The 57,671-nt window shown below is 35.0% G+C and carries 58 protein-coding genes, 1 pseudogene and 2 riboswitches (1 of these 61 only partly in view); of the genes and pseudogenes, 18 read left to right on the forward strand and 41 right to left on the reverse strand.

Going from position 1 to position 57,671, the window contains the following annotated elements; genetic code table 11:
- The coding region (locus AC1Q8N_RS26960; protein ID WP_002101907.1) for a DUF3948 family protein at positions 1–77 on the reverse strand (77 nt) is incomplete at its 3' end.
- A 518-nt stretch (positions 78–595) separates the two neighbouring features.
- Between AC1Q8N_RS26960 and AC1Q8N_RS26965 the strand changes: the two genes are divergently transcribed.
- Positions 596–1,468, forward strand: coding sequence for a Cof-type HAD-IIB family hydrolase (locus tag AC1Q8N_RS26965; RefSeq protein WP_142330280.1), 873 nt, complete (start codon positions 596–598; stop codon positions 1,466–1,468).
- A 37-nt stretch (positions 1,469–1,505) separates the two neighbouring features.
- On the opposite strand, the gene AC1Q8N_RS26970 is transcribed toward AC1Q8N_RS26965, so the two are convergent.
- The 6 genes from AC1Q8N_RS26970 to AC1Q8N_RS26995 form a co-directional block, all read right to left on the reverse strand.
- On the reverse strand, positions 1,506–2,471 hold the full coding sequence (locus AC1Q8N_RS26970; protein ID WP_001294493.1) for an ABC transporter ATP-binding protein: 966 nt from the start codon (positions 2,469–2,471) through the stop codon (positions 1,506–1,508).
- Positions 2,468–3,448: an ABC transporter ATP-binding protein gene (locus tag AC1Q8N_RS26975; protein ID WP_000030797.1), complete on the reverse strand. Its 981-nt coding sequence runs from the start codon at positions 3,446–3,448 to the stop codon at positions 2,468–2,470. Before AC1Q8N_RS26975 ends, AC1Q8N_RS26970 begins: the two co-directional genes overlap by 4 nt.
- 10 nt (positions 3,449–3,458) lie before the next feature.
- Positions 3,459–4,382 carry an oligopeptide ABC transporter permease gene (opp4C, locus tag AC1Q8N_RS26980; protein WP_000447957.1) on the reverse strand — a complete coding sequence of 308 codons (924 nt, stop codon included), beginning with the start codon at positions 4,380–4,382 and terminating at the stop codon, positions 3,459–3,461.
- 12 nt (positions 4,383–4,394) lie between these two features.
- A complete protein-coding gene (locus AC1Q8N_RS26985) occupies positions 4,395–5,351 on the reverse strand; it encodes an ABC transporter permease (RefSeq protein WP_048542900.1) in 957 nt (318 codons plus the stop codon).
- Between the two features lie 108 nt (positions 5,352–5,459).
- Positions 5,460–7,187 carry an ABC transporter substrate-binding protein gene (locus tag AC1Q8N_RS26990; RefSeq protein ID WP_141520061.1) on the reverse strand — a complete coding sequence of 576 codons (1,728 nt, stop codon included), beginning with the start codon at positions 7,185–7,187 and terminating at the stop codon, positions 5,460–5,462.
- Between the two features lie 244 nt (positions 7,188–7,431).
- Positions 7,432–9,132, reverse strand: a complete 1,701-nt coding sequence (locus AC1Q8N_RS26995; RefSeq protein WP_098079948.1) for an ABC transporter substrate-binding protein — start codon at positions 9,130–9,132, stop codon at positions 7,432–7,434.
- A 237-nt stretch (positions 9,133–9,369) separates the two neighbouring features.
- Between AC1Q8N_RS26995 and AC1Q8N_RS27000 the strand changes: the two genes are divergently transcribed.
- Positions 9,370–9,567 carry a hypothetical protein gene (locus AC1Q8N_RS27000; protein WP_141497539.1) on the forward strand — a complete coding sequence of 66 codons (198 nt, stop codon included), beginning with the start codon at positions 9,370–9,372 and terminating at the stop codon, positions 9,565–9,567.
- An 11-nt stretch (positions 9,568–9,578) separates the two neighbouring features.
- Here the strand turns inward: AC1Q8N_RS27000 and AC1Q8N_RS27005 are convergent, their stop codons facing one another.
- From AC1Q8N_RS27005 to AC1Q8N_RS27035, 7 genes are all read right to left on the reverse strand, one after another.
- Complete coding sequence (locus AC1Q8N_RS27005; protein ID WP_098048794.1) at positions 9,579–10,724, reverse strand: ABC transporter permease; 1,146 nt, start codon at positions 10,722–10,724, stop codon at positions 9,579–9,581.
- 12 nt (positions 10,725–10,736) lie between these two features.
- Positions 10,737–11,933, reverse strand: coding sequence for an ABC transporter permease (locus AC1Q8N_RS27010; RefSeq protein WP_098642499.1), 1,197 nt, complete (start codon positions 11,931–11,933; stop codon positions 10,737–10,739).
- 15 nt (positions 11,934–11,948) lie between these two features.
- Positions 11,949–12,881, reverse strand: a complete 933-nt coding sequence (locus tag AC1Q8N_RS27015; protein ID WP_000960160.1) for an ABC transporter ATP-binding protein — start codon at positions 12,879–12,881, stop codon at positions 11,949–11,951.
- Between the two features lie 138 nt (positions 12,882–13,019).
- The gene (locus AC1Q8N_RS27020; protein WP_098642500.1) at positions 13,020–13,676 is read right to left on the reverse strand and encodes a response regulator; all 657 of its coding nucleotides are present in this window, start codon (positions 13,674–13,676) and stop codon (positions 13,020–13,022) included.
- Positions 13,673–14,866 carry a sensor histidine kinase gene (locus AC1Q8N_RS27025; RefSeq protein ID WP_048542908.1) on the reverse strand — a complete coding sequence of 398 codons (1,194 nt, stop codon included), beginning with the start codon at positions 14,864–14,866 and terminating at the stop codon, positions 13,673–13,675. The genes AC1Q8N_RS27020 and AC1Q8N_RS27025 overlap by 4 nt, the downstream gene beginning before the upstream one ends.
- Before the next feature lie 149 nt (positions 14,867–15,015).
- Positions 15,016–16,896: a ribosomal protection-like ABC-F family protein gene (gene abc-f / locus AC1Q8N_RS27030; RefSeq protein WP_098642501.1), complete on the reverse strand. Its 1,881-nt coding sequence runs from the start codon at positions 16,894–16,896 to the stop codon at positions 15,016–15,018.
- A gap of 124 nt (positions 16,897–17,020) precedes the next feature.
- The gene (locus AC1Q8N_RS27035; RefSeq protein ID WP_046956655.1) at positions 17,021–17,155 is read right to left on the reverse strand and encodes an RAxF-45 family protein; all 135 of its coding nucleotides are present in this window, start codon (positions 17,153–17,155) and stop codon (positions 17,021–17,023) included.
- 421 nt (positions 17,156–17,576) lie between these two features.
- Here AC1Q8N_RS27035 and AC1Q8N_RS27040 point away from each other — a divergent pair, with 421 nt between their 5' ends.
- Positions 17,577–17,705: a hypothetical protein gene (locus tag AC1Q8N_RS27040; RefSeq protein WP_002006681.1), complete on the forward strand. Its 129-nt coding sequence runs from the start codon at positions 17,577–17,579 to the stop codon at positions 17,703–17,705.
- Positions 17,706–17,839: 134 nt separating this feature from the next.
- Complete coding sequence (locus AC1Q8N_RS27045) at positions 17,840–18,634, forward strand: DUF4931 domain-containing protein (protein WP_048542911.1); 795 nt, start codon at positions 17,840–17,842, stop codon at positions 18,632–18,634.
- Positions 18,635–18,645: 11 nt separating this feature from the next.
- Here AC1Q8N_RS27045 and AC1Q8N_RS27050 read toward each other — a convergent pair whose 3' ends face one another.
- Positions 18,646–19,179: a transglycosylase SLT domain-containing protein gene (locus AC1Q8N_RS27050; RefSeq protein WP_048542991.1), complete on the reverse strand. Its 534-nt coding sequence runs from the start codon at positions 19,177–19,179 to the stop codon at positions 18,646–18,648.
- Positions 19,180–19,429: 250 nt separating this feature from the next.
- Here AC1Q8N_RS27050 and AC1Q8N_RS27055 point away from each other — a divergent pair, with 250 nt between their 5' ends.
- Complete coding sequence (locus tag AC1Q8N_RS27055; RefSeq protein WP_098079938.1) at positions 19,430–21,079, forward strand: DUF2334 domain-containing protein; 1,650 nt, start codon at positions 19,430–19,432, stop codon at positions 21,077–21,079.
- Positions 21,080–21,112: 33 nt separating this feature from the next.
- Here the strand turns inward: AC1Q8N_RS27055 and AC1Q8N_RS27060 are convergent, their stop codons facing one another.
- The 6 genes from AC1Q8N_RS27060 to AC1Q8N_RS27085 form a co-directional block, all read right to left on the reverse strand.
- Positions 21,113–22,618 carry a DL-endopeptidase inhibitor IseA family protein gene (locus tag AC1Q8N_RS27060; protein ID WP_098079936.1) on the reverse strand — a complete coding sequence of 502 codons (1,506 nt, stop codon included), beginning with the start codon at positions 22,616–22,618 and terminating at the stop codon, positions 21,113–21,115.
- A gap of 96 nt (positions 22,619–22,714) precedes the next feature.
- A complete protein-coding gene (locus tag AC1Q8N_RS27065) occupies positions 22,715–23,479 on the reverse strand; it encodes a TatD family hydrolase (protein ID WP_098048790.1) in 765 nt (254 codons plus the stop codon).
- Positions 23,480–24,223: 744 nt separating this feature from the next.
- Positions 24,224–24,580, reverse strand: a complete 357-nt coding sequence (locus AC1Q8N_RS27070) for a YxeA family protein (protein ID WP_048563001.1) — start codon at positions 24,578–24,580, stop codon at positions 24,224–24,226.
- A 138-nt stretch (positions 24,581–24,718) separates the two neighbouring features.
- Positions 24,719–25,555, reverse strand: coding sequence for a YitT family protein (locus AC1Q8N_RS27075; protein WP_000248044.1), 837 nt, complete (start codon positions 25,553–25,555; stop codon positions 24,719–24,721).
- A 117-nt stretch (positions 25,556–25,672) separates the two neighbouring features.
- Positions 25,673–26,002: a PH domain-containing protein gene (locus AC1Q8N_RS27080; RefSeq protein ID WP_048542920.1), complete on the reverse strand. Its 330-nt coding sequence runs from the start codon at positions 26,000–26,002 to the stop codon at positions 25,673–25,675.
- A gap of 146 nt (positions 26,003–26,148) precedes the next feature.
- Positions 26,149–27,126: a LacI family DNA-binding transcriptional regulator gene (locus AC1Q8N_RS27085; protein ID WP_048542922.1), complete on the reverse strand. Its 978-nt coding sequence runs from the start codon at positions 27,124–27,126 to the stop codon at positions 26,149–26,151.
- A 305-nt stretch (positions 27,127–27,431) separates the two neighbouring features.
- Here AC1Q8N_RS27085 and AC1Q8N_RS27090 point away from each other — a divergent pair, with 305 nt between their 5' ends.
- Positions 27,432–27,527 (forward strand): DUF3948 family protein, encoded by a 96-nt coding sequence (locus tag AC1Q8N_RS27090; RefSeq protein ID WP_068967834.1) that lies wholly within the window; start codon positions 27,432–27,434, stop codon positions 27,525–27,527.
- 73 nt (positions 27,528–27,600) lie between these two features.
- Here AC1Q8N_RS27090 and AC1Q8N_RS27095 read toward each other — a convergent pair whose 3' ends face one another.
- Entirely contained in the window at positions 27,601–28,206 is a 606-nt protein-coding gene (locus tag AC1Q8N_RS27095; RefSeq protein WP_000277788.1) for a lysophospholipid acyltransferase family protein, read from the reverse strand.
- 336 nt (positions 28,207–28,542) lie between these two features.
- On the opposite strand from AC1Q8N_RS27095, the gene AC1Q8N_RS27100 reads away from it, so the two are divergent.
- Entirely contained in the window at positions 28,543–28,635 is a 93-nt protein-coding gene (locus AC1Q8N_RS27100; RefSeq protein WP_068967835.1) for a DUF3948 family protein, read from the forward strand.
- A 60-nt stretch (positions 28,636–28,695) separates the two neighbouring features.
- Here the strand turns inward: AC1Q8N_RS27100 and AC1Q8N_RS27105 are convergent, their stop codons facing one another.
- Together AC1Q8N_RS27105 and AC1Q8N_RS27110 are read right to left on the reverse strand one after the other, a co-directional pair.
- On the reverse strand, positions 28,696–28,836 hold the full coding sequence (locus tag AC1Q8N_RS27105; RefSeq protein WP_000894064.1) for a YrzO family protein: 141 nt from the start codon (positions 28,834–28,836) through the stop codon (positions 28,696–28,698).
- A 21-nt stretch (positions 28,837–28,857) separates the two neighbouring features.
- Positions 28,858–29,826, reverse strand: a complete 969-nt coding sequence (locus AC1Q8N_RS27110) for a DMT family transporter (protein WP_142330281.1) — start codon at positions 29,824–29,826, stop codon at positions 28,858–28,860.
- 127 nt (positions 29,827–29,953) lie between these two features.
- Here AC1Q8N_RS27110 and AC1Q8N_RS27115 point away from each other — a divergent pair, with 127 nt between their 5' ends.
- Both AC1Q8N_RS27115 and AC1Q8N_RS27120 read left to right on the forward strand, forming a co-directional pair.
- Positions 29,954–30,820 carry a LysR family transcriptional regulator gene (locus tag AC1Q8N_RS27115; RefSeq protein WP_048542928.1) on the forward strand — a complete coding sequence of 289 codons (867 nt, stop codon included), beginning with the start codon at positions 29,954–29,956 and terminating at the stop codon, positions 30,818–30,820.
- A gap of 255 nt (positions 30,821–31,075) precedes the next feature.
- Positions 31,076–31,177 carry a DUF3948 family protein gene (locus tag AC1Q8N_RS27120; protein ID WP_001060018.1) on the forward strand — a complete coding sequence of 34 codons (102 nt, stop codon included), beginning with the start codon at positions 31,076–31,078 and terminating at the stop codon, positions 31,175–31,177.
- A 65-nt stretch (positions 31,178–31,242) separates the two neighbouring features.
- Here AC1Q8N_RS27120 and AC1Q8N_RS27125 read toward each other — a convergent pair whose 3' ends face one another.
- Entirely contained in the window at positions 31,243–32,190 is a 948-nt protein-coding gene (locus AC1Q8N_RS27125; protein WP_088110111.1) for a substrate-binding domain-containing protein, read from the reverse strand.
- 133 nt (positions 32,191–32,323) lie between these two features.
- Here AC1Q8N_RS27125 and modA point away from each other — a divergent pair, with 133 nt between their 5' ends.
- The 3 genes from modA (at position 32,324) to AC1Q8N_RS27140 (ending at position 34,962) form a co-directional block, all read left to right on the forward strand.
- Positions 32,324–33,130 carry a molybdate ABC transporter substrate-binding protein gene (gene modA, locus AC1Q8N_RS27130; RefSeq protein ID WP_048542930.1) on the forward strand — a complete coding sequence of 269 codons (807 nt, stop codon included), beginning with the start codon at positions 32,324–32,326 and terminating at the stop codon, positions 33,128–33,130.
- Between the two features lie 5 nt (positions 33,131–33,135).
- A complete protein-coding gene (modB, locus tag AC1Q8N_RS27135; RefSeq protein ID WP_493521491.1) occupies positions 33,136–33,810 on the forward strand; it encodes a molybdate ABC transporter permease subunit in 675 nt (224 codons plus the stop codon).
- Between the two features lie 300 nt (positions 33,811–34,110).
- On the forward strand, positions 34,111–34,962 hold the full coding sequence (locus tag AC1Q8N_RS27140; RefSeq protein ID WP_000353549.1) for a GRP family sugar transporter: 852 nt from the start codon (positions 34,111–34,113) through the stop codon (positions 34,960–34,962).
- Positions 34,963–35,200: 238 nt separating this feature from the next.
- Here the strand turns inward: AC1Q8N_RS27140 and pnuC are convergent, their stop codons facing one another.
- Positions 35,201–35,833 (reverse strand): nicotinamide riboside transporter PnuC, encoded by a 633-nt coding sequence (gene pnuC / locus AC1Q8N_RS27145; protein WP_098079932.1) that lies wholly within the window; start codon positions 35,831–35,833, stop codon positions 35,201–35,203.
- 187 nt (positions 35,834–36,020) lie between these two features.
- On the opposite strand from pnuC, the gene proC reads away from it, so the two are divergent.
- From proC to AC1Q8N_RS27165, 4 genes are all read left to right on the forward strand, one after another.
- Positions 36,021–36,824 carry a pyrroline-5-carboxylate reductase gene (gene proC / locus AC1Q8N_RS27150; protein WP_098079928.1) on the forward strand — a complete coding sequence of 268 codons (804 nt, stop codon included), beginning with the start codon at positions 36,021–36,023 and terminating at the stop codon, positions 36,822–36,824.
- 1 nt (position 36,825) lies between these two features.
- A complete protein-coding gene (locus AC1Q8N_RS27155; protein WP_048542938.1) occupies positions 36,826–37,659 on the forward strand; it encodes an aldo/keto reductase in 834 nt (277 codons plus the stop codon).
- Positions 37,660–37,812: 153 nt separating this feature from the next.
- Positions 37,813–37,917: riboswitch (SAM riboswitch) on the forward strand.
- Between the two features lie 132 nt (positions 37,918–38,049).
- A complete protein-coding gene (locus AC1Q8N_RS27160) occupies positions 38,050–39,690 on the forward strand; it encodes a peptide ABC transporter substrate-binding protein (protein WP_048542940.1) in 1,641 nt (546 codons plus the stop codon).
- A 386-nt stretch (positions 39,691–40,076) separates the two neighbouring features.
- The gene (locus tag AC1Q8N_RS27165; protein WP_098079926.1) at positions 40,077–41,705 is read left to right on the forward strand and encodes a peptide ABC transporter substrate-binding protein; all 1,629 of its coding nucleotides are present in this window, start codon (positions 40,077–40,079) and stop codon (positions 41,703–41,705) included.
- Between the two features lie 41 nt (positions 41,706–41,746).
- Here AC1Q8N_RS27165 and AC1Q8N_RS27170 read toward each other — a convergent pair.
- The 4 genes and pseudogenes from AC1Q8N_RS27170 to AC1Q8N_RS27185 form a co-directional block, all read right to left on the reverse strand.
- A pseudogene (locus tag AC1Q8N_RS27170) lies at positions 41,747–42,885 on the reverse strand (YhgE/Pip domain-containing protein).
- 58 nt (positions 42,886–42,943) lie between these two features.
- The gene (locus AC1Q8N_RS27175; protein ID WP_071728628.1) at positions 42,944–43,525 is read right to left on the reverse strand and encodes a TetR/AcrR family transcriptional regulator; all 582 of its coding nucleotides are present in this window, start codon (positions 43,523–43,525) and stop codon (positions 42,944–42,946) included.
- Positions 43,526–43,590: 65 nt separating this feature from the next.
- The gene (locus AC1Q8N_RS27180; protein WP_048542950.1) at positions 43,591–43,782 is read right to left on the reverse strand and encodes a hypothetical protein; all 192 of its coding nucleotides are present in this window, start codon (positions 43,780–43,782) and stop codon (positions 43,591–43,593) included.
- An 18-nt stretch (positions 43,783–43,800) separates the two neighbouring features.
- Entirely contained in the window at positions 43,801–44,700 is a 900-nt protein-coding gene (locus tag AC1Q8N_RS27185) for a helix-turn-helix domain-containing protein (RefSeq protein ID WP_098079456.1), read from the reverse strand.
- 172 nt (positions 44,701–44,872) lie between these two features.
- Here AC1Q8N_RS27185 and AC1Q8N_RS27190 point away from each other — a divergent pair, with 172 nt between their 5' ends.
- A complete protein-coding gene (locus AC1Q8N_RS27190; RefSeq protein ID WP_001221562.1) occupies positions 44,873–45,340 on the forward strand; it encodes a YusW family protein in 468 nt (155 codons plus the stop codon).
- Between the two features lie 16 nt (positions 45,341–45,356).
- Here AC1Q8N_RS27190 and AC1Q8N_RS27195 read toward each other — a convergent pair whose 3' ends face one another.
- The 6 genes from AC1Q8N_RS27195 to AC1Q8N_RS27220 all read right to left on the reverse strand — a co-directional run bounded on the left by AC1Q8N_RS27195 (position 45,357) and on the right by AC1Q8N_RS27220 (position 51,953).
- The gene (locus AC1Q8N_RS27195; protein WP_098642503.1) at positions 45,357–46,967 is read right to left on the reverse strand and encodes a peptide ABC transporter substrate-binding protein; all 1,611 of its coding nucleotides are present in this window, start codon (positions 46,965–46,967) and stop codon (positions 45,357–45,359) included.
- A gap of 13 nt (positions 46,968–46,980) precedes the next feature.
- On the reverse strand, positions 46,981–47,754 hold the full coding sequence (locus AC1Q8N_RS27200) for an ABC transporter ATP-binding protein (RefSeq protein ID WP_048542957.1): 774 nt from the start codon (positions 47,752–47,754) through the stop codon (positions 46,981–46,983).
- Positions 47,751–48,761 carry an ABC transporter ATP-binding protein gene (locus AC1Q8N_RS27205; protein ID WP_098079922.1) on the reverse strand — a complete coding sequence of 337 codons (1,011 nt, stop codon included), beginning with the start codon at positions 48,759–48,761 and terminating at the stop codon, positions 47,751–47,753. Before AC1Q8N_RS27205 ends, AC1Q8N_RS27200 begins: the two co-directional genes overlap by 4 nt.
- Positions 48,718–49,722: an ABC transporter permease gene (locus AC1Q8N_RS27210; protein WP_048542961.1), complete on the reverse strand. Its 1,005-nt coding sequence runs from the start codon at positions 49,720–49,722 to the stop codon at positions 48,718–48,720. The genes AC1Q8N_RS27205 and AC1Q8N_RS27210 overlap by 44 nt, the downstream gene beginning before the upstream one ends.
- A gap of 17 nt (positions 49,723–49,739) precedes the next feature.
- The gene (locus AC1Q8N_RS27215; RefSeq protein WP_000289321.1) at positions 49,740–50,657 is read right to left on the reverse strand and encodes an ABC transporter permease; all 918 of its coding nucleotides are present in this window, start codon (positions 50,655–50,657) and stop codon (positions 49,740–49,742) included.
- A 134-nt stretch (positions 50,658–50,791) separates the two neighbouring features.
- Positions 50,792–50,897, reverse strand: a riboswitch (SAM riboswitch).
- A 483-nt stretch (positions 50,898–51,380) separates the two neighbouring features.
- A complete protein-coding gene (locus AC1Q8N_RS27220) occupies positions 51,381–51,953 on the reverse strand; it encodes a hypothetical protein (RefSeq protein WP_493521492.1) in 573 nt (190 codons plus the stop codon).
- A 494-nt stretch (positions 51,954–52,447) separates the two neighbouring features.
- Here AC1Q8N_RS27220 and AC1Q8N_RS27225 point away from each other — a divergent pair, with 494 nt between their 5' ends.
- Positions 52,448–53,017 (forward strand): hypothetical protein, encoded by a 570-nt coding sequence (locus AC1Q8N_RS27225; RefSeq protein WP_000853800.1) that lies wholly within the window; start codon positions 52,448–52,450, stop codon positions 53,015–53,017.
- Between the two features lie 125 nt (positions 53,018–53,142).
- Here AC1Q8N_RS27225 and AC1Q8N_RS27230 read toward each other — a convergent pair whose 3' ends face one another.
- The 5 genes from AC1Q8N_RS27230 to AC1Q8N_RS27250 all read right to left on the reverse strand — a co-directional run.
- Positions 53,143–53,646: a lipoprotein gene (locus tag AC1Q8N_RS27230; protein WP_048542964.1), complete on the reverse strand. Its 504-nt coding sequence runs from the start codon at positions 53,644–53,646 to the stop codon at positions 53,143–53,145.
- Between the two features lie 250 nt (positions 53,647–53,896).
- Positions 53,897–55,147 carry a multidrug effflux MFS transporter gene (locus tag AC1Q8N_RS27235; RefSeq protein WP_098079920.1) on the reverse strand — a complete coding sequence of 417 codons (1,251 nt, stop codon included), beginning with the start codon at positions 55,145–55,147 and terminating at the stop codon, positions 53,897–53,899.
- A 126-nt stretch (positions 55,148–55,273) separates the two neighbouring features.
- The gene (locus tag AC1Q8N_RS27240) at positions 55,274–56,992 is read right to left on the reverse strand and encodes a DUF3981 domain-containing protein (protein WP_493521495.1); all 1,719 of its coding nucleotides are present in this window, start codon (positions 56,990–56,992) and stop codon (positions 55,274–55,276) included.
- Between the two features lie 78 nt (positions 56,993–57,070).
- Positions 57,071–57,604 carry an MFS transporter gene (locus tag AC1Q8N_RS27245; RefSeq protein ID WP_000222365.1) on the reverse strand — a complete coding sequence of 178 codons (534 nt, stop codon included), beginning with the start codon at positions 57,602–57,604 and terminating at the stop codon, positions 57,071–57,073.
- Positions 57,601–57,671: the 3' portion of an FAD-binding oxidoreductase gene (locus AC1Q8N_RS27250; protein ID WP_048542969.1), read on the reverse strand. 1,366 nt of this gene lie beyond the right edge of the window; 71 of the gene's 1,437 nt are visible here — the last part of the coding sequence; its start codon lies beyond the right edge, outside the window — the gene reads right to left on this strand; the stop codon is at positions 57,601–57,603. The genes AC1Q8N_RS27245 and AC1Q8N_RS27250 overlap by 4 nt, the downstream gene beginning before the upstream one ends.

Consider the following 57,671-nt stretch of genomic DNA (forward strand, 5'->3'; position numbering starts at 1 on the left):
AATGCTGTTAATACTACTGCTCCACTTGCTGATCCTACGAAGTCACCTTTTGTTACTTGTAATACTTGCTCTTTCATTTTATGTATCCTCCTTTTTAATAAGTTATCTATATGTAATTTCTAAGAAATGTTTATTTCATAGTTTTTATGTTAGCGTTACATTAAAGTTATTAACGTAACGTTTGTAACACTAATGTAACATAACTATTGTTACGTTGCAATATAATTACGTAAATTTTATTACACTTTTTTTACGTTTTTTTATAAACACCCTTAAAAACCCTGTTTTAATGCACTTTCTACTAACTCTATGTTTGTAATGTTATTGTAATATTACAGTCATATAACGAAATATACCCATACTCTCTCCTACTTTTGTTACAAATTAAAGTACATATTGGAATAAATACGTTGGAATCTATCAAATTTTCACTAACGATTTATTCAAGATAAAGTGAAAATTTAATCAGCCCTCACCAATCGAACTTTTATGGGCAGCCCGACCATTAAAACGGGATAAAATACAACCTTTCCAAGATAAGTTTATATGTTTCCTCTATATAACTATGTATAATAAAAGCAAAGAGGTGGTCATTTTGAAATTAATCGCATTAGATATGGATGGTACACTACTATCATCTAATCTTGAAATATCCAAAGAGAACTTACAAGCTATCCAAGCTGCAAAAGAGGCTGGTCATATAGTCATGATCTGTTCCGGTCGTGCAAAAGAGGATGCTTTAAAATTATTGGAAGAATATAAATTATCTCTTCCAGTTGGAGCGAGCAATGGGGCAATTGTTTATGTGGATGGAAAAGTAATTAACTCGCGTTGTTTACAAAATGATAAAGTATACAAGCTTGCAAAATTACTAGAATCTGAAGGTTTTCCTTATAAGCTATATACGAATAAAGGAGTTTATTCTCCATATACATGGCAAGATCAAGTTATGCAAGCTTTCGAGGAGAACAAGCATGCATTAGATGTTACACTTGAGGAACTTGAAAGAATTACAGAAAAACAAAAAAAATCAAACTTAATTACTGATTTCCAAAAAATCGAAGATGTTGTAAATAATCCAGAATTAGAAATATCTAAATTCTTCATTTTGACATTTAATGCAGCGCATCGTGCACAGCTATTAAGCATGTTACAAGAAGACACTGATATTTCAGTTACGGCATCAGCTCCTACTAATGTAGAAATTATGGATAAGCATGGTCATAAAGGGAACGGTCTACAAGAAATGGCTACTTATTTCAATATACCAATTGAAGATACTATTGCGATCGGGGACAACTTTAATGATGTGCCAATGTTACAAGTAGCTGGATTATCAGTTGCAATGGGAAATGCTGAAGAAGATGTAAAAAAACTATGTGATGTCGTAACATTAACAAATAATGAGCATGGTGTTGCCCACGCAATCGAGAAATTTGTATTGAAACAAACTTCATCTAGTAAATAAAAAAAGGACTCTTTCAATTTGAAAGGGTCCTTTTCTTTTATACATGATGACAAGCAACAAAATGCTCTTCACCAACATTACGGAATTCTGGTACCGTTTGTTTACAAATATCTGTTGCAAACGGGCAACGTGTATGAAAGCGACAACCCGAAGGTGGATTTGCTGGACTTGGAATATCACCCTCTAGTATAATCCGCTCTCGCTTCACTGTTGGATCTGGTATTGGCACAGCTGATAACAATGCTTTTGTATACGGATGTAGTGGGTTCGTAAATAACTCATCACGCGGCGCTGTTTCCACAATCGTTCCTAAATACATAATTCCAATTTTCGTACATAAGTGCTCTACTACGCTTAAATCATGAGAAATGAACAAATAAGATAGTCCCTTTTTCTCCTGTAACTCACTAAATAAATTAATGATCTGTGCTTGAATAGATACATCTAGTGCTGCCACAGGTTCGTCAGCTACTATAAATTCCGGATTTAATACCATAGCTCTTGCGATAACGATACGCTGACGTTGTCCACCGGAAAACTCATGAGGATACCGGTCAATATGATATGGGGCTAAGCCACATAACTCTAATACTTCTGTCACTTTTTCACGAACATTTTCTTTCGTCGCTAGTCCGTGAGCCAACATTGGTTCACCAAGTGCCTCTCCAATTCTCATTCTCGGATTTAATGAGCTAAATGGATCTTGAAACACGAGTTGCATATTAGGACGATGTTTTCTCAATTCCTCTTTTGATAGAGAATGAACATCGTGTCCTTTAAACTTCACTTCTCCCTCCGTTTTTTGAACGAGACGTAAAATTGTTTTTCCTATCGTCGTTTTTCCGCTTCCTGATTCACCAACGAGACCGAACACTTCGCCTTTATTAATAGTAAAACTTACTCCATCAACTGCTTTCACATGTCCAATCGTTCTACTAAATATGCCGCCTTTAATTGGGAAATATGTTTTTAAGTTTTTTACTTCTAATAATGGTTCACTCATTGTCCCGCACGCTCCTCATATAACCAGCAAGCTACTTTATGATTCTCATCATGTACATTCAGATTTGGCGCTTCTTCTTTACATATTTCCATACAATGCTCACAACGACCGCTAAAGTAGCAAAATTCATCCAAACCGACTAAATTAGGAACCTGCCCTGGAATAGAGTACAGTTTATCTATTCGTTTTCCCATCACTGGTTTTGATTTCAACAAACCTTTCGTATACGGGTGTTTCGGATTTTGGAATATTTCTAGTACTGGCGCTTCTTCAATCACTTTCCCGCCATACATAACGACAACGTAATCCGCCATTTCTGCTACAACGCCTAAATCATGTGTAATTAATAAAATAGATGTTTTAAATTCCTCTTTTACTTGCCTTAATAAGTCCAATATTTGTGCTTGAATCGTAACATCAAGAGCCGTTGTCGGTTCATCCGCAATTAATAACTTCGGATTACAACTAAGTGCAACAGCAATCATAATACGTTGTAGCATACCACCGCTCAGTTCATGTGGATAAGAATGGACAATTTCATCCGCACGAGCTATACCGACTTTACGAATTAACTCAATTGCCTTCTTATACGCCTCATTTTTACTAAGCAGTTCATGCTCCCTTAACGTCTCTACAATTTGTTCTCCTACAGTGAAGACCGGATTTAGCGATGTCATCGGTTCTTGGAAAATCATCGCAATATCATTGCCTCGTAAACTACGAAGCTCTTTCTCTTTCATTCCTAAAAGACTTTTTCCTTCATATAAGATATCTCCACCTACTACACTGCCTGATTCAGCAATAAGTCCCATAATAGATAAAGCTGTTACACTTTTCCCGCAACCCGATTCGCCTACAACACAAACCGTTTCACCTTCTCGAACTGTAAAACTAACATGATTCACAGCCTTTACTGTTCCTTCTTCTGTCTGAAAGTGTGTTTGTAAGTCTTTCAGCTCTACTACCGCTTTACTCATACCTTCTCACCTACCGTCTCATCTTTGGATCTAACGCATCACGAAGTGCATCACCAAGTAAATTAATTGATACAACTGTTATAAAGATTGCGAAACCAGGCGGAATCCATAACCACGGCCGCTTTTGGAAATCAATTAATGAGTTAGCTGCGCTAATCATATTCCCCCATGATGGTGTAGGTGGGACGACGCCGAGACCTAAGTAACTTAGCGCGGATTCACTCAAAATTGAACCTGCAACACCCAAAGTTGCTACAACAATAAGCAATGGAAAGACGTTAGGAATTAAATGATGAATAATTTTCCGAGAATCCTTTAATCCTAATACATCTGCTGCTTGCATAAAGGCTTGCTCCCGCAATGTTAAAATTTGTCCTCTCACAAGCCGGGCAAGTCCTGGCCATCCTACTAAACTTAAAATAATCATTACAACATATAAACGGTATTCCGATGGTAATTTCCATTCTGATAAAATTGCTCCCATTATAATAAGTAGCGGTAATCCCGGGATGGACATTAACACATCCGCAACACGCATAATTAAATGATCTACAACCCCTCGATAAAAACCAGCAATTGCTCCTAATAAAGCTCCTAGTATAACGGATAATAGCATCGACGCTAAACCAATTGTTAATGAAATACGACCTGCTTGCATAAGTCTAGTTAAAATATCCCGTCCCAACTGGTCTGTTCCAAGCCAATGTGACAGGCTGGGTGGTTTATTAATTTGTGTTACTTGTACTTTCCCATCAGCATACGGCGAAAAGATTGGACCGATAAAACTAAATAAAAACATAAATATTAAAACGTATAAGCCACACAGTGCCATCTTATTTTTCTTAATTTTTTTATACGCTTGACGCCATGGTGATGATTCATTTCTCTTTTTTCGTTCTTTCTTTTTCTCTATTATTGGTGTAATAGTCTCCATATCTTTCCCCCCTTACTTCAATCGAATTCTTGGATCAACAAACGCATATACAATATCAGCTAAGAAATTAGCCATAATTGTTAAACAAGAAAGAAACATTGTAAAGGCCATTAATACCGTATAATCACGGAAGTTTAATGCTTCTAATTGAATACTCCCAATCCCTGGCCAATTAAAAATCTGTTCAATAATAATCGCTCCTGAAAATAAACCAGGTAATTCAAAAGCAAGTAATGTAATTGCTGGCAAAATTGCATTTTTCAATGCATGTTTATAAATAACGGTTCTTTCTTTTAAACCTTTTGCACGAGCAGTACGAATATAATCTTGCCTAACAACATCCAACATGCTAGTTCTAAAATATCGTGTTAATGATCCTACACCAAGAAGCGTTAAAATAAATACAGGTAGAATCATATGACGTAATACTTCTAATATGTATGCTATTCCTGTTGAGTTACTTCCAATATCAATCATGCCACCAATAGGTAATAACTTTAAATCAACTGCTAATAATTTAATTAAAAATAATCCGATAAAGAATGATGGAAATGACATTGCTGCAAAGACACCGATTGTTACCAATCTATCAAACCAAGAGTGCTGCTTTGTTGCAGAAATAACCCCAATAATAAGAGCAATAATCCAAGTGAAAAATAAAGCTGCAACAGCAACGATAAATGTATTCCAAATAAATTTATTAAGTAATGAAGTTACAGGTTCTTGATACTGTAGAGAAAATCCAAAATCACCATGCAAAGCATTCACTAACCAATGAAAATACCTTTCAATAATTGGTTTGTTTAAGCCATACAATTCCCTTAACTCTTGAGCTCTCTCTGGTGTTAACTTAGGATTTGAATCAATATAATCCCCCGGCAAAAGTGCAAATAAGAAAAAAATAATAATAGATGTACCAAACAATGTAGGGATCATTTGAAGGAACCTACGAACGATATATGTTTTCACCTTTTGTCTCCCCAATCCTATTTACTTAAAAATAGAAGAACATTTTTTCAAAACAGCTACTATCCCATCGCTGTATGAAAAAACGCCTTCTATTATTTAGGTCAACCCTTATTGTTCAATAGATAACACTGGTAAGTTGGAACTAATGCTATCGTACTTTTCTGGATCAATTCCTTTTATACGTGCATTATGAGCATAAAGTAGTTTACGATAGTTTAATAAAATAACTGGTGGATCATCACTTAACTCTTTATACAGTTCTTTATAAATTGCTTTACGTTTTTCAATATCTGTCGTCCCTATACCTTTTACAATCAAGTCATCTACTTTCGGGTTGTTATAACCCGTATCACTTTTTGGATTAGTTGATAAGTAATCACTTACAACTTCACTTGGATCACTAATTCCTGGTGTTGAAACTGCCGCTAAATCGTAGTCACCTTTTCCTACTTTTGAAAGCATCGTATTAAAGTCCATCAACTCTGGATTTAATTCAACACCGATTTCTTTGTAACTTTCTTTTGCAATTGGAATAAAGATATCATTTGTTTTACCTGTATTTGATGCGTAGTATGTTAATTTTAGTTTTTGACCATCTTTTTCACGAACCCCGTCAGAACCTACTTTCCAACCAGCCTCATCCAATAATTTTTTAGCCTTTTCTACGTCGTGTGGATATTTATTAATACCTTCTTCTGTATATGCCCATGAAACTGGCGCAATTGGTACGTTAGCAACAGATCCATATCCTTGTAAAGCTGTATCCACATACTTCTTACGGTCTAATCCATAAGTAAGTGCTTGACGCACCTTCTTATCCTTCAAATACGATTTCTTATTATTTACATAGATATAAGCAATATCACTTGATGATTCAAGATTAATATTTGCAAACTCTAATCCTTTTAATTGGTCTATATTTTCAGGGTTCGCTCTAAATCCACTATAGTCCAGTTCACCTGTTTGGAATAATTGGAATCCAGTATCACCTGATGTGATTTTGTAAATAAAGTTTTTGATTTTTGGTTTACCTGCATAATAATTTTCATTAGCAACAAAGCGTACTTCTTGACCTGGAACATATTTTTCAAATTTATATGGACCCGCTGCAATTGGTTGCCCATATAATGCTTTTAAATAGTCTAAACTTGTATTTTGTTTATAATCTTTTCCATAATAAGCTTTTGATAGCACTGGACCACCTAAATTAGTTAGCGCCTGTGAATTAACTTTTTCAGTTGTAATTTTAATTGTCTGTGGATCAACAACTTGAATTCCTTCAATAGAAGTTGCTTTTCCTTCTTTATATTCTTTTCCACCTTTAACAGCATACTGTGCAATATCCATTCCACCTTCATACGCTTTATCATGAAGTAGTGTTAATGTAAATGCTACGTCCTCCGCCGTTAAAGGCGAACCATCACTAAATTTTAGATTTTTACGTAAATGGAATGTATATGTTAACTGGTCAGCAGAAATATCCCATTTTTCTGCAAGATCCGGAATAGGTTTACTTTGTTTGTCTGTTGTTACTAATGACGCAAAAATAACAGACGTTACATTTCCATCCCAACCATTATCTTGAAAATACGGAAGGAAAACTCCCCCTGGCTTAGAAATGGCTGTAATAAAAGTATCTTTTCGCTGATTTGCTTTCTCTGGACTTTTCTTTTTATCTGTAGCTGGAATTGATTCAATCTTAGCGTCTTTTAAATCCTGCTTTTTTACCGGTTCTGTAGAAGCCGTATCTTCCTGTCCCCCACAAGCAGATAACACAAGCAAACTACTCAATAATACTGAAAATACACCAGCCCATTTTTTTGTCTTTTTCTTCATTGTCCCCACCCTAACTTTTTTAATAATTAAACCTTATGAACTGCTTGCCTTATGTATGCCTCCCACAGCAATATTTTATAGCCAATCGGAAAAGTCGGTTTTATTCGTAAGAAAATAGATGTTTTTGAGGGGTAACAATCCTATTCCGACCTTTCCGGTAGACTTTATGGTTATTAGCTTATATCTTCCGTTATATTTTGTCAATTCTTTCTAAATAAATATTTTTAGAATTTTTTCAAAATTATCATTCTATCTTTAATTTAGGTAAACTTAATAAAATACCGTTATAGTTATCTTCTTGTAATCCTTGAATTCGTGCATTATGTGCAGACACCACTTTGCTATTATTCAAGAAGATTACAGGCGGGTCTTCACTTAATTCTTGATATAACTTTTTATAAATTTCTTTTCGCTTTTCAATATCCAACGTTTCTAATGCTTGCTTAGCTAATTCATCTACTTTCGGATTATAATATCCATCATAATTTCGTTTACTTGTTGAAACAAACTCTTCAATCGTTCCGCTCGGATCATCAATCATTGGCGTAGATACCATCGCTAAATCATAATCACCTTTTATCACTTTTGAAATCATCGTATTAAAGTCCATATATTCTGGGTTAAACTCTACACCCAACTTTTTATAATCTTCTTTCATCACAGGAATCATTACATCATTTATTTTACTTGCTGATGAGGCAAAATAACTTACTTTCAATTTTTGTCCATCTTTTTCACGAATTCCATCCGAACCCGCTTTCCATCCAGCCTCATCCAGTAATTTCTTCGCCTTCTCTAAATTATACTCATATTTATTAATGCCCTCTTCTGTATACGCCCATGAAACTGGCGTAATCGGTACATTAACGAGTGACGCATATCCTTGGAAATACGTATCAATAACCTTTTGACGCTCTAATCCGTAAATAAATGCTTGGCGGACACGTTTATCTTTAAAGTATGGCTTCTTATAATTCATTTTAATGTAGCCATAAGAGCTTCCCGTATACACATTAATATTAGCAAAACCTAAATCTTTTAATTGCTCAATGGTCTCCACGTTTGTCGTAAAACCATCATAATCTACTTCTCCTGCTTGAAATTGTTGTAACTTCGTATCACCCTTTGTAATTTTATAAATAAAGTGCTCAATCTTCGGTTTTCCTTCAAAATAATTTTCATTTGCTACAAATCGAACCTCTTGACCAGGAATATATTTATCCAATTTATAAGCTCCTGCTCCCACCGGCTTTCCATATAACTCTTTTAAGTACTCCAAGTGTCCTTGTTTATACTCTCTCCCATAATAAGCTTTAGATATAACTTCTCCACCGATTAATGATAATGTTTGAGCATTTACCTTTTCAGTCGTAATCGTAATTGTTTTCGGATCAATGATTTGAATTCCTTCAATAGAGGTTGCCTTTCCTTCTTTATAAGCTTGCCCACCTTTTATTGCTGTTTGGCTTATATCAGTCGCACCACTATAAGTTGGATCATGTAATAACGTTAATGTAAATGCTACATCATCTACAGTTAACGGTGAACCATCACTAAACTTTAAATCATCCTTCAAATGGAATGTATATGTAAGCTGATCCTCCGAAATCTCCCACTTTTTCGCTAATATTGGAATTGGCTTTCCTTCCTTATCCAGCCCAACAAGGGGCGCAAAGATAGCTTGCGTTATATTACCATCCCATCCATTCTCCATAAAGTGCGGAAGGAATATCCCTCCAGGACTCGGCATTCCAACTACAAAAGTATCTTTTCTTTCATTTACTTTTGTAGGACTTTTTGCTTTGTCGCTCGCCTTAATAAATTCATCTTTTACTTTTGGTACGTTCCCGGCTTCATTTGTACTTGCTTCCTCATGACCACATCCGGCTAGTAATACTGACACACTAAGAAATGTAGCAAGTGCTCCTTTAAAAACATTTTTCATTGCACTCTCACCTTTACCTTCCTAATTTTTAAAGATGTAGGAACATAGGCCTCCTTTCTGTAACTATCTTTATTTTTCCTATAAAAATAGTATGAATTAATTTCAAGATTATTCCTTTCCTTTAAACATGTCAATCACTCTCTTTTATTTCTTATTACAAAATTAAAAATTCACTTCTATTCGTTCCATATGAAACATAGACTACTAATAACCAATTACCAAAAAGGGGGCGAAAACATGGACAACCTATTCCAATACGTCCTGCACTACGTGTTATTAACCATTATGATAGTCGGGGCGCTATTACTATTCCCATTCTTCCCAAAGTTCGTCCTCTTTTTATCTTTTTTTATTATGCTCGGGATCGCTATTATCATTTCAACAAAAGAAGATACCACACAAAAAGAAAACAGAGTTCAGCGTGTAAAGCTGTAACTCTGTTTTTTTCAGTCGTAACGTATTCTTGTTAAACTAATTATGAAAAAGACCCCTGCAAATAAAATGAGTATACCAATATATCCTCCTATATCTGCCAATGTACCTCCCCTTACAATTAACTCCGTAAAGCCACGCATCGCCCAAGTTTGTGGAACAAAGTTTGCTACCGTTTGCATCCATGCTGGTTCAATTTCAATCGGCCAATAAAGACCACCAATCATGCATGTTGAAATCACAACGATATTCCCTAGCGCTGACTGTTGTTCTGTTGTTTTTACGATGCTTGCTAATAATAAGGCTAGACCAATGACAGCTAATAATAATACGGAAACGAGTATAATAACCCCTAATAAATTTCCCCACTGCACATCAAATAAGGAATACGTTGATATCATTAAAACACCGAATTGAATCCAACCTATTAAAAAGAACGATAGGATATACCCTGCTAATATTTGAACTTTTGAAACCGGCGTTCCTAATAAACGAGACCAAACACCAAGTTGTCTAGCTTTCAAAATAGTCCCCGTCGCACTTAACATAACAATCATAACGAATAGAATTGAAAAGCCTGCCGCTCGTCCTGTAACGTCATTTAACTTTTGATCATCATGTGAAATTGACTCTTTTTGAATCGAAACAGGTTCTACTTTTGTATAAATTTCTTTATACATTGTTTCCCACGAAGTGTTACTTTTCTTCTCTAAATCTCTCGCTGCGCTAACTTCTATCTCCATTTTTTTTAACGCGCTTGCCAATACTTGCTCTACAGAAGTTCCACCAGTAAAATCAGCACTGGCTTGAAACTGAATACTTTCTATCCTTCCATCTAGCATACTCTTTTGAAAGTCTTTCGGAATAATAACTATGCCGGATGATTTTTTGTTTTCAATCTTCTGTTTTCCTTCCTTATACGTTACCTTCTCTATAGAAATTAAGTCACTTTTCTTTATGTCCTCGTAATACTTGGTAGATAATGTAGAACCATCTTCATCTACTAAGCTAACATTTACTTTCGTATTCCCACTTCCACCTAAAAGTCCGCCGAAAATGAGTGTAAAAATAATAGGCATTCCAAACATGAGTATATAACTTTGTGGTTTTATTAAAATTTGTTTTAACTCTAGCCAACAAAGCGCCCAAACCTTCTTCATCATTTCCCCCTCCTATCTCGTACGTAAACGTAATGTTCCTATCATAACGGAGACAATTCCCGCACTACATAAACTAAAAATAACAGGGAGTAACACATCCCAAGGTGTTCCCGACATAATATTTAAGAAGCTCGTAAGTGCCCATTTATTCGGAGCAACATTCGCAATGGTTTGAAGTGTATCAGGGAATACGTAAATCGGTAACATCGATCCCCCTAATATAGCGAGTATTTGAATACCGATTCCTCCCATTACATCTGCCGTTTTTTCCTCACGAATAAAAGCTGCAATTAACATAGATAAACCAGAAACACAAATTGCATAAGACATTCCCACCACTACTATTTGGGACAAGTCTCCACCCCATTCCACTTGAAACATAAAGTGTGTAGCAACTATAAACATTCCTAATTGTATACAAGCAAATAATAATGTACCTAAAAACTTCCCGAATAAAATTGAAAATGAGCTCGTCGGTGTACTGAACAAACGCGCCAACGTCTCAGTTCGTTGCTCTGTTACAACTGACTTTGCACCTACTGTTATGTTATATAGTAAAAACATGACTAACATCGCTGCGGCATAATATTGCATCGCTGCAACTGTTTTTTTACCTATCGTTCCTTTTTCAATGTTATCTGCACCCGAAGTTGCTACTGTTTGTAAATCCCCACTTACTTCTTTTGCAACTTGTTCCACATTACTATGCTGAGAATTTGCTAATTCCGTCACAACACTTTTAGTAGATACCGCAATTGTTTGAACACGCTCTGAAAAAGAGCGGACCATTGATTCAGCGATTTTCGCTTGTATATCTTTTGATGGGTCTATAAACACCTTTGGTTCTTTTAATTTTCCATCTTGTACTTGTTCGCTCCATTTATTTGGGATGACGATTCCCACATCGATTTTCTTTTCCTTTAACATATCTTCAAGCTCTTCCTGAGAATTAACTATCTTTACTTTCACATCATCTTTTAATTCTTTAGATTGCAATACGTCTTTTTGAAAGACATCTGCAAACTCATCATTTCCTACTTGATAATAGCCAATCACTGTTTTTGGTAGTCCACCATTATCAAATATATTACTTAACGCTGAACCTAAAATCGCTGTTAATAAAAGCGGCATAATTAACATCATCATAAATCCGCGCCGATCAATTAAACGTATTTTTAAATCTTTCCATGCAATAATAAAACTTTTCATCTCGCACTAACCTCCTTAATCACGAAGTGAACGTCCTGTTAATTGTAAAAAGAGTGCCTCTAAATTCGGTTCTTGCACTTCAAGCTTTAAAATTTGAGCGTTGTTCTCCACAACTACTGACACAACTGTACCAATGGACTCGCCACCATTTAGCCCAATATCAATCGTACTATTATCTTCATCAAAAATAATTCGTTCAACAACAGATAGTGCTTTCAACTTTTGTAGCAGTTCCGTACTATAACGATTTAATTGCAATCTCACTATAAACCCATCCGCCAGTCGATTACATAGCTCCCTTTTCGTTCCTAATGCAATTACCTTTCCATGATCAACAATTGCAATTCTTTCACATAAATACTCTACTTCTTCCATGTAATGACTCGTATAAATAACTGTCATCCCTTTTTCATTTAACTTTTTAACAGTCTCTAAAATATGGTTTCTCGATTGCGGATCAATCCCAACTGTCGGTTCATCCATAATTAACAACTCTGGCTCATGCATAAGTGCTGCACCAATATTAATACGCCTTTTCATTCCACCTGAAAATGTTTCAATTTTATCTTTTCCACGGTCCTGTAAACCGACGTAAGCTAATACTTCCTCCGCTCGTTCTTTTGCAATTTTTCCATTTAAACCGTACATTTTTCCCCAAAAAACCAAATTTTCCTTCGCTGAAAGTGTTGGATAGAGCGCAATGTCTTGTGGAACAATACCAATTTTCTTTTTCGCCTCTAATGGATATTCTTTTACAGATTTCCCACCAACTTTTATATCACCACTGTCGTATGAAATTAACCCGCAAATCATTGATATCGTCGTTGATTTTCCCGCTCCATTTGGACCAAGCAATCCAAATGTTTCCCCTTTCTTCACCTCAAAAGAAACATTCTTTATGATTTCCTTCTTACCAAATGATTTCGTAATATGATCTATGACTAACATACTGATTCAGCCCCTTTGCATTCATCTACACTTTCATTGTAGAAAAATTTCTTCTTCTCTCCATCATCCTTGAGATAGAAATACAAAATAAAAAAGCAGCAAATTTTGCTGCTTTTTCACAATTATATATGCCAAAAGTCATGTGTACATCGTGATGCCATACCTTACTGCGTATATGGCTGCTTGCGTTCGATCTCTCAGTTCTAACTTACTAATTAAATTAGAAACATGATTCTTAACAGTTCCCTCTGTAATAAATAACTTTTCCGCAATCTCTTTATTATTTAACCCAAGTCCAATTTCCCTTAAAACATCTACTTCTCGCTCAGTTAATTGCGCTAATTGTTCTGGTGTGGTGCACTCTACTGCTACTTTTGTCTTTTTTAATTCTTTTATGATTTGCGCTGTTATATCCTGAGGAAGCACAGCCCCTCCACTATGCACCGTTAAAATTGCTTGAGCGATTGCATCTGTCTCCATGTCCTTCAATAAATAACCACTTGCTCCTTGCTCCAATGCTTCAAAGATAAGCTCACTATCACTAAAAGTCGTCAACATAAGTACCTTTATATGAGGGAACTGTTCTCTAACTAAACGTGTTCCTTCAACACCATTCATACGGAGCATCCGAATATCCATCAAAATAATTTCAGGATGTAACTCTTTCACCTTTTGTATCACTTCGTCTCCATCTGTAGCAGTTCCCACTACTTCAAGTTCCTGACGTAAATTTAATAACATCGCTAAGCCATCACGAATGAGTGATTGATCATCAACAATCATAATCCGAATCATACAGTTCCCCCTATTAACCACGTTTTCTCCTGAAGTGGAAATTCAATCTGTAACCGAAAGCCTTTTTCTATCTCACTTTCAAATTGAATAGTTCCACCATGTTCCTCTACTCGTTCTCTCATATTAAGTAAACCAAAACCTGGGCTTACCTCGTTAACTCCCACGCCATTATCCAAAATACATAGTTTAACTTGTTTCGCCGAACAAGTTAAACTCACTTCACATAAACTCGCCTTGCCATGCCGCTTTGCATTTGTTAAAGACTCTTGCATAACCCGGAGCAGTGTAGGTTGTAGTGACAGCGGAATCACAACCGGATCTCCTTGTAATTGAAACGATACTTGTACTTTCGTCGCTTTAGAATATCCATGTAACATTTCACGCATATTCTCTATTATGTTCCCTAGTTTACCTTCTTCTTTTAAGGCATGTACAGACGCTCTCACCTCTTGAAGTGATTTCCTGGCTAGCCCATGACATGTATGTAAAACCTCTTCCGTAGCGTCCGACTTTTGTTTCCACAAAGCCTCTGCCAGTTGTAATTGGACAAGTAAGGCTGTCATATTATGACCGACAGTATCATGAATTTCTCGGGCAATATCATTTCGCTCTCGAACGGCTGTCAATTCTTCTACCTCTTTGGCATATAGACGTAATTGTTCATGCGCTTCTTTTAGAGCTGTATGAGACAATGTCAATTCCTCATATTGCTCATCTACCATTTTCCGAGCAGCTGTAAGTTTTTTTATTAAGCTTCCAGCTAAAGCACTAAAAACGATGAACATAAAATTAATGGCATTACTCTCCAATTCTAAACTACCTGTATGTTGATACGCATGTAATATATTTATAAGCCAACAAAGAAAGAAAAAAGTAATAAAAAAGTACCTCATGCTTCTACGAAATTCATGAATAAATAGCCCTACTGCATCAATTCCAAATATAATTAAATATAAACATGTCTCGGGAAATAAAAAACCTAATAAAGCTGTGACTATCCCATTCGCTAATATTGTATAAAAAACAAGTTTTTTACCTCCATTCACTTTTACTAGCAAAATGTGATTCACAATATAAATAAAAAGTGCTGTACCCACAAAAAATTGCAAATGTGCTGTTTCACGTGAAACATGGTTTGCGTAAACAAAACAAATCATGACGATCGTAGCTATTCGCGCGTATCCTAACATAAAATTCTCCTCACGTTTTAATAACCTAAAATATGTCTCTTTATTGTAACAACAAGAAAATTATACCAATTACTTCTCTTTTCTTACACAAAAAGAGCAAGCCCTCCTCAAAATATGAGAAAACAACTTGCTCTTTCATTCTAATTTCTTTACTCCACAATATTCTCTAACTCATTATATAAATCCGCTCGTAACAACTCTTTCTTCGTTTTTTCTTCATACAATTGTTCAAGCATTTCAACATCAACTACATGTTCCATCTTACACTCAAGCATATATATATCTTCTTCTACATGCATTAACTCCGTTTCAATATCCTCAATATTCCTAACTTCTTTCTTTTTTACAGGAGCTGTTTCTATACTTTTTCTTCCTTGGCGTTGCTGCTTTATTACTTGTTTCTCGAGCTTTTCTTCCCACTTTTGACGAGCCCATGCGTAGTTCCCTGCAAACTCAAATAATTTATGCTCATCAATCCAATACGTCTTTTCAAATAACTTATTTAAAAAATAACGATCATGTGAAACAGCTAAAATCGTCCCATTATATTGCTCAAGAGCTTCCTCTAAAACTTCCCTTGATTCAATGTCGAGATGGTTTGTCGGCTCATCTAAAATCAAAAAATTGATATCTTGATACATAAGTTGCGCAAGTCTTAATCTCATTTTTTCTCCACCGCTCAGTTGCGTTACTTTCTTAAACACCGCTGGACCATAAAATAAAAACTTAGCTAATATATGTCTCGCTTCTCCCTCTGTTACAGCTACATATTCCCTGAAAGCCTCTAATACATTACTCTTCATATTTCCGTACGCATGCTGTGATAAATAACCGATTTTCACACTACTACCAATTCGAATTTCTCCAGCGTCTGGTTTTATTTCTTCTAATAATAACTTTAGTAGCGTTGTCTTTCCTGTACCATTACGGCCAACGATCGCCGCACGCTCTTGAAAACGAACATGTAAATTCGCTTCGTTAAATAAAGGATGGCCAGCAAACCCTTTACTCACTTCTTTCATTACAACAACATCTTTCCCACTTCTCTCTTGGCCTTCAAACTGAAGTCCCATTTGTTTTCGTTCTAAAATAGGTTTCTTTAGTTTCTCTATACGTTCCAGTGCACGTTCCATACTTCTCGCTCTCTTATGCAATCCTTCATTCGGAGGATTCGCCTGATTTGCCCATTCACGTAGTCGCTTAATTGCTTCTTTCATTTTCTTTATTTTCTTTTGCTGTTCTTGATAAGCCTGAAACTCCTGAAGTAACCGTTCTTCCTTTTCGTCAACAAACTGAGAATAGTTCGTATGATACACGTGAATCTCTCCATCTTCTAAATCAAAAATCTTCGTTACAACTTCATCAAGGAAATAGCGATCATGTGAAATGACCATAACCGTTCCATTGTATTCTTTTAAAAATTGCTCTAGCCACTCTACGGCAAATAAGTCTAAATGATTGGTTGGTTCATCTAATAGAAGTAAATCTGGTTTCTGCAATAGCATGTATGCAAGGCTTACTTTTGTTTGTTCCCCACCACTTAACTCCAGAAATGGTCGAGGGAATAATTCTGTCACCTGTAGACCATTTGCTACCTTCATCAAGTTCGCTTCTATTTCATAACCACCAAGAAACGCAAACTTTTCTTGGATTACTCCGTATCTCTCCATTAATTTTTGTAAAGCAGATGGTTCCCGTTCTTCCGCCATATTTTTTTCTAAAGCACGCATTTCTCTTTCTAATTCCTTTTCTGTTTTAAAAGCGGAACTCAATACATCATATACAGTCATACCCTCATCAAATTTCGGAATTTGTGCCACATGACCAATACGTGTACCTTTCTTCATATGAATGGCTCCTGCATCCAAACTTTCCATTCCAGTTAGAAGCTGAAAGATTGTTGTCTTCCCACTACCGTTACGACCAACTAATCCAACACGTTCACCATTCTTTATTTCAAGCGATATATTTTCAAATATGATGTTTCCACCAAAAGATTTCGTTACATTATTTACACTACAAATTGTCATTTTCCGTACTCCTTTCAATATAAAAAACCATGGGAAAGAAACATTCCCCATGGTTTTCGACATAGAAAAAGGAAGCCAAATAGCTCCCTTTTCACACGTTTATTAAAAATGGGTGAAGAGATTTCTATCGTTCAATAGCTACTATGCAATTGTTAAAAAAGGACAGACGTATCCCGTTAACAACTACATCATGAAAAATCGCACGACAAAAATAGATATAATCTAAAAATTTGGCACGTGCAGCTAAAGAACGTTTCATCTCATTCACCTCTTTCGTACGGAATTTAATACTTACTTCTTTATTATACTTTCCCATTTCATGTTTGAATAGTCATTTTTCTGAAAATAATGAAGATAGACTAAACATTTCAATAAGTGACATCAAATCTTACAAAACTGTTATGTTCACGTAATGGAAAGCGATAGTACGAAAAGATGCCTCCCTATACAATAAAGATGTAAACAAGAGAGCCAAACAAAAGGAGGAAACGATCATGATGAAAGAAATCGTAAAAGCAATCTTTGAGGTATTAGTGAACGGACAAGCAGTTGTAAAAGAACTAAATGAACTATAAAAAGGAGTGAAGGAATATGATGAACATGGTAAAAATGATTTTACATGCTCTAGTTGATGCAAAAGCAGTTAGCCAAGAATTAAACCAACAATAAAAAAGGGGTAAATGAATATGAAGAAAGCCATTATTGTAATCGCAAGTACAGCAATTGCCTTATACACAATAAAAAATAGAAAAAAGAAACATAATAAAAATGATTTATATTATCCATACACATTATTAAAGAAAAAATAAAAGACAAGGTACCCTATTGTAATGAGGATATCTTGTCTTTTATTTTTCCTATTCCTTTTAAAGGATTTCCTTCTCCTTTTCCCGAATGTATTAAGCGGGATTTTTACACATATTTTAAAGGGGCATATATACAAATGGATACACAACAACTATACTTTTTAAACGATATTGGCAAACAAAAACCAGAAAGCATTCGGAATAGAAGCGCTGCATGTCCTTTTTGTGACAGAGAAAATTTAACGGATATTTTAGCAACTGAGGGCTCAATTATTTGGCTGAAAAACAAATTCCCTACATTAAAAGATACATTTCAAACGGTGCTAATCGAAACCGATAATTGTAAAGACCACATTGCGACATATACAGAAGAACATATGAGATCGCTAATTCGTTTCTCCATTAAACATTGGTTAGACTTACAGAAGAATGAAGAATTCACATCTGTGATTTTATACAAAAATCACGGTCCATTCTCAGGCGGGAGTTTGCATCATGCACACATGCAGATTATCGGAATGAAATATGTAGACTATCTCGGTAACGTAGAACAGGACAACTTCCGAGGAGTCATTGTACAAAAAAACGAACGCATTGAACTCAATATTTCAGATCGTCCTATTATCGGTTTTACTGAATTTAATATCATCATTGCAGATATTGGATACATAGATGAACTGGCAAATTATATTCAGCAAACTGTACGTTACATACTGACAGATTTCCATAAAGGATGTAGTAGTTATAACTTATTCTTCTATTACTTAAACGGAAAAATCATTTGTAAAGTTGTTCCTAGATTCGTCGTTTCACCATTATATGTAGGATATAAAATACCGCAAGTTTCTACAAAACTAAAAGACGTGAAAATACAACTCGCGCAGTACTTCACGAGCGAAAAAGATGCAATTATTCATAAAAAAACAGAGTAGGTATAGAAAACCTACTCTTTGATTACACCTTTATTTCGATAGTACACATCTTCTAATCCGATGTTATACTTCATGTTATTATCCGTCCACTCTGGCCCTAAATTTCCTGGCCATCCAGATGTATTTGCTACATATTTTAGTAATGCAAAATCAGTCAAACCTTTTTGCACCCCGCGCTTATATCCTTTCATTAAATGCGGCATTGCAATTTGCGCATTTGTGCGCGGATCTTTCAACTCTTCATCAGTTAAATGATCTGGTGCAAGCCCACCGCCACGGTGCAATTGAAACAGTCCGAATGAAGTTCCGTTATCTCCAATACTTCTTGGATTTAACCGGCTTTCATGTTCAGCAATTGTAAGAGGTATCCATTCTGGAAGATTGACTTTCTTTGCTTCCTCTATAATAATTTGTTTCATTTGTTTTGCTTCTTCTGAGTCAACATAGCTTGTCTCATTCACTAACTTGCCCATTCCTTCAGACTTTCCTTGGAAATATAAGTACACCCCAAGAACAACTAAAAATCCTACAAAGAATTTCTTCACTACCACTACCTCTTTCTCCGCTGAAATTTGTCCCCTTTCAGCCTTCCTCCCTTTACAATTACCCACATTCTATCATTCTCTTACCCTTTTATCATAGCAAATAACTATATATATTATCATCATGCTTTAGACCGATTTTGTGAAAAAACAGCTGGTAAATACGTGCAAAAATGTAACTTTCATAGACTACAACGTATTTTTTGTATATAATTGTAAATTGAACTCTACATATAGAATAGGAGCAGACCAAATGAAAAAATGCATCATACTCTTGTTCAGCATTTTACTACTTATCCCTATCCACACCTCTGCACAAACATCATCAAAACCAAAAGTACTTGTTTTATACAGTACACAAGACGATAAAATTACAAATAATATTCAAATTCTTAATACCCAATTAGGACATTTTACAAACGATATAACTACGAAAAGTTTAAAAAAGGCTAATGAAATTACTAATTCATCTTCTTATACACATATTGTTTATATCGGTGAACAAAAAGAAGAGTTTCCTATTGAAACAAAGCAACTTCTAGAAAATTTCTCAGGCCCAATATTAGTTTTAGGACAAAATGTTGAACAATTATCTCATCGCTTTTCTTTCATTACCCTAAAGGCTGATGATATACGAGTTAATAAAATCGAATATCCAAGCCATAAGCTTAAAAACACTTTAGAAGAGGAACGATTGATTCAATCTTTTGATACAAATGGAACTGTTCTTGCTAACGCTGTAAGTTCAAATAGCAAGAACCCACTAATCGTTCAGCATGAAACATCTTATTACGTCGCAACGCCACACCTCTTTGACTGGATGTCTCATTACGTTGGTGAAATGTTATTTTCTTACTTTGGACAAAAGCCAACGACAAATAAAGTAGAGGCTTATTTGCGTCTTGAGGACGTTCATCCGGCCGCAGATATAAATCAATTAAAAGAAATTGCTGAATTACTAAAAGAGAAAAAGATTCCTTACATGATCACTGTTATTCCTGTATATAAAGATCCTGATACAGGTAAAACACTGCATTTAAAAGATAAACCCGAACTAGTCGATCTTTTACGCTCTATGCAAGATGATGGTGCAGCAATTATTATGCATGGTTATACGCATCAATTTTATGATAGTGAAACTGGGGAAGGTTTTGAATTTTGGGACGTAAAAACAGATCAACCAATTCGTCAACCGAAGCATGAAAAACCAAAAACAAAAGATGACTTCCCTAATATCGAAGCATATAATGCATATGTAAAAAAAGGGGAAGAGTTTGAAGAAAAGTATACGACCGATCATATTGAAAAAGGTATTCAAGAACTTGTAGATGCCAAACTATATCCTGTCGCATTTGAAGCACCTCATTACACGATGTCTCAAAAAGGATATGAAATATTATCAAGGTACTTTTCAACTTATGTAGGACAACTACAGTTAAGTGATACAACTTGGAAATCCATGCACTCACCATTCTATACAAGTACCCCATCATTTTTACACGGGATGAAATTAATGCCTGAAACAGTTGGCTTTATTGAAGAAGATAAGCCACATGCTATTGCAAAGATGAAGGAACGTGCTGTATCTATTGCTAAATTATCCGATGGAGTTATTGGTGCATTCTATCATCCTTACTTAGGTGTAAAACCATTAAAAGAAGTATTAAAGGATCTAGAAAGCATTCCAAATATAGAATGGATTGATTTACAAAAAGAAGCAAATGAAGTGAAAATGCAAGATATTCATATTACTACTAATAAAGACGGCATTCACGTTGAAAAACCAACAAGCGCAAGCTATGTAATGGATTATATAAAACAATATGGATTCTTCCTTATACTTGGTTTCTTCATCATTGTCTTTCTATTGTTATTAAGACGTGCGAAAAAATTAGAATCCTAAAAAAACCACCAAGCAAAATGCTTGGTGGTTTTTTTAACTTAAACCAAAACGCGGCATATTATTAATAACCCATTGATTATTTTCATAAATAAATTCAACTTCTACTTTTTCTGTTACATTATCATAGTCATTATACGTTTCTACCTGCGCTTTTATTTTTCCATCCTTTAACTCGGCAGAAATAATTTTTGTAAATTTAGTTGCTGCTTTTGATCCTGGATCTCCAACAGCATAGTGCATTTTTCCATTTAACTCTTTAATATACTTACTCTTCATATACTCTGCTATAAATGGTTTTGAGAAGTACGTAGATAGCGTGGCCTCTAAAGTGTCCTTTGTATTATAAGCAGGATTCACTAATTCCCCGTACGAAAAATCCCCTACTCGTTTTGGGTTTCCTGTTAGTGCAGCCATTTGAATATTAGTAAGTTCCTTTTGTGCATTCCATACTTTCTGTAACATAACCTCATCTACTAGCTTCTTATCTTTTACTTCATTTGATTTCTTTGTATCTAGATTTAAAATAGTTCCATTATCCGTATAAAGATACATATCTCCTGCTACAAAATATAAATAGGATTTAGTTGGTTCAACCGCTTTATTATAAATTACTTTTTCATTTCCGCCATTCATTTTCTTCTTATATACTCCATCCTCTTTTAAATAATAAAAGGTATCCCCTTTCACATTCATCTGCAAGGCATCCTTTACTAATAGCTTTTCATTATTTTGTTGAATGTCTATTTCATATATGCCATGCTCAGCTTCATTTGTTTCAAAAGGTAACGAAAAGTCGACAACAGCATATAATTTTTCATTATTATAAGTAGCACTAGATATTGTTGCATAATTTTCTTTTGACCAAGTTTTATTATCTTTTGTCACTTGTGTTCCACGATTTTTATTCCAATGTAAAATACTATCGTCTATCGTTTGAGACCAACCTGAGTTTTTAAATGCCGCTTCTTCTTCCTGCCCCGTTTTCAAATCCATTTTTACTATCCCTACAATATCAAAACCACCATGCTCAGAATATTTTTTCGGATAAAATAAAGTTTGGTCTTTTATATAAACATAATTTGTATCCGCTTTTAAAGTGTCTAGCTTTTTGTTAGCTATATCATACTTCATTAAAGAAGATAATCCCGCATTCTTATCTTCATCCGTATGAATAAAATATAAAGCTTTGTTTTTTATATTTATGTAAGAAGCATTTACACCTTCCACTACACGTTCCGAAGTCTGAAATTGATCTTTCGTACGATAAATGCCTCCTGTATTTTTATTACCATTTACTGCATAGTAAACCCATCCATCACTCTCTGCCATCTTCCCTTTATTAGAACTGTTTCCAACCGTATTCCCATTTTCCTCATTTTCTTTCATCTGTTTTTCAACTACTGGATCAATTTGTTCTTCCTTCTTTTCCTGTGTTGTGTTTGGGTTTATAACCTTTTTTTCTGCCTCACACCCAAACACTACAAGTGAAAGTGCACCGACCATCATTGTAATAGCCATTTTTTTATATGCTCTCCCCATTTTCTTCCCCTACTTTCTTCATCAAATTAAACACATCATAAATTATAGAAAATTTTAGAAAAAATATCCATAATAAAAAGGATAAGAGTAACGCTCCTATCCTTTCAAATAAAATTGAATCGTATTTTCATATATCGTTTTCGCAACCTTATTAACAGATACGTTTTTTATAACACTAATTTCCTTTAATACCTCTCGAATCATTCTCGGATGCGTCATAACATCCTCGTGAAATTCCCACGGTCCATCTGTTTCTACCATCATATATTCAAGTGGATAATACGAAACAATTTTTCTAATTTTGTCCTTATGTAAAACATCTGGTGTGATAGAAATATAATAACCGTTCCTCATCATCCGTTTCATTGTTGTTTCACTTCCTTTAAACCAATGAAAGTGTGCACGTGAAACTTTATATTTCTCTAGTAAATCACATACAATATCAGCATCTTCATACACTGCATGCAATATAATCGGTAAATCATATTTACTAGCTAGTTCAACAAATCGTTGTAACACTGATATATATGATTTGATAGTAATACGCTCATCTTCTTTTCTTAAATAATACGGTAAGCCTACTTCACCAATCGCAACTATGTCTTCTACATGCTCTTCAATTAATTTATAAATTTGCTCACATTCTTCTTTATGAATCGGTTGCTCCGGATGAAAACCTATTGCTGGATGTACAAAAGGATATCGCTTTGCTAAAGATAAAGTTTCTTTACATGATTGATAATTCATAGATACCGCGATAAGCCCCTGTATCTCTTTACTATGTTCCACATCTTTAAGTAATCTACTTTTTTCTTCATCCTTATATTGGTCAACATGTATATGACTATCAATCCATTTCATCTTTATGCCCCCATAAAAAAAACAAGAAAGGATCTCCCTTCTTGTTTTATCATCTATATTATTTAACAATTAAGTTTGTTATGATATCAAATAATCCAATACATACTACGGCAACAGTAAAGTAGCTACAGAAATCTTTAATTGGAAACTTCACTACTTCTTCTTTACGCATCCCAGTTTTCTCCCTTCTTACTATATCCCTAATTATTTTATCTATTTGTATCTATTATGCAAAAAATATGACAAATTTACTATCGAATTAACTTACGTAAACCTTACAATGTTGTAAGGTTTATAAAAAGAGCCTCATCTAAATACAGATGAGGGCTATTAAAAAGTAGTTGGTTTTTCATTCTTCATTAATATTACAAACAGAAAGTAATACAGTGAGACTTTCTAATTACACTATATGAAATTCACTATCTTTTAACCATCGAATTACATTACAGAAGACTTACATGTTTGTAAGCTATGTGTAATGTAATTCGATAGTTTCTCTTACCTATATCTCGTACAATAAAGTTAGAAAGCAAGCCAAATAAGAAGAACACTCACATAACCAAATTACATTGCTAGTAGCTACTCTTCTTATACCTTTCACTCATGCTACTACAATGTACCCCCTTCCCCTTTATATAACAAAAAGAGCCTTAGTCCATATGGACTAAGGCTCTTTCATGAACCCTAAAATACCCCTACCTAGTATTTTTATTTTCGACAAAAAATAGGTGGGGGTATAATCTGCTATCTCATCGTTAAAAGTTTACTCTTCGCATTAATAGGAATATTTACAGCTTCAATTTCTTCAATCGCCTCTCCGTAGCGTCCTTTTGCATACACCTTTAACGCTTCATCTCTCTTTAACATATGCTTAACAGTCTTCTTTATTTTTTGTTCTCTTCCACGTTCGTCAAATGCAATAAATTCATATTCATACCACTCATCACCAATATGCTGACCAATTGTATTCACGACCGTATAATATTCTTTCGTCTTATAAAGTGGATTATATTTATCGATAACTGGTCCAAGTTTCGTAGGCAGTAACATTACTACTATCACTATCATCGCTATTATAGTAGTGATCATTTTTTTCTTCATAATCAATCTTCCTCCTCTGCAGGATATATATACATCTATTTTAAAAAGAAGGAATAAAATCTACTATTGAATCTCATTACATTACACTTACATTATTGTAAGAATTAAAAAAGGTGAACGAATTTACTCGTTCACCTTTTAGCTCGCTTTAAAGCCACCTCCAAGTACATCGCGTACATCATGAATAACAACGAAAGCATCTTCATCTACTCGACTAATAACCTGCTTTAACTTAACAAGCTCTTGTTTATTTATAACAACATATAATACTTCTTTATTTTTACCAGTATATCCGCCGCGTCCTTCTAATACAGTAACACCGCGTGTCATGTTTTTCGTAATAGTTTCACGGATTAAATCCGGTTGATTTGAAATGATTGTAACAGCTGTTTTTGTATCCATTCCTTCTACAATGAAATCAATCACTTTCGCTCCGATGAATACTGCAACAAGTGTGTACATTGCTTTTTCTTGCCCTATTATAAATACAGAACCAGCAATTACTACAATATCAATAATAAGTACGCCTTTACCAACGCTCCATCCTAAATATTGATTGGCTAACCGAGCTAAAATTGCCGATCCTCCTGATGTACCTCCAGCTTTGAACATACAGCCTAATCCGACACCGACAAATAAGCCAGCGAATAGAGCTGCTAATAACGTATCACTATTTACATGATACTCAATATGTTCCGTAACATATAAAAACAAGGATGTTTCTACAATCCCTAAAATTGTATAAACCATCGTTTTCTTATCAAAAAATTTATAACCAATAGCTAGTAAAATTGCATTTATAGCAAAGTTTACAATCCCCGGTGACCAATCAAATAAATAGTACGTAACAACCGTTAAACCAATAATTCCACCCTCTGATAAACGGTTTGGAATTGCAAAGTAATTAATACCAATTGCGAATAATAATGAACCAATTGTAATTAGTGTTATTTCCTTTATACGTTGATTAACCATAGTTCATACCTCCCCCCATTTGACATTGTATCACTATCTCCTAGAGGTTTAGAAGTTGTTTTTATTGCGCATTTTTACTCTTACAGATCGGGATATTATGTTTAAACAAAGGGGTGATTAATTATTCATATTCGCTCTAACTGTACGGACAAATTGCTCCACATTCCCCTTCTGAATATACTTAGCTCGAATGGTTTCATGATTACAAGTACATTCGAAATGCGGACGAAAATCTATGCTATCTATATGCAAATATGAATAATCTTTAAATGTTGCAGGATAGTATGGAAATTTCCCATAAAAGAGAAGACGTCTAGTAGTAGCAGCAAAAATCCCTTGTTGATACGATAGCGTAAAATTATCCTTCTCAAATATCCCTACGACAAAAGCCAAAATCTTTTCATCATCCTCTATATGCTTTTTCATACTCAATAAAAGTTCATTCATGCATATCCCTCCAAATACTATTCTTGAAAAGAATCCATGGATTATTACAGACCGGTGTAACTCCTTTATAAAGTATGAAACGCGTTTCCTGTCAAAGATATTTCAAAAAATAATCCGTTATGCAATTTACACATAACGGATTAAAACTAAACAGTAGAGCGTTCCACAAGTTCGTATGGAATTTCCACCTTTTCTTGTTTAGAACTCTCACCACTTATTTGCCTATAAAACATTTCAAAAGCCTTTTTACCTATCTCCTTTAAATTTTGATCAATGGTTGTAAGCTGTAACACTTGCGAAATAGGTTGATTATCAAAGCCAATAATCGCTAAATCCTCAGGAACTTGAATACCTAATTTTTCAGCTTCTGTCATGACCCCAATCGCAACTTCATCTCCTGCTACTATTAATGCTTCGGGAAGATGCTGCATCCCCTTTAATTTATGAGCCACTTTCACACCATCTTCTAATGTAAAACATTCTGTAAAAATCCATTCTTCATTCACTTCTTCATCTATAGCTTGCAATTGCTGTTTATAAACATCAAAACGTTTTTGACTACTCGGACCTAATTTCCTTCCCGTACAATAACCAATTTTTTTATAACTTTTCTCAATCAAATAATCCATTCCTAATTGAAAAGCTGCCGAATGATTCGTATATACACTTGAGATATTTGAAATATCATTATCTTCACAAGCAACGATTGTCCCATAGGAAGCATACGGCTCTATCGTTTCCCAATCATTCGCACGAGAACAAATAATAAGGCCATCCAATTGTTTTGTTTTTAACATATGTAAACTTTTCATTTCTTCTTTTTTATTATAATTCGTTTGGCAAAGTAGCACTCTGTAATTATGAGCTAACGCCACCTCCATCATCCCGCCCACCATCGCATCAAAACATGGATGATTAATATACGGTAAAATAACACCAACAATATTCGTTTTCCCTTTTGATAAATGAACAGCATTTGCGTTTTGTGAGTAATTCAACTTCTCAACTATCTCCATAACCGCTTTCCTTTTTTCTTCACTTACATATGGATGATCATTCAATACTCTCGAAACAGTCGTAACTGAAACTCCCGCCATCTTTGCAATATCTTTAATATTGGCCATACACTCACCTCTACTTTTAACTTAATGAATTCCACGAACATATGTCAAACTTTCTCATCATTACACCTTCATTCGTTTTTCTTACAAAAGTGTAATTTTCCTGTAAGCTAATTCGATAGTTACTATCCTCAATATTTCATACAATTAAGTCAGAAACAGGACAACAACTATTCGAAATGGAGCGGATTCATATGATGAACAAAATGAAATCAAACAATTTTTTAAATACAATGGACATGGTATTTTCCGCTCTAATCGATGCTAAAGCTGTTGCTTCTACATTAAACAAGTAAGGAGAATGTATGATGAAAAACATCACTTTTAACAAATTAGATTTTTTAGGACTAGCTAGTGGCTCTCTTCTTCTTACTGCTTTTATTTACGCCGCTACGCTTGTATAACTTTTGTGTCCCCTTTCCCCTTTATTATAAATAGTAATAGAAAAGACGACCGTCTATGCCCGGTCGTCTTTTCTTACTTTTGATTTGATTGCAAAGTTTCCTTTAGCTCATCAAACTTCTCATTTAATTGATCTGTCATCATTTTCATAGCTGTCTTTCGATCTATTTGTTCTTCAGCATCAATTTGAATTGGGTCGCCAAAAATTAATTGTGCCTTTTTCCCTTTTATTAATTCTTTTACACTTGATGGACCAACATAAGCTGCCGGTACTAACGGGACATTAGAACGCAATGCAATCGTAACAGCCCCAGCTTTTAATGAAACGTCTTCTGTTGATCGTGTCCCACTCGGAAAAATCCCTACTACTTTCCCTTCTTTTAATAGGCGTGACGGAATTTTGAGTGTACTCGGTCCTGGATTCGCACGATCTACAGGGAATGCATTCACATTTTTAAAGAACCAATTTTTGAACTTCCCTTCAAATAACTCTTTTTTTGCCATGTAATGAATTTGGGTCGGGTACATCCCTGTAGCTAACATTAATACATCCATAAAACTTGTATGTGTACATGCAACAACATATGGGCCACCTTCTGGTAACTTTTCTCTTCCTTGCACTTCTACTTTCCCAGCTGTTTTAAATATATATTTCAACAAAAATGTAATTGGTTTATACATTTGTTTCGTTCCTTTCTGAATATCCGAATTATAATCATTTTCTTATAACGATTATAACACTAAGTTTTAGGAGTTGGTAATAATTTTAAGTATTAATTGTTACATTTCAATTCTTACAAAAGTGTAACTTTCTTGTAAGCTAATTCGATAGTTACTTCCCCAAATATTTCATACAATTAAGTCAGAAAGAAACAACAACTATTCGAAAAGGAGCGGATTCATATGATGAACAAAATGAAATCAAACAATTTTTTAGATACAGTGGGCATGGCATTTTCCGCTCTAATCGATGCAAAATCTGTTGCTTCTACATTAAACAAGTAAGGAGAATGCATCATGAATAACATCACTTTTAACAAATTAGATTTTTTAGGATTAGCTAGTGGCTCTCTTCTTACTGCTTTTATTTACGCTGCTACGCTTGTATAACTTTGTGTCCCCTTTCCCCTTTATATAGAAAAAGACGACCGTCTATGCCCGGTCGTCTTTTTACATTTTTCTTTCTTTCAATTCTTTTAAAAGCTGTATCAGCTCAGCTTGTTGTTTTATCTTTTTACGACCATTTCGGTTAATTGCTGCAAGCTCGCAGGCAACTCCGACGGCGAAGAAAAACAATAAACTTTCTAACATGTGAAATCCTCCAATTGCCTATTAAACAGCTTGACGTAATTGCTCTTCTTGTAAACTTCGCTTGTTTATATTTTCTTCTTTTCTCTGACAAACGTTATTGCGAATAAGTGCTGCAATAACAAGTAAAGTCCCTATAATATCAAACATTGTTATTCGATATCCTTGCATCATCATAATAACTAAAGTCGTGATTGGTACAAAATTAATAAATAAAATCCCATTAATGGACGATAAAATTTTCACACCGTAATTCCAAGCAAGTAACGCTACGATACCTGGTAATGTCATCATAAACAATAAATCATATTTCACGATAGAAATCGTTCCCATACTCGGAACCGATACGTATCCAAACGATGTAATGATTACAGTTATAATCCCTGTGACAGTCGTACCGAATACACACGTCAACGTAGAATAACGTAATGTTGACCAATCGCTACACGTTTGACCACCCATCGTATAAATAACCCAACCTACAACCCCAACAAATATAAAGGCCAGCGAAAACATGTTATCTTTCAATGTTAAAAAGAAACTCATATCACCTTTCGTAATAACGAATACAGCCCCTACAAAAGCGATAATCATGCTCGTTATCATATACTTTTTCGGTTTTACATGCTTATATCCCCATAGAATACAAATAGAAATCATCGGCATCAGTGCTTCCATAATGGAGGCTACCATCACACCTGATTTCCCCATTAACATTTGACCTAAAAATATAAGTACATTATATACAGTAAACGCCATCGTTCCGAAAAAGACGAGTAACTTTCCTCTTCCCTCTAAACGAAATGCCTGTTTTCCTTCTTTCATTAACAATAATACAATCAGTACGATCGCCACTGCTCCATAGCGAATAAGCGAAAAATAAAATGGATCTATGTATTCTAGCGCATGATCAGCAACCGGAAACATCGCTCCCCACGACATACTTGCCATTAAACATGCTAAAGCCCCTATTATCATTTGACCTTTTTTCACCACAATCCCCCACTTCTTTCTATTTGCACAAAGAGAATTGTAAAAGAAAAAATATATCACGTAAAATGATTCAAAATGATGTTAACTATCATTTATAATGATAGTTAACATCAAGGAGGATCACATTATGGAATTAAGAGATTTACAAATCTTCCAGAACGTTGCCGACAAAGGTAGTGTAAGCGGCGCAGCAAAGGAATTAAATTACGTACAATCAAATGTAACTGCACGTATTAAACAACTAGAGAACGAACTAAAAACACCGCTCTTTTATCGTCATAAACGAGGCATGACTTTAACAGCTGAAGGAAGAAAAATGCTCGTTTATGTTAATAAAATTTTGCAAGATGTTGACGAGCTAAAACAAGTATTTTTAGATAGTGAAACTCCCTCTGGCATATTAAAAATCGGTACAGTCGAAACAGTAAGTACATTACCTACCATTTTATCTTCTTACTATAAACGCTATCCGAATGTCGATTTATCATTACAAGCGGGTCTAACAGAAGCATTGATTAGAGAAGTACTTGATCATCAATTAGATGGTGCCTTTATATCAGGTCCTATTAAACACCCACTAATTGAACAATACGATGTTAGTACAGAAAAATTAATGCTTGTAACACAAAATAAAGCTTTTCATATAGAAGAATTTACAACAACGCCCCTACTCGTTTTTAACCAAGGATGTGGATACCGTTCCAAACTAGAACGATGGCTTAAAGATGAAGGTTTGCTCCCAAAAAGAATTATGGAATTTAATATATTAGAAACGATATTAAACAGTGTTGCACTCGGCCTTGGAATTACACTCGTACCACAGTCTGCTGTCCACCATCTTTCTAAAGCTGGTAAGGTACATTGTCATGCAATCCCTGAAAAATATGGTAGTATTTCAACGGTTTTCATACGCCGTAAAGATAGTTATATGACGAATTCAATGCGTAGCTTTTTAAAAACAATTGAAGAGCATCATCATATCAATATGCTGTGAAAGACATTCTTACATGAATGTCTTTTTTTCTTACAAAAGTGTAAGTCTTCCGTAAGCTAATTCGATAGTTGCAGGCAATCATATTTCCTATAATTAAGATATAAAGCAGGGCAACAACAAATCGAAAAGGAGCGGATACGCATGATGAACAAAATGAAATCAAACAAATTTTTAAATACAATGGGCATGGTGCTATCCGCACTTGTCGATGCAAAAGCTGTTGCAACTACATTAAACAAATAAGGAGAGATTATAATGAACAACATTACTTTCAACAAATCAGACTTTATCGGACTTGCAAGTGGAGCTACTCTTCTTACAGCTTTCATTTACACACTTGCTCAAGGTCTTGTTTAATACTTTGTTTCCCCAAACCCCTTTATATATAGAAAAAGCTGCTCGTCTTATAGACAAGCAGCTTTTTAGTTTATTTCATATATAATTTGACCTGTTTTCGTCATATCGTATCCGCCAATTGCTTTTAATTCATTATGAAATTCTTCCGATTGCAGAATGCCTTTCACGACTTCAATCAGCTCTTCATTTTCTTTATTCTTCAAAATCACCAAATCGTACTGTTCTTTCATGATTGGAATAAAATCTACATTTACAATTTGCGAAAACTTTTCTGATCCTACTCCCACATCAGCTTTTCCATTCGCAACTTGCGTGGCAACACCAAGATGGTTTGATTCTTCCCATTCATATCCACTAATACGTTCTTTATTTAACTTTTGGATGCGCAATTGTTCATCGACTAACACCCTAATACCAGAACCTTTTTCTCGATTTACAAATCGTGTAGATGACTGAGATAAATCAGCCCATGTTTTTATATTTTTCGGATTTCCATTTTGCACATAAAATCCAACGTTTCTTGCTAATAAATTAATCATCGTACATGGTTGTCCAACTAAAATACGTTTTACGTAAGGAACATTATATGTACCCGTTTCACCATCAAACAAATGCAGACTAACGATACTTCCTTCTCCTTGATACATTTTTATTAAACTCGTTAAACTACCTTGATATGCCCTTAATATATTTGAACTTGGCAGGCGGTTTTCTATACGCTTTGCCAACATATCTAACGTTAGTTCTTGTCCGCTAATAATACATGTATCCAAGCCTCTACTATCTTCGCTCTTTACAGGAGTGCCTTGTATTTTCCCTGTTTTCATTTGCTTTATATATTGTTCTAAATCTGTTGCATCAATGCGCATCTGTCTACCAATTCTATAAGAAGGAAGTTCTCCTTTTTTAATTAGATCGTATACAGTTAATTTTGATACCTTTAATCGCTTCGCTACTTCTTCCGTTGTGTAGGAATGATGATCCATAGACGATTCCTCACTTTCTTCCTTCATTGTAACAAAGAAAAGAATATTTCTCCTATATTTAAAAACAACTACATCGTTCAAATTATATTCAATTATAACTAGTTATATCTATTTATAATTAGTTATAATTAAATATGTCAAAACGAAAGGGGATTTTTTTATGAACAAATTTACATTACGATCCATCGGAGCACTTATACTTTCTTTTCTTCTTATATTTAGTGCTGCATGTACAAGCGGCGAAAAGAAAGAGAAATCAACTGCTAAAGAAGGAAAAGCAGTTGAACTTACTATATCAGCTGCTGCAAGCTTACAAGATGCACTAAAAGAAATTGAAACAAAATATAAAGAAAAAGAACCTAATATTAAACTTTCTTTTAACTTCGGTGCTTCTGGTGCACTTCAACAACAAATTGAACAAGGCGCACCTGCTGATTTATTCTTCTCAGCAGCCGAAGATAAATTCCAAACTCTTGTAAAAAAAGGATTCATTAATGAAAAAGAAGGGAAAAATCTTCTTGGAAATGAACTTGTTCTAGTTGTCCCAAAAGATAGTTCTCTTACGAAAATTCAAGATTTAAAAGATGAAAAAATTAAGAAAATCGCACTTGGTACACCTGAATCTGTACCCGCAGGAAAATATGCAAAGGCTTCTCTCACGCATGAAAATCTTTGGAATGACATTCAAAATAAAATCGTATTTACAAAAGATGTTCGCCAAGTGTTAACATATGTAGAAACAGGTAATGTCGATGCTGGTATTGTATACAAAACAGATGCTCTTATTTCAAACAAAGTAAAGATTGGTGAGACAGCAGCAGCTACTTCGCATGAGCCAATTCACTATCCTTTAGGTGTTATAAAAGAATCTAAGCACAAGAAAGAGGCGACTTCATTTTATGAGTATTTGCAGTCAAAAGATGCACAATCTATCTTTAAAAAATATGGATTTACAGTCCTATTATAATTGCCATGAGCTTTGATGCTATTTTTTCACCAATCTTTCTATCTATACGAGTAGCTGCATGCGCCACCATTATCGTTACAATTTTAGGGACGATTATCGGACGGGCGTTAGCACGCTCCTCATGGAGATATAAAGTACTATTAGAAACTATTTTCTTATTACCAATGGTACTTCCGCCAACTGTAATCGGCTTTTTTCTCATTATCATTTTTGGAAATAATAGTCCCATTGGAATGTGGATAGAATCAATATTGCAGCAGTCCATTATGTTCACATCTACTGCTGCAATCATCGCTTCTACAGTTGTTGCATTTCCGCTCATGTACCAATCAGCAAAAACAGGATTTTCTATTGCGAATGTACAAATTGAAGAAAGTGCTCGTGACCTTGGTGCAAGTGAATATCAAGTTTTTCTACACGTCACACTTCCGCTGGCATTTCCCGCCTTACTAAGCGGAATGATTTTGAGCTTTGTTCGTGCGCTCGGTGAGTTTGGTGCTACACTCATGTTTGCTGGGAACATTCCTGGTAAAACACAAACAATCCCAACTGCAATTTATATGGCGATTGATGCAAGTAATATGCAGCTCGCCTGGACACTTGTAGTTATCACTATTAGTATGTCACTCCTATTTCTACTATGTATTCAGCTTATTAACAAAAGAATTACTAACCCTTAAAGCAGCTTTTTCGAAGCTGCTTCTTTATTTCTTAGGAAATAAAAATTTACCATCGGGAAATAACTGAATTTTACCTTTTATTAAAATATACATTTTATTTGAATTCACTTTCTAAAATAGGCAATTTCCTGTTATTATATGGAGGTGTTTCAAAAAATGAAGAAATGAAAACGCATTTATATCGTGAATTCTTCATCCTGTTTTAGCGATCGGTAATCTTCTACTCTAGTAGTGGGGCATTACCGATCGTTAGAACGATATGTAATTATATTGGTATAGAAAACCGAAGGGAGTCTTGTAATGGACATTTTATTAGCGCTTCTTCCTGCAATTGCATGGGGAAACATCTTATTAGTAAGCGTAAAAATGGGCGGTGGTGCATATAGCCAAACGGTAGGTATGACAATCGGTGCTCTATTCTTCGCAACAATTATGTATGTATTTACTCAACCAGCTTTAACAATGACAGTCTTGATTGTTGGTTTTATTTCAGGTTTATTCTGGGCTTTAGGACAAGTAAACCAATTAAAAACAGTTGAAAAACTAGGTGTTTCAACTACTGTAACAATTTCTACTGGTATGCAACTTGTTGCAACTTCTATCTTTGGGGTTATCGCTTTCCGTGAGTGGACTACTACAACAACGATTGTTCTGGGAACGATTGCAATCCTATTAATCGTAGTTGGTGTTGTATTCACATCACTAGATGACAAAGAAAATGCACAGCCACCAGGTCAATTGAAAAAAGGACTTCTTACTTTAATTGTTTCTACTTTCGGTTACCTTGTATATGTAATTATTATTCGTTGGTATAATATCGATGGTTGGTCTGCTATTTTACCACAAGCAGTTGGTATGTTTGTTGGTGCGGTTGTATTGACATCTAAACATAAACCATTTAACAAATATGCAATCCGTAATGCTTTATCTGGTTTACTATGGGGAACTGGAAACTTATTCTTACTTCTTTCATTACCACGTGTCGGAGTGGCAACAAGCTTCCCATTATCTCAAACTGGAATCGTTATCTCAACATTCGGTGCGATTGTCTTTTTAGGTGAAAAGAAAACAAAACGTCAATTGATCTTTATTGCACTAGGTAGTGTTTTAATTATCGGCGGCGCTGTATTGTTAGGTATGACAAAAGCATAAACTTATAATCTATTAATAAACCCCTGAAGCATATGTGCTTCAGGGGTTTTTCTCTTTCAATTGTTTTCTAAATATAATTATTTACATGTCCCTGTCTTTTATCCCGCTTTAACGGGCAGTAAGACCCCCACCTCAAAATTCAGCGAAAGCAAAGAATTTAGGTGGAGGATCAACTACCCATAAAAGTCCGATTGGTGAAGGCTAATAATCAGTGGGGGATGAAGAAAACCCCCACTGATTAAAGTTTCACTTTATAGTTGTTCTTCCACTCTAGTAAACCAGCTACACATATAAAGAGATTAATAACAGCTAATATTAGCATGACGTATAAACCTGTGGAAATATAAATCACAATGCTAACCACGTTATACAAAATCCATAAATACCAGTTTTCTAAAATTTTTCGACTTAGCATAAATTGAGCTACTAATCCTAGTACAGCATTTAAAGCATCTAAATATGGACTAGTTGATTCTAGATAACGGATTTGATAATAGCCCCAACCAATCCAAGTAACTAACATAAAGATTATATAAATAGTCCACCCTTTTACACCTAAACGAACTGTTGCTTTTACCTCTTCTCCCCCACTACATGCTATCCAATAATACCAACCATATACATTAAATATAAATTGAAAGGCTGCCAATACTGCCATTGCATATAAACCTTGCGTAATGAAAATATACAGAAATACCGCAACCGTAATCATGCCAAACAAAAAGTTAGATACCTTTTCCCTCGCTAATAACCAAACATTAATAATCCCCATAACCGATGCGAAAATTTCAATATAACTCGATTGAATATAAAATCCAACCAATACGCAAATAATACTGGAAATGAATAAAAAAAGCGGACTTCTGACCATGATCATCTCTCCCCAGATGTATAATAAATTCCCTATCACCAGTATAAGGAACAACGCTTTCCTTTACCATGAATTTCCTCCTTCTCGTTATCCATTCCATCTACGGTAAGTCTTTTCTTTTTACAAAATTCTCTTAAAGATGGTATCGTTTTTTATAACATATCTCCACTAGAAAGGAATAAAGGATATGCTAACTAAACATCGAATTCTATTTATTGGTGCTGGTCGTATGGCAGAAGCTATATTTTCCGGATTACTTAAAACAAGCAAAGAATACATCGAAAAAATTATCGTTTCTAACCGCAGCAACGTAGAAAAGCTAGAACAATTACAAGGACAATATAATGTGTCTATCACAACAGATTGGAAGCAGCATGTTACATCTGTTGATACGATTGTTTTAGCAATGCCGCCTTCTGCACATGAAGAATTATTAGCGGAGCTATCTCCGTTACTATCGAATCAACTTGTCGTAACGGTAGCTGCTGGCATTGGTCCATCTTATTTAGAAGCTAGACTCCCTAAGGACACGCCTGTTGCTTGGATTATGCCAAATACAGCTGCTGAAATTGGGAAGTCAATCTCCTTATATACAACAGGACAATCAGTAAACGAGATGCATCAAGAAACCTTGCAACTGCTTTTAAGAGGCATTGGTACTTCGCAACTTTGCACTGAGGAAGAAGTTCATCAACTTACTGCAGTTACTGGAAGTGCACCAGCTTTCCTTTATTACTTTGCTGAAAGCTTGATTGAAGCAACAAAAAGTTATGGAGTCGATGAAGCAACTGCCAAACACCTTGTCATTCAAATGATTTCTGGCTCTGCTTCTATGCTTGAACAAACGCAAGATCCAACTAACCTCCGCGAACAAGTAACAACACCAGGTGGTTCCACAGCTGAAGGTCTCAAAGCTTTATATGAATATAATTTTTCAGAGGCAATTCAAAAAGCAGTAGAAGCAACAAACAAAAAAGCTAGGGGGAAATAATATGAGTTTAACAAGTTTAAAAGACTATACTACATTACATAACGGTGTAAAAATGCCTTGGTTCGGTTTAGGTGTTTTTAAAGTAGAAGATGGTTCAGAAGTAATTGAGTCTGTAAAATCAGCAATAAAAAATGGCTACCGCAGCATCGATACTGCAGCAATCTATCAAAACGAAGAAGGCGTTGGACAAGCGATCCGTGAAGCAGGTGTTCCACGTGAAGAATTATTTATTACATCAAAAGTATGGAATAGCGATCAAGGATATGAAACAACACTTCAAGCATTTGAAACTACATTAGAAAAATTAGGTCTAGAATATTTAGATTTATATTTAGTACATTGGCCTGTAAAAGGGAAATATACTGAATCATGGAAAGCGTTAGAAAAACTTTATAAAGATGGCCGTGTTCGTGCTATCGGTGTGAGTAATTTCCACATTCACCACTTACAAGACGTATTTGAAATCGCTGAAATTAAGCCAATGGTCAATCAAGTGGAATACCACCCACGTTTAGCACAAGAAGAATTACACGCTTTCTGTAAAGAACATAACATCCAGCTTGAAGCTTGGTCACCATTAATGCAGGGACAACTATTGGATAACTCCACATTACAAGACATTGCGACAAAATATAATAAATCAACTGCACAAATTATTTTACGCTGGGATTTACAAAATGAAGTTGTAACAATCCCTAAATCTATTAAAGAACATCGCATTATTGAAAATGCAAATATATTCGATTTTGAATTAAGTGCTGATGACATGAAAGCAATTCAAGCTCTAAATGAAGATCGTCGCGTTGGTCCAGATCCAGATAACTTTAACTTCTAGTAGAAAAACCACTGCCATATGCAGTGGTTTTTCTCGTTAAATAAAACTGAAAATTTAAACTATATTTCAATTGGTTGACACTTCGTTATCCAAGGTGTAAGATTTTGAATTATCAAAGAAACACAAAAATTAATAAAATTTATTCGTTTACTCATTGTATCAAGAGAGGTGGAGGGACTGGCCCTTTGAAACCTCGGCAACAGGTTCATTTTGAATACTGTGCCACTTCCTGCAAGCATTGTGCTTGAAAGATAGAATGAGGGACTTCGTTTATATACGGGTGCATAACTTGTACGTAAAAATCCCTCTTTCTCAATATGAAAAGAGGGATTTTTTATTTTTCATTTCCCTCATCATCATCCAAACTTAATTATTTAGGAGGAAAATCAAATGAAAAAGAAGTTTGTACCCGGTATTGCATCAGTTGTAGGAGTAAGTATTTTATTAACTGGTTGCGGTAGTTATAAAAACGAAGCAAGTGGAGCAAATGCAAAAGACGAGGCGCCTAGTAAACAGGTTTTAAACTTATCTTCACCTACTGAAATACGAACAATGGATACAGCTCGTGCTACAGATACTGATTCTGGTCAAGTAATGAGAAACGTATTTGAAGGTTTGTATAATCTTGGTGAAGGTAACAAACCTGTCCCTGGCGTTGCGAAATCTCATGAAGTAAGTGGCGATAAAACGAAATACACATTCCACCTGCGAGATTCAAAATGGTCAAACGGCACTCCTGTCACAGCGAAAGATTTTGTCTTCGCTTGGCAAAGAGCTGTTGATCCAGCAACAGCCTCTGAATATGCATTTCTATTCTTTGATATTAAAAATGCAACAAAAATTAACAACAAAGAACTTCCAGCCGATCAACTTGGTGTAAAAGCAATTGATGACCATACGTTTGAGGTAGAATTAGAACGTCCTGTTCCGTACTTTATAAGCTTAACAGCGTTCCCAACATTTCTACCAATTAACGAGGAATTCTTTAAAGCACAAGGTGATAAGTATGCGTTAGAAGACAATACAATTTTGTACAACGGAGCTTTTACACTAAGCGATTGGAAGCATGAGCAAAGCTTTAAATTTAAGAAAAACCCTACCTATTGGGATAAAGATACTGTCAAACTGGAAGAAATCAATTTTAACGTCGTAAAAGAAAAATCTACAGAAGTAAATTTATTCGAGTCAAAACAATTAGATCGTATCAAACTAACATCTGACTTCGTTGATAAATATAAAAAGGATGCTAACTTTAAAGAACGGCCAAACGTAGGGGTACAGTTTCTACGTATGAATCAACAAAACAAAGTACTTCAAAACGTTTCTGCACGCCAAGCAATCGATCAAACAATTGATCGAAAATCCTTTGTAAATACGTTATTAAATGACGGCTCTACACCAACCTCTAGTCTCGTGCCGAAAAACTTTGCAAAAGGACCTGACGGAACAGACTTCCGTGCTGCAAACGGCGATTTAACAAAGGTTGATACAAAATCTGCTCAAGAATTATGGAAAAAGGCAAAACAAGAACTTGGGTCTGAAAAAATAACATTAGAACTATTAATAAGTGACGGTGACCTTGAAAAGAAAACTGGTGAGTTCTTAAAAGGACAATTAGAAAAGAATTTAGATGGCTTAACAGTAAATATAAAGCCGCAACCACGTAAACAACAAGTTTCACTTTTATTAAAAGGTGACTACGAAATTGGAATTGACGGCTGGAGCCCTGACTTTGCAGATCCAATTACATTCCTTGAGCTTTTTACAACGAATAACCCTTACAACTTAGATCATTACTCTAATAAGGAGTTCGATGAAACAATAGCAAAAGTGAAAACAACTTTAGCCGGTGATGAAAAAGCTCGCTGGGAAGCATTACTAGCATCCGAGAAAATATTATTTAAAGACTCTGTTATCGCTCCTCTTTACCAAAAAGGCGAATCTTATTTAGAACGTTCTTACGTGAAAGGAATTGTGCAAGTAGACTTTGCAGGTCAATTAAACTTCAAATGGGCACAAATTAAAAAATAAAAGGCAACCTGAATTGAAGTTTTCCTACCCATACCAATTGTTTTATTGGAAAAATGTATTAAAAGCGGATTTCTCAATAGGAGAAAATCCGCTTTTTTAATATATTATTTTTAAAAAATAATAATCCGATTTTATTATTGACATATAGTTCTTTTCAGTGTTAATATTCTAAATAATCAAAGAAACAAAATATTTCACCATCAAAATATAACGTCTACTACGTTGAAACATATAACGATAGATTATAGTTCAACATGTATATACATATAGAACACCTGATTACCTACATGCACATATTTATAATAGGTTTTCTCTTCTTCTATAGATACACTTCAAAACGTGGACATTATGACGTTACGAACAACACATTCAGGGAGGAACGAACAATGAAGAAAAAAGTTGTACCTGTTGTTGCATCTGTTTTAGGGGCAAGTCTATTACTAACTGCTTGCGGGGGAAATAAAGATCATGCAAACGGAGCGAAAGCAAATGATAAACAGGCAATTAACTTATCATTCGCTTCAGAAATTCCAACAATGGATGTTGCAAAAGCAACGGATGGGGAATCCATGAACGTAATGCGCAATGTTTTTGAAGGATTATATGCAATGGGAGAAGATAATAAACCAATTCCTGGTGTTGCTGAGTCGGTTGACGTTAGTCCCGATAAAACAAAATATACATTCCACCTGCGTGATTCGAAATGGTCAAACGGTACTCCTGTTACAGCAAAGGACTTCGTCTTCGCTTGGCAACGTGCCGTAAATCCTGATACAGCAGCTGAATATGCATTCTTATTCTTCGATATAAAGAATGCGAAACAAATAAACCAAAAACAATTACCGGTTGATCAATTAGGTATTAAAGCTGTTGATGACAAAACTTTAGAAGTACAACTAGACCGTCCTGTTCCCTACTTCTTAAGCTTAACGACATTCTCAACATTCTTACCAATTAATGAAGATTACTTAAAGTCTCAAGGCGATAAATACGGTTTAGAAACAAATCATTTAATTTACAACGGTGCTTTCACATTAGATAACTGGAAACATGAGCAAAGCTTCCAATTGAAGAAGAATCCTAACTATTGGGATGCTAAAACTGTAAAATTAGAAGAAATCAACTTCAATGTTGTTAAAGATAAATCTACAGAAGTTAACTTATACGATTCAGGACAAATTGATCGCGTTGCTTTAACTGCGGAGTTTGTTGATAAATATAAGAGCGATCCAAACTTCAAAGACCGCGCTGAAGTTGGCATTCAATTCTTACGACTAAATCAAAAAAATGAAACATTAAAAAATCAACATGCACGCCTTGCTATTAACGGAGCAATGAATAAAAAAGCATACGTAGAAACAATTTTAAATAACGGTGCTATTCCAGCTGAAGGAATGGTTCCTGCGAAATTCGCAAAGAGTCCAGAAGGTAACGACTTCCGTAAAGAAAACGGAAACCTAGTCAAAGATGATGTGAAAACAGCGAAAGAAAACTGGAAAAAAGCGAAACAAGAACTTGGTACTGACAAAGTAACAATCGAACTATTAACAAGTGATAATGCTTTAGCTAAAAAAACTGGTGAATATTTAAAAGGTGAACTAGAAAAGAACCTAGATGGATTAACAGTGACATTAAAACCACAACCACGTAAACAACAGCTGAAACTACTATTAAGTGGTGACTATGAAATCGGTATTGATGGCTGGGGCCCTGACTTCGCTGACCCAATTACATTCTTAGATTTATTTACAACAGAAAGTGCTTATAACTTCGATAAATACTCTAACAAAGAGTATGATGCGCTCATTCATAAAGTGAAAACAGATTTAGCTGGCGATGAAAAGGCTCGCTTTGAAGCAATGAAGCAAGCTGAAAAAATCCTATTAGAAGACGGCGCTGTCGCTCCTTTATACCAACAAGGTCGTTCTTACTTACAACGCTCTTTCATTAAAGGACTTGTAACAACTGACTTCGGCGGTGAATTTAACTACAAGTGGACAGAAGTTGCAAAATAATAAAATAAAAACGGTATCCTTCGGCGGATACCGTTTTTATTTTATACTTCTTTAACTACATGACTTCTTCTCTTTACTATTTCTTTTATAGATACAGTAATTACTGCTACCAATTGTGTAACTAATATAATGACTAATAATGAAATAATATTTTTCTCTAAACTTACTCCCCCAAATATTATTGTATAATAGCCATTCGCTGCATATGTTGCGGGAAATAATTCGCCGATTGTTTGATATGTTTTAGAAAGCATCTCATGTGGCACAATTACACCCGAACTTACAAGTTGTAACGACAGTGAAATTATATTAAAGATCATACCTGCATTTCCGAAAACAGTTATGAACATTTGTGTTAATGAAAGAAAGGCGAAGAAGACTATCGCTTGAAACATCCATATACTCCATACTGCTTCGTGTACTTCAATTTGAAATCCTCTCATCAAACCAATTGTAATACATGCAAGTAAAATTGATACTGTACCGTTAATGACCTGTCTTGATACAAAATTACTCCAACCGTTCTTTACTTCCTTTGCAACTTTTGATAGCTCCATACTCATGATCATCGCTCCTACAAATGAAGCTAATACCATCATTAGTGGTACCATATTAACTGAAAATCCTTTTGCATCATTTACTTTATGAACTGTAAAACCAATTGAATCTTCGGTTAACCCTTTTATCACTTCTACATTCTCAGGTCCTACAGCTTGTAGCTTTCCAACAATCGCTTGTTTCTTATAACTTGCTATCTCTTTATTTACATTATCTCGAATTTGTTTTGCAGCTCCTTCCATCATTTGCTTTGCCATCATGGCATTCGCTTGATTAATGTGGAAGTTTAAACTTGATTTTCCTGTTTCATTTATATCTTTTGAAAAAGAAGCAGGAATTTCAATAATCATATCGTACACATGGTCATTCATTTCTTTGTTTGCTTTTCCACAGACCGTTCTGCTTTCACTTGAAATGGTAAATTTCTCTGTAAGCCTTCCGCTATTTTACTACCTATATTGACATCTTCATTCACAATAGCGATACGCATTTGATCAGTTCTTTCATTCACTCCATCATACGCCGTTAACCAAACACAAAAGAAAATAAGTTGGAACGATAACGCCACCACCATTCCTATATACGTACCAGGTCTTTTTAAAAATTGTTTTAATGCTTCCATCTTCTCACTCTCCTACCCAGCAAGCAAGTACACACTTGCATTTTATTTTAAATAAATACTAGGGTCTTAATGCCCTAGCATATAAAACAATATTGTTTTCAATAAATTTCTCATCATCAACTTCTGTCAGGCGATCGGCAAAACGTAATTTAGATAAGAAATATCCAAAATTGATCCAGATAAAGTTCATTACTTGCGCTTCAATATTCGTATCAATAATGTTTCCTTTTTCCTGCATTTTTGCAAAATAGATACTTAATTCTTCCTTTAGCCCTTGTGGTATTTTAGCAATTTCCCCGTCTAATTCAGGAAATTCTCCAGCCTCACGTATACCAATAGCAATAATATCTTTTACCCCATCTAAAAAATTATGATAATGCCTTGCTAAGTTCTTTAAATCCGTTTCTAATTCCCATACAATTTCTGTTTGTAAAAAATGTTTTAAATGCGGTACATATGAAAATTCAGCAACCGCCGCTTCAATAACACCCTTCTTACTCTTAAAATTGCGGAATATCGTTACTTCATTAACACCAGCACGCATTGCAATTTCTTTCGTTGTTGCTGCTGTATATCCTTTTTCTTTCACTAATTCAATCGCTGCTTGAATAATTTTTTCTGCTGTCTTTGAGCGCGCCATAAAATCCTCTCTTCCTCATGCAAGTGATCACTTACATTTAGATTATATAACTTTTCTAATAATTGTCAATAATCCTTTCTCTCTTCTTTTTGCACGGAACCAAAACTCATCATAAATATAAACCCAAACATCAAATATGTTCTCCATGTCAAAGAAGGTGTATGCCCTGACCAAATATAGCTAACTAAATAGTTAATTCCCATAATACAAGACGATATTGCTAAACTAATACTTATTAGTTTTACATATTTGAGCATATCTTTTCTCCTTGTTTTTTATTTTTCTACTTCTTCAAATTGTAGATTCACCGGCTCTTCTAAAAGTGTTTCATAAAAGTTCTCTGCCAAATCTGTTGAAGGAATTTTTTCATCCACTTCATCAAATCGAATACTATCTAGCCACACACAACCTTCCCCTGATAATAAGACACCAAATGCTATACCAAGTGCTCCTTCTTTTATATCTAATACAACCGAGTACGATTGCCAGTTATTCGTATTTTTAATTGGGCGATTTTGCATGTTATCCATAGCGAGTGGTTCTGTATCTTTTCCGTCTACTCTCATCCACAATCCCGCCCAATCTCTTACGTTCTCACTCTTAACAAATGCTGTTAAACGTAATCTTTTACCTACATATTTATCCGCTCGAAACATTTGCATTAATGTTGAAAAGCCTCCATGTGTAACATTCTCTTTTGCCTTTATGTATGCAGATACTTTTCCTTGATGGGCAACTTCATAGTCTAGACCCATTTCATATTCAGCAGGATGACTTCCACTTAAGATCCATCCTTTCGGTATACCTTTTTGCATTGAAACACCCTCTCTTTCTATATAAAATGACTGGAAGTACTTTCGATATTTCTTCGGTGGCAATTGAAACATTCTTTTAAAGGCTCTCGTAAATGCCTCTTGTGAGGAAAAGCCGTATTGTACTGCAATATCAATAACAGCCCTCTCCGTTGACACTAAAGCTTGCGCAGCATGAGTTAACCTTCTCTTTCGAATATAATCCGTTACACTCATCCCAACATATCTTTGAAAGATGCGATGAAAATGGTACATCGATACTGCACTGTGAGACGCCACTCTTTCTGTTGTAAGCTCCTCATGTAAATGCTCCTCTATATATTCAATTGCTTTTTTTATTATCTCTTTATATTCTTCATGCATTTTAGCACCTCCTCACAACCTTAATTTACCATATACATACAAACCATTTTTGATTTAAATTGCGAATTAAACTTTGTGGCTACAAGTTAATAATTTATTTTCAACACATACATAATTACATGATTTTGGGAAAAACTTGTATAGAACGAATTTACATAAGGAGGAAATTATAATGAGAATTTTACTATCAGTTTTATTAGCGCTTATGCTAGTACCTGTATTAACAGGATGTAAAGCTCCTGCAAAAGAAGATACAACTTCTAATAAGAAAACTACTGAAGAAGCAAAAAATGAAGCTCCTGCTGATTTAAAACTTAACTTCAATGAATTTAGTTTGGATGCAGACTATCAAGATACGAAGAAAGACTACGAGGCTGATTATAAGAATGTAGCAGCTGATAAGAAAATGGAAGCAAAACTTGAAGACCATAAATCAAATGCAAAGTTTACAGGTGACGAGGCTATTACAAAATTAAGCCCACTTCTACAAGAATTAAAATTTGATAAAGATACTCCTGACCAAGAAGTAATCGATCAAGTAGTAAATGTGTTCAAACTTGATAAAGACTACCAAAAGTTTGATTTAGAAGTTGTCTTCTCTGATGGAACGAAAAAAGAATATAAAAGAGAAATAAAATAAAGAAGTAGGCGGTTGCCTACTTCTTTATTTTTGCATATCTTAAATCTGGTTTAGATCCAACATAATATTGAAGTCCAGATACTGATCCTTTTTGTAAGTAAGAATCAGAAGGGAATATAATTGGAATTAACGGTGAATCTGTAAACATAATATCTTCTGCTTTATGCAATAAATCAAAACGCTTATCTTCATTTTGTTCAACTTCTGCTTCTTTGATTAAAGCGTCAAATTCTTTATTATGCCATTTTGCATAGTTGTTTGGACCATCACCTGCATATAAATCTAGTTTAGTAATTGGGTCTAATAAAGAACCGCCCCATCCCATATAAGCTAATTGGAAATCACTTTGCTTATATGTATCGATGTAACTCTTCCACTCTTTATTTTCTAATTTAATATCTACACCAAGATTTTTCTTAAACATTTCCTGCATTGCTTCTGCTACTTTTTTATGTTGTGTATCTGTAGTGAATTTTAATGTTACTTCAGGTAATGTAGACCAGCCTTGTTCTTTCATGCCTTCTTCTAATAATTTTTTCGCTTCTGCTGGATCAAATTTAACGTAATCACCTTTTTCTTTACGGAAATCACGACCACTTTGTGTTTTTGCTCCTTCTGGAACGAATGCGTATGCTTCTTGCGCATTATTCTTATACAGTTTTTCAACGATAAACTTACGATCAACTGCTAATGAAAATGCTTTACGTACTTTCGCATTTGTGAATGGCTCTTTTTCTACGTTAAACGAATAAATATAAGATGAGAATCCCGCAACACGCTTATATTCTTTATTTCCTTTTTCTTTCTCAATCATTTCTTGTGGTAAACCACTTAGTAAATCTAATTCTTTTGATTTGTATAATTGGTACGCTGTTTTAGAATCTGGAATAATACGAAACTCAATTTCTTTTAATGTTACCTTTTTATCATAGTATTCTTTATTTTTTTGTACTGTAATTGCTTGGTTGTGCTTCCATTCTTTTAACGTGAATGGTCCATTTGTAATTAACTCTTTTGGATCTGTTTTTAATTTATTGTTATCATCAATTGATTTTTTAGATAATGGAATAAATAATGAACTCGCTAATTTTTGTTTAATAGAAGCAACTGGGTGCTCAAGTGTTACCTTCAATGTTTGAGGATCAGCAACTTGAATACCAACTTGGCTTTCTTCACCTTTTCCAGTATTATACGCCTCTGCACCTTTAATAAAGTACATTTCTGTCCCATTCATAGAACCCGTTTTCGGATTTAATAACCGCTTCCATGCAAATTCAAAATCATTTGCTGTAATAGGAGAACCATCTGACCATTTAATATCTTTCTTTAAATGGATTGTATATTCAGTTCCATCTGCATTTACTTCTTCTTTCTCTGCTAATTCATTTTGATATTTCCCATCACTATCTTGCGTATATAAGCTTGAGAATAAATGTCCAATTACATAACCTGATGTGCTATCTGTTGCAATAGCGGAATCCAGTGTATATGGATCGCTACCAATATTCGTTACTAATCGATCTCCTTCTCCCTTACCAGCACTTACTTTTTGCGTCTCTTTCTTACCACAAGCGACAGAAGTAATCGCTAAAACAGTCATAATGACAAACAGTAAAAACTTCTTCATCCTACATTCTCCTTTAACCCGAAATTTTTGGTGTTGATGCTAATAATGTTTTTGTATAAGAATGTTGTGGATTACGGAATACTTCGTCCGTATTTCCAAATTCAACAAGTTCTCCTTTATATAAGACAGCCACTTTTTCACATAAGTAGTGAACCATCGGTAAATCATGCGCGATAAATAAATATGTATAGCCTTGTTCCTTTTGAATCTTTTGCAACAAGTGTACAATTTGGATTTGAAGTGAAACATCTAACGCTGAAATTGGTTCATCCAGGATTAATACTTCTGGCTCACATAATAACGCCCTTGCAATAGCGATCCGTTGACGTTGTCCTCCGCTAAATTCGTGTGGGTATCGATCAATATATCGTCTATCTAATCCAACACGTTCTAGCGCATCACCTGCCACCTCATCTTTCAATCCTTTATCACCTAAACCGAATGAAATATATCCTTCTGTTACGCTATCGCGTACTTTCCAGCGCGGATTTAATGCAGCTGTTGAATCTTGAAAAATGAATTGTACTTTCTGCAAGAAATCTCGCTTATGAGCTGACTTCAACTTGTGAACAACTTGACCGTTATAATCAATTTGACCAGACTTTGGACTCTCAATCCCAGCTATGAGCTTACCAAGTGTTGTCTTTCCTGAACCACTTTCTCCAATAATGCCAAGCGTTGTTCCTTTCGGGATAGAAAGTGATATATCTTTTAGCGCTATGATTTCTTTCTTTTTACTTCCATACGTTTTCGTTACTTGCTTTACAGTAATTAAATCTGTCGTCATGAGGCATTCACCTTCTCTTTTGATTTCGCTTGGTCATGCTCTAGAACATGTTGCCAACAATGTGAACTGTGTTCCCCAGAATATGCTGTTCTATCAGGGAAACGATGAACACATTCTTGTATTGCTACTGGGCATCTATTTACAAATGGGCACCCAAAGCTATTTAACGTTTCAATTGATGGTGTTGTTCCCTCAATGGTCCTAAGTACCTTTTCGGAATCATCCATATTTGGAATAGCTCGCAATAAACTTTTCGTATATGGGTGCTTAGGTGAACCTATCACTTCTTGTATCGTCCCTTTTTCAACAACACGTCCCCCGTACATCACAACTACTCGGTCAGCTACTTCACGTACAAGCGCCAAATCGTGGGTAATTAATAAAATACTCGTATTTTGTTTTTCTTTTCGCTCTTTTAATAACCCCATAATTTGCTTTTGAATCGTTACATCTAATGCAGTTGTAGGCTCATCTGCAATAACGAGCTTTGGGTGACACGCAAACGCAATTGCTAAACAAATACGTTGCCTCATGCCTCCGCTTAATTGATGTGGGTACTGTTCAAAACGTTTCTCTGCTTCATGTATCCCTAAATCATTTAATAAGTTAATCGCAATTTCTTTTGCTTCTCTTTTCGATTTTTTCTCATGTTGCAAAATCACTTCTGTAATTTGCCTTCCTACTTTCATCGTCGGATTTAAAGAGGACAGAGGGTCTTGAAAGATAAACGAAATATCTTTCCCTCGAATTTGATTCCATTCTGATTCTTGTAAATTCGTCAACCCTTGAGATTGAAAAAAGATGCTTCCATCATCAATGTGAATAGATTCTTGATTTAATCCGACAATAGATTGTGCTGTAACACTTTTTCCTGAACCACTTTCTCCTACAAGTGCAACGATTTCACCTTCATTAATAGAAAAGGAAACATGCTTCACAATTGTTTGCTTACTACTCTCTTTTTCAACGGCCAATGTTACGTTTTCTAAAGATAAGAGCTGTCCCATGTTTTTTCTCCTTTCGATTCCGTTTTACAATCTTCGGATCAATTGCATCTTGCAAACCATCACCAATTGCATTAAATGCAAACATAATGAGTGCAATCATGATTGCTGGGAAGAATAATTGCCACCATTCTCCGCTTAGTAATGTCCCGAGTGCATCGTTCGTCATCGTTCCCCAGCTCGCTGCTGGTGATTGTACTCCGAGTCCGATAAAGCTTAAAAATGATTCTGAGAAAATAGCTGCTGGAATTGTAAATGATAAATTTACGATAATAATGCCTGTTAAGTTCGGAATTAAATGCCCGTATATAATTTTCATATGCGATGTACCTAATCGCTCCGCTGCAATAACAAATTCTCTTTGCTTTAAAGATAATACTTGTGCCCTAACGAGACGTGCCATGCCAATCCATCCTGTTAATGCAAGGGCAATAATAATTGTAAAAAGCCCTGGTTTCATAACGATTAATAATAAAATAACAATTAATAAATATGGGATACCGTATAACACTTCAATCCCTCGTACAATCCACTCATCAATTAACGTTCCAAGGCGACTACGTCCTCTCACATATCCACTAAAGCCCCCGATTAGTACACCTATTCCTATATCAAGAGCCGCTGCCACTAATCCAACTGTTAGTGAAATTTTCCCTCCAGCCCAGGTGCGCGCCCATATGTCCCTTCCTAAATCATCTGTTCCGAACCAATGCTCACTACTAGGTGGGAGGTTTGTTGCTTCTTTTACTTGTTCACTCGCAGTAAATGCCGTTAAACTTTCGCCAACCAGTGAGAAAATAATAATTAGTAATAACGTCACTGCCCCTAAAACTGCTATAGGGTTTGATATAAACTTGCGAAACACTTCCTTCTTCCGACTAATCGTTTGCTGATCTTTATTTATCGTTAATTCTTTTTTCTCCTCATTCGTTAATAACTGTTTATTGATTTCATAAGCTCCCATTTAAATGCCCCCCCTCCTTACGTAATAGAACGAATACGCGGATCAACAATACGGTGAATAATATCTGTAATGAAAATACAAGAAATTAATAATGCACTATAGAAAATCGTTGTTCCCATAATGACCGGATAATCCCGGTTAAAAATACTATCCACAAAATATTTTCCTAGACCAGGAATGGAAAATATTTTTTCAATAACGAAAGTCCCTGTTAAAAGTCCAGCCATTAACGGTCCAACAAATGTAAGTACTGGAACAATCGCATTTCGAAGAGCATGTCTTATAATAATTTTCTTAATCGGGATGCCTTTCGCTCTCGCTAGCTTAATATAATCACTCTGCAAAACTTCAATCATATTAGAACGAACAAATCTTGTAATAACCGCGATTGGCCCTAACGCTAATGCGAAGGATGGCAATACCGTATGTTCGAATGTGCCCCAAGACGCTACTGGCAAAAGTTCAAATTGAATTGCAAATACTTGTATAAATAATGGTGCTAAAATAAAACTTGGAATAGAAATACCGAGAATCGCAAGTAAGCTCACACTATAATCAATTACTTTCCCATGATAGAGAGCTGCAAATGTACCTGCTGCAATTCCGACTAATAATGAAATAACAAGTGCTTGTAAACCAATAATCGCTGATGGACCAAATCCTGTCGTTATAATTTCTGATACGCCTTGCCCCGTCGATTGAACAGATTCACCAAAATCAAAATGAACTACGCCATCTAAATAAGCGACATATTGATTCCATAACGGTTCATCGAGGTGATACTTCGCCCTCATATTTTGTATTACTTCCTCTGGAAAGATTTTCGCATCTGATGAAAATGGATCCCCAGGAATGATATGCATAATCAAAAATGTTACTGTCGTAATGACCCATAGCGTGAACACCATAACCGATAGTTTTTTAATAACATACACTTCAATAACCTCCTAAACAAATGAATTTACTTTGTTTTATTGACATATTTGTTCCCATTACTTTTCCGCTTCTTAAAATACAAAAAGCCTTGATCTTAAAAAATAAGATCAAGGCTTAATAAACAAAGGCCCATCACTTATCTTTCAAGACTTGCTTGCTGGAATTAGCACGGTGTTCCTGTTACAGAACCCGCTGCTGAGGTGTCATAGGGCCAGTCCCTCTACCTCTCTGGATAAGTAAATTGCTATATTATTATTTGGTTCAAATTGTATATTTCGAATTATAATTCTGAAAAAATGAAAAGTCAATCAAATTGGATATATTTAGAAAAATCAGTTTTTAATAAGAAGTTTATCTAAATCGCGTTTTTTCACTTATACTTAACAGGAGTAGTACCAGCAAAACGCATAAAATACATATTAAGGAAAATATTCACAAATACCCTTAGCGTATGTTTTCCACGAAATGTTGGCGGGACCCCATACCCATCAAGCTAAGATTTTAGAATACCCCCCAAACGGAAATTTTGTGTGTTTTATAGCACCGAAGTTCATTTTTATCGTTTTAGGGGCAACCTGTTCTGTTAAGTTGATACGATATGGTGGGCCCCTACTAGACCATAAAAAAACCATTCCAATATGAAATGGTTTTTTGTAACACTTATTCGCATTAATTACTTATTATAAAACTAATAAAAGAAAATATAATTGCATTTCAATTTCTTAATAATTACTTTTAACATGACTATTATCTCGACCAAGTGCTTTTTTGACAGCATTATACATCTGCTTGTTTTTTCTTGTATGCAATTGGACTTCAGTACCATCGTGCCCAATAAGGTAGAATACAGGAGCTTTTTTCTCACTCGTATTATTAATACTCATATTCGTATTCCCGATTTTTGTTGAAGTTGTTATATAATCGCCAGTACCAAGGCCTTTATAACCATATTCCGCATAATTACTATGAGGAATATATATTATATCACCTTTCTTTGGAACGAAAATTAGCGCCTCTTTTGTTAACGTAAGACATCCCCATCCAAAATCTGAATGATGAAATACTTCTAGTGTCAATATACTGGTTTGATTATACTTATTACGAACAATTTCTTTACAGCTGTTTTTCCCTTTGTTATCCTGAATCACAAAATAAATAGGAATCCCAAACAAAGCAAGCAGATAAGAAAATGCTATGGCTTCGCTATTAATCATAGCTCCTATCAAAAATAACCCTACAGCTGACCCAACTGTAATAAAAAATCGTTTCGCAAAACGTGAAGTAAATGGATCCACTAACAAACACTCTCCTTTTTTTTACCAATGATATGCTGATTTTATTTTATAAATTACTAAAACTTAATAAACAAATGAAAGATTTACATTTTTTTGTTTGTTCAAGGCCTATATATCGATTTCAAAAAAACATCTTGATAAAAAATGGTTTTAACTATATAGGATTCATTAGGAAAATAATGTATAATTACAACATTTATTATACTATAGGGGGCAAGGTATGTATATATTGAAAAATCGACAAAGATACTTATTATATTTTTTAATAAAGAAAAGACACCCTAAGGTGCCTTTCTCCGACTTGAACTACAATTTCACATTCCAATAAAAGGATGAAAATCTGATAATTCCCAATGGTACACTTCATGAAGTTTACATTTCTTTACAGGTTAATTATACCAAAAAAATGTATAGACAACCAGACTTGTATTAAAATCCCATACATTTTAATATTTTGTTGTAGGGTAAAAAACATTAAAAAAGGTGGTTGCTACATGAAAACATTACACAAATTCAAATGGACTAAAGTGCTAGTAATGGCATTAGTAGCGGTATTGTGTTTTACAATTCCGTTACAAGAAAAAACAAAGGCTGCGGTTATTGATGAGGTTACAAAAGATGTTATTGAAAATGTTAGCGAGGAACAATTCAATAATGGATTTAATGCCGTTAAAGCAGGTCTTTCATTAGAAAATGGAATTTACAAGTTTAATAAAGAAAATCTAAATAATTCTAATCTTACACAAGAACAAGTAAAAGAATTAGAGATCTTTTTCACAACTCAATCACAAGAAGTTATGAAAGATATTTTTGAAGGTGTAAATAGTGAAGATGCTAAGGTAAATAAAAATGCTCTTTATATGTCAGCTACGCCAGAAGTACAACAAGCGGTAATTCCAGTATTAGTTGCTGCAGCTGCGGCTGTTGCTGCATTCGTGGGCGCAGCAATTGCTGCACAAATTATAGCAGATGTATATAAGTTAGCTGCTATTTCTTTTTGTCGTAAATGGCAAAAGTACAGCAAAGTTAAAACAGCTTGTAAAGATTTAGGATACTTAAAATAATGATGGATAAACCCACTTTAATCGTTATAGGAGTCCTTGTAGGCAGTTTAATATTGCTTGGTGCAGGTTGTGCCGTACTATTTAAATACTTTAGACAATAAAAAAATAACCTTGCACGCGCAAGGTTATTTTTTCGTTTCTGCTTGAAAACGTTTATAGTATGTCGATGCTGTTGCAAAGTTAATTTCTATATCACGAATCAATGATGAGTCTTCTTCTTTAGCTAACTTCTGTAATTTTTTCATTGCTTGTTCCGATTCATTCAAGAAACCAGCGTACACCTCATGTTCTTGCTCTTTCGACTTTGGAACACGAATTTCTTTACGTATATTATCAATATCTTCTAACATGCTAGTCGTTACCTTTTGCACATCTTCTTTATATGTAGCATTCGTTATTTCCTTACCGCCCTTTTCTTTTGCCACCTCAAATAACTGTAGTGCTTTATTAATTTCTTTATTCATTTTCATATCGTATTTTTCATGTACTGCACGGTATTCTTTCATCTCTTCTGTTTGCTCAGTAGATTGCTCTACCGTTTCTTTCGGTTCTTTCGTATCTTTATTTCCATTACACCCTGCTAGAAGGAGCATACTTCCCATTACAGCAATACCCAAAACCTTCTTCATCTCTTCTTCTCCTTTTATCTACAGCTATTACTCATTATAGTTTCTTTTATCTCCACTTGTTATTATACCGAGAACACCCTACTTTTTACACTTAAGACGATACCTTAATATACACACCAACATTTTTGTCACAGTATCGTCACTTTATACAAATAACTTTTGCATCACCTTACAACACTGTATAAGTTATTTCAAAGAAATGAAAAAAAAGCTGATTCAACACATGTTTGAATCAGCTCTTTTGTATAAATTAAGCCTCTAAATTTTGTCTTTGTTGCAGTTCAAACTGCTTCTCACTTCTTCTGGCCATAAATAGATAACATAACACAGCACCAATTTCACAAAGAGCTATCACAACCCCCATCGGTAATGCGGTATTGCTTCCGCCAATACCTACTAACGGTGCAACAAGTGCTCCTGAAATGAACTGTAATAATCCTAATAAGGCCGACGCTGTTCCTGCGGCTTGTTTCTGATTTCTCATCGCTAACGAGAATCCAGTTGTTGATACAACCCCGACACTTGATACGACAAGGAATAACGAACATAAAACACCAATTAAACCTATTCCTAGTACGATTGTCAGTAGTAAAGATAAACCGCCAACAGCTGCAATAATAATACCAGCAACAAATAATGTCTTCTCATTCACTTTCCCTGCTAAACGACCTGTTACCTGACTAGCAATAATAATACCGATACCGTTAATCGCAAAGAATAAACTAAATTGCTGTGGTGATGCTCCGTATATGTTCTGCAGCACAAATGGTGAGCCCGAAATGTATGCAAACATTGCCGCCGTTACTAGCCCTTGTGACAATGCATATCCCATAAACAGACGATCCTTTAACAGTTTTCCGTACGTCGCCAACGTCCCTGACAATCCACCTGTTTCTCTTTCTTCGATAGGTAATGTTTCACGTAATACAAAAGTAGCTGATATTAACATGAATACACTAATTGCTCCAAGAACGATGAAGACACCGCGCCATGTTGTAAACTGTAGCAATTGTCCTCCAATAATCGGTGCCAAAATAGGCGCTGCTCCGTTTACTAACATGAGCAGTGAGAAAAACTTCGTCATTTCAGAACCCGAATACATGTCACGCACCATTGCACGTGATATAACAATCCCAGCCGATCCTGAAGCTCCTTGTAAGAAGCGTAATAACACTAAACTCCAAATAGATGGCGCAATAGCACAAAGTAAAGAAGAAGCAACATAAATAATAAGAGCAATAATAAGAGGTTTGCGCCTTCCGTAAATGTCACTAATTGAACCGACAAATAATTGTCCTACTGAAAGCCCAAGCAAACAAGCTGTCAATGTAAGCTGTGCAAGAGATGCGCCTGTTTGTAAATCATCTGTTAATTTCGGTAAAGAAGGCAAATACATATCAATAGATAATGGCCCAATCGCCGTAAGTGTCCCTAATACAAGAATCATCCATAACCTATTTGTCTTTACAGGTTTATATATTTCGTGATTAACTCCATTCACTTTTTCCGTTCACCCTTTCCGATAAATACTAAATCGTAACAATTATAGTTACAACATAAACATACGTCAAGTATAGTGCATTTTCCTGTTTCATACCGTAAAAAAAGCGATAGAATTTCTATCGCTTTACTTTTTCAAATTGCTATTTGTAAATTTAGATACGGAAGACATCGCCTCTCCTGTATCTAAATATGTGATTTGAATTGGATCTCCCACTTCTGTAAACATAGCATATGGGAATTTCTTCACCGGTATCATAAATACTTTTTGTTCATTCTCTAACAGTACATACACAATTGTATTTTCACCTGATTTTTCTTTATATACACGTTGTACAACGCCTTCTTTTTGTGCTTCTTTACCATTTGAAGTCGGTCTAAATGAATCTCCACTTCCACTCAGCGCATTTTTATAATTCTCAAGCGCTTCTTTTTGCGTCGAACCTGTTGCAAATATTTTCGCATTAGAAGCATAGATAACTGTATGAGCACGTACTAATCCCCCGTCATCAATAACAGGTACAATCCAAGAAGGTTTACCATACACGTTATAAATAACCGGCATCGTTCCATGCCATTTCTCTCTCTTAAAGGAATTATCCACTACTTCCGAAGCAGCTGAACCATCCATAATTCCCTTCACTTCTTTTCCGTTATAGTAATACAACTTACCTGTACGCGCATCGATAAGCGAGTAACCTAACGCAGAATCTACTCCCTCTTTCGGGGAGGTGAAATCAGTAAAATAATATAACGTTCCATCCTTACCGAATATTGGTGTAACTCCTTCTTTCGTTCCCCACTCAGTCGGAATCTTCATATCCGTTTGCGAGAATTTCGTATTCCAAAATCCGTGAATATATTTACCGAAGTACGTATTTAATGTAGATGCGGTCTCGTGATTTAATACACCATCAACAAATTTAGGCGCTTTTCCTTTATCATATCTTTTCACTTCACCTGTTTGTGCATCTACTACTACAACGCCCTCTACCTCAAATCCAGATCTTCCTGAAATAAATTCACCATACGTCATTGTATAATACGGTTTCCCTTTATCATCCACTTCAAATTTAGGTTTCCCTTTAAAGATTAGATTTGGTTCGGCTTGCCTTACAACACGCTCTAAATTATTCCCGAAGAACATGCTTGGCACATATTTCATTTTATAACCAAGGTGCAGTTTCGCTTCCGCATCAGGATTCGTACCTGACATCGTTACGTACCCTGGAATTGTCTCAGCTTTACGTGCTTTAAAAAAGCCTGAAACTTCAATCGGTGCTACATATAAAGCCTCACCATTTACCATTTGTGGCGTTAATTCTCCTAGCTCAAAATAAGCTACTTTCGGAATGTCCCCAAATACTTTTTTCATTTTATTCTCCGCTGTCTTTGGCGGCACTGTAAACGGCTGATCATTTTCAGTAAATGGCTCTGAAATATCTTTCTCTACTTTTACAACAGAATCATATTTCTTTTGCGAGATTACTATATCATGCAAATAACCAAAATAGCCGTAACTTGCTAATAAAACAAACATTAGAAGTCCTTTTAACGTACCTTCTAATTTCCCTATTTGATCTTGTGAAAATAAAACAAGCCCAATTAAAATTGCTACTGCAACAGAATAATGAGTAAGAATCGAATCTGCTCGATCATCAATTAGCCAAAAATATTCATAGATTGCAATACCTATCCAAAATAAAACAGGAATAACTAAAATGGATGATTTCTTACCCTTTACAACCTTCTCATCCCCTTTCTTATCCACTGCTCGAAGTTTACTACCGCTTCTTGTCCATGGAATCAAAAACAAAGTGAGAATAGCTAAAATTAAAAATTTCATCAAAGGCAATGTCCCCTTTTCTTTTGTCTTCCCCTTTAGTATAACAAATAAAGGGTATTCAGGTAAAAATGGGGATGATTATATTTTTTTACTACTTAATACAACTCCGCTCACTACATATAAGATAGATGCAATATAAAAAATCGTACCAATCGTAAAGAAATCTACTAAATATCCCGTGGCAATAATTGCTACTGCTCCTCCAATCGATGTCCACACATGATATTTTCCAATCTCATAACCAGCATTTTCTTGCACAACCTTTCGTGCTAACGACGTCTTCTCGGTATTACGCTGCACAGCACCTAAAACTCCCATTACAATTTGGAGAATATAAACATGCCAGACTTCCGTGGCAATCGGGAAACAAAGCATTAATATTGCCATGGACCAAGCATATATAATTAATAATTTTTGATCGCCTACTCGATCAGACATCTTTCCTACTAATGGATATACAAGTGCTGAAGTTAAAGCAAATAAGCCATAAGCCCAGCCAAACTGCGAGAAGCTATTCCCAACATTCCGAAGCAATAGAATGTAAAAAGGAAATACCATACTTCCCGCCATCATAATTATGCTTTGTGACGCTACAAATCTTCTATATGTCATTTCGTATACTCCCTATAAAATAAATTCACAAATCTCTCTTTTGGATCCGCTTCTTTTTTCTTCTGAA

Source organism: Bacillus sp. GW823-FHT06B01 (assembly GCF_058952315.1).

What these genes read in the sequence shown, in the direction of transcription:
- AC1Q8N_RS27180 (WP_048542950.1), bottom strand. Translation starts at nt 43,782, where the DNA reads ATGCTCAAATATGTAAAACTAATAAGTATTAGTTTAGCAATATCGTCT.
- AC1Q8N_RS27190 (WP_001221562.1), top strand. Translation starts at nt 44,873, where the DNA reads ATGAGAATTTTACTATCAGTTTTATTAGCGCTTATGCTAGTACCTGTA.
- AC1Q8N_RS27020 (WP_098642500.1), bottom strand. Translation starts at nt 13,676, where the DNA reads ATGATTCGGATTATGATTGTTGATGATCAATCACTCATTCGTGATGGC.
- AC1Q8N_RS27245 (WP_000222365.1), bottom strand. Translation starts at nt 57,604, where the DNA reads ATGACATATAGAAGATTTGTAGCGTCACAAAGCATAATTATGATGGCG.
- modA (WP_048542930.1), top strand. Translation starts at nt 32,324, where the DNA reads ATGAACAAATTTACATTACGATCCATCGGAGCACTTATACTTTCTTTT.
- AC1Q8N_RS27115 (WP_048542928.1), top strand. Translation starts at nt 29,954, where the DNA reads ATGGAATTAAGAGATTTACAAATCTTCCAGAACGTTGCCGACAAAGGT.
- AC1Q8N_RS27225 (WP_000853800.1), top strand. Translation starts at nt 52,448, where the DNA reads ATGAAAACATTACACAAATTCAAATGGACTAAAGTGCTAGTAATGGCA.
- AC1Q8N_RS27195 (WP_098642503.1), bottom strand. Translation starts at nt 46,967, where the DNA reads ATGAAGAAGTTTTTACTGTTTGTCATTATGACTGTTTTAGCGATTACT.
- abc-f (WP_098642501.1), bottom strand. Translation starts at nt 16,896, where the DNA reads ATGACAATTTGTAGTGTAAATAATGTAACGAAATCTTTTGGTGGAAAC.
- proC (WP_098079928.1), top strand. Translation starts at nt 36,021, where the DNA reads ATGCTAACTAAACATCGAATTCTATTTATTGGTGCTGGTCGTATGGCA.
- AC1Q8N_RS27175 (WP_071728628.1), bottom strand. Translation starts at nt 43,525, where the DNA reads ATGGCGCGCTCAAAGACAGCAGAAAAAATTATTCAAGCAGCGATTGAA.
- AC1Q8N_RS27035 (WP_046956655.1), bottom strand. Translation starts at nt 17,155, where the DNA reads ATGAAACGTTCTTTAGCTGCACGTGCCAAATTTTTAGATTATATCTAT.
- AC1Q8N_RS27095 (WP_000277788.1), bottom strand. Translation starts at nt 28,206, where the DNA reads ATGTATAAACCAATTACATTTTTGTTGAAATATATATTTAAAACAGCT.
- AC1Q8N_RS27015 (WP_000960160.1), bottom strand. Translation starts at nt 12,881, where the DNA reads ATGTTAGTCATAGATCATATTACGAAATCATTTGGTAAGAAGGAAATC.
- AC1Q8N_RS27230 (WP_048542964.1), bottom strand. Translation starts at nt 53,646, where the DNA reads ATGAAGAAGGTTTTGGGTATTGCTGTAATGGGAAGTATGCTCCTTCTA.
- AC1Q8N_RS27040 (WP_002006681.1), top strand. Translation starts at nt 17,577, where the DNA reads ATGAATATGAAGAAAGCCATTATTGTAATCGCAAGTACAGCAATTGCC.
- AC1Q8N_RS27005 (WP_098048794.1), bottom strand. Translation starts at nt 10,724, where the DNA reads ATGAAGAAGGTTTGGGCGCTTTGTTGGCTAGAGTTAAAACAAATTTTA.
- AC1Q8N_RS27160 (WP_048542940.1), top strand. Translation starts at nt 38,050, where the DNA reads ATGAAAAAGAAGTTTGTACCCGGTATTGCATCAGTTGTAGGAGTAAGT.
- AC1Q8N_RS27165 (WP_098079926.1), top strand. Translation starts at nt 40,077, where the DNA reads ATGAAGAAAAAAGTTGTACCTGTTGTTGCATCTGTTTTAGGGGCAAGT.
- AC1Q8N_RS27200 (WP_048542957.1), bottom strand. Translation starts at nt 47,754, where the DNA reads ATGACGACAGATTTAATTACTGTAAAGCAAGTAACGAAAACGTATGGA.
- AC1Q8N_RS27070 (WP_048563001.1), bottom strand. Translation starts at nt 24,580, where the DNA reads ATGAAGAAAAAAATGATCACTACTATAATAGCGATGATAGTGATAGTA.
- AC1Q8N_RS27045 (WP_048542911.1), top strand. Translation starts at nt 17,840, where the DNA reads ATGGATACACAACAACTATACTTTTTAAACGATATTGGCAAACAAAAA.
- AC1Q8N_RS26975 (WP_000030797.1), bottom strand. Translation starts at nt 3,448, where the DNA reads ATGAGTAAAGCGGTAGTAGAGCTGAAAGACTTACAAACACACTTTCAG.
- AC1Q8N_RS27010 (WP_098642499.1), bottom strand. Translation starts at nt 11,933, where the DNA reads ATGAAAAGTTTTATTATTGCATGGAAAGATTTAAAAATACGTTTAATT.
- AC1Q8N_RS27120 (WP_001060018.1), top strand. Translation starts at nt 31,076, where the DNA reads ATGAACAACATTACTTTCAACAAATCAGACTTTATCGGACTTGCAAGT.
- AC1Q8N_RS27125 (WP_088110111.1), bottom strand. Translation starts at nt 32,190, where the DNA reads ATGAAGGAAGAAAGTGAGGAATCGTCTATGGATCATCATTCCTACACA.
- AC1Q8N_RS27210 (WP_048542961.1), bottom strand. Translation starts at nt 49,722, where the DNA reads ATGGGAGCTTATGAAATCAATAAACAGTTATTAACGAATGAGGAGAAA.
- AC1Q8N_RS27085 (WP_048542922.1), bottom strand. Translation starts at nt 27,126, where the DNA reads ATGGCCAATATTAAAGATATTGCAAAGATGGCGGGAGTTTCAGTTACG.
- AC1Q8N_RS27100 (WP_068967835.1), top strand. Translation starts at nt 28,543, where the DNA reads ATGAATAACATCACTTTTAACAAATTAGATTTTTTAGGATTAGCTAGT.
- AC1Q8N_RS27075 (WP_000248044.1), bottom strand. Translation starts at nt 25,555, where the DNA reads ATGGTTAATCAACGTATAAAGGAAATAACACTAATTACAATTGGTTCA.
- AC1Q8N_RS27090 (WP_068967834.1), top strand. Translation starts at nt 27,432, where the DNA reads ATGAAAAACATCACTTTTAACAAATTAGATTTTTTAGGACTAGCTAGT.
- AC1Q8N_RS26995 (WP_098079948.1), bottom strand. Translation starts at nt 9,132, where the DNA reads ATGAAAAATGTTTTTAAAGGAGCACTTGCTACATTTCTTAGTGTGTCA.
- AC1Q8N_RS27055 (WP_098079938.1), top strand. Translation starts at nt 19,430, where the DNA reads ATGAAAAAATGCATCATACTCTTGTTCAGCATTTTACTACTTATCCCT.
- opp4C (WP_000447957.1), bottom strand. Translation starts at nt 4,382, where the DNA reads ATGGAGACTATTACACCAATAATAGAGAAAAAGAAAGAACGAAAAAAG.
- AC1Q8N_RS27140 (WP_000353549.1), top strand. Translation starts at nt 34,111, where the DNA reads ATGGACATTTTATTAGCGCTTCTTCCTGCAATTGCATGGGGAAACATC.
- AC1Q8N_RS27155 (WP_048542938.1), top strand. Translation starts at nt 36,826, where the DNA reads ATGAGTTTAACAAGTTTAAAAGACTATACTACATTACATAACGGTGTA.
- AC1Q8N_RS27105 (WP_000894064.1), bottom strand. Translation starts at nt 28,836, where the DNA reads ATGTTAGAAAGTTTATTGTTTTTCTTCGCCGTCGGAGTTGCCTGCGAG.
- AC1Q8N_RS27060 (WP_098079936.1), bottom strand. Translation starts at nt 22,618, where the DNA reads ATGGGGAGAGCATATAAAAAAATGGCTATTACAATGATGGTCGGTGCA.
- AC1Q8N_RS27025 (WP_048542908.1), bottom strand. Translation starts at nt 14,866, where the DNA reads ATGTTAGGATACGCGCGAATAGCTACGATCGTCATGATTTGTTTTGTT.
- AC1Q8N_RS27000 (WP_141497539.1), top strand. Translation starts at nt 9,370, where the DNA reads ATGGACAACCTATTCCAATACGTCCTGCACTACGTGTTATTAACCATT.
- pnuC (WP_098079932.1), bottom strand. Translation starts at nt 35,833, where the DNA reads ATGGTCAGAAGTCCGCTTTTTTTATTCATTTCCAGTATTATTTGCGTA.
- AC1Q8N_RS27205 (WP_098079922.1), bottom strand. Translation starts at nt 48,761, where the DNA reads ATGGGACAGCTCTTATCTTTAGAAAACGTAACATTGGCCGTTGAAAAA.
- AC1Q8N_RS27185 (WP_098079456.1), bottom strand. Translation starts at nt 44,700, where the DNA reads ATGCATGAAGAATATAAAGAGATAATAAAAAAAGCAATTGAATATATA.
- AC1Q8N_RS27240 (WP_493521495.1), bottom strand. Translation starts at nt 56,992, where the DNA reads ATGAAATTTTTAATTTTAGCTATTCTCACTTTGTTTTTGATTCCATGG.
- AC1Q8N_RS27080 (WP_048542920.1), bottom strand. Translation starts at nt 26,002, where the DNA reads ATGAATGAACTTTTATTGAGTATGAAAAAGCATATAGAGGATGATGAA.
- AC1Q8N_RS26970 (WP_001294493.1), bottom strand. Translation starts at nt 2,471, where the DNA reads ATGAGTGAACCATTATTAGAAGTAAAAAACTTAAAAACATATTTCCCA.
- modB (WP_493521491.1), top strand. Translation starts at nt 33,136, where the DNA reads ATGAGCTTTGATGCTATTTTTTCACCAATCTTTCTATCTATACGAGTA.
- AC1Q8N_RS27065 (WP_098048790.1), bottom strand. Translation starts at nt 23,479, where the DNA reads ATGAAATGGATTGATAGTCATATACATGTTGACCAATATAAGGATGAA.
- AC1Q8N_RS26990 (WP_141520061.1), bottom strand. Translation starts at nt 7,187, where the DNA reads ATGAAGAAAAAGACAAAAAAATGGGCTGGTGTATTTTCAGTATTATTG.